The sequence below is a fragment of the Shewanella sp. 30m-14 genome, from assembly GCF_052977125.1.
In genome coordinates, this window is record NZ_JBRILW010000028.1 from 1 (window position 1) to 56,671 (window position 56,671).

A 56,671-nucleotide genomic window follows, 5' to 3' on the forward strand; every position below is an offset into this window, starting at 1 on the left:
TTGCGGGAGCTGGATTTGAACCAACGACCTTCGGGTTATGAGCCCGACGAGCTACCATACTGCTCCATCCCGCGTCCGATAAACGCTGAAAGCTGTTTTAATTCTACTTACAAAGAATTGTTTTAGAAAACTGAATTTCTCTTTATAGAAGCAGGAGGAATTAATTCGCCATGTTCTACACAAGAAAATTGAGCCTGAGTAGCTTTAACGCTGCTCTAACCCGCATCCGGTTAACACTAATAGATTTTTGATTCTACTATAAAAGAATTGGTACAACCGAGTGGATTCGAACCACCGACCCCTACCATGTCAAGGTAGTGCTCTAACCAACTGAGCTACGGTTGTATTGGTTGCGGGAGCTGGATTTGAACCAACGACCTTCGGGTTATGAGCCCGACGAGCTACCAAACTGCTCCATCCCGCGACAGGATAATAGATGATTTAATTCTTCTATAAAAGAATTGGTACAACCGAGTGGATTCGAACCACCGACCCCTACCATGTCAAGGTAGTGCTCTAACCAACTGAGCTACGGTTGTACTGTTCAAGAAAATGGTTGCGGGAGCTGGATTTGAACCAACGACCTTCGGGTTATGAGCCCGACGAGCTACCAAACTGCTCCATCCCGCGACTGTGTTCTTGCTGTCCGTTTGGCTGTTGCCTTGGAACGAGCGCTATAGTATGGCGATACCGTAATTGTTGCAAGTAAAAAAACACAATAAACTTCCAAGCGGTTGTTTGCTACCCAATTCGAGTAGCGTTTAAGCACTTTTGCCAATTTTTAAGTAAAACAATTACAAAGGGGGATGTTTAAGGCCCCTTTTTACGGCTAAACCTTGTGATAATTTATTCATTAGACTGCTCTCTATTAAAGCTTTTGGCCAATTTGGCTTGCGGTTGTCACTTATATTATGCGTTTTACCTATCGTTTTGCCATTTATGCGTTCAACGTTAGGCCTGCGCTCTTCACTATACATAAGCAAAGCAAACCTCAATAAAGGCGCTCAACGAGTCACGGCTAGTGAATTTTGTATAAGCGGTCTGTCATCTATAGGTAAATGCAGTAAAGCTGCAATAAACGCTAAAACTACGGTACTCCACCAAATAGGTTCATAACTGCCGTAATAATCATATATTCGGCCGCCGACCCAAGCACCTAAAAAACTACCCACTTGATGAGTAAAAAACACTAGGCCATAAAGTGTCGATAAATAACGAGCACCAAAAATCTGTCTAACTAAGCCCGATGTTAAAGGCACAGTACCTAACCAACAGAAACCAATCGCTGCACCAAACATAGCGGCAGTGTTGTCGGTAACGGGTAAAGTCACAAATGCAGCAATAACAGCTGTACGCACAAAGTAGAGCGCACTCATAACGTAGCGTTTACTAAACCTATCCCCCATCACGCCCCAAAAGTAAGAGCCGAAGATATTAAATATGCCCACGTAGGCCAAAGCTAGCGCCGCAGTTGAGCTATCAAGGTGTTTATCTGCTAGGTAGCTAGGAAGATGGGTCGCAATAAACATCACGTGAAATCCACACACAAAAAATCCCAGGTGAATTAACCAATAGTTTCGATTAGTACAAGCCTGCTTGAGCGCCTCAGATAAAGTTTGAGTATCGGCTAATTCATTACTTTTTGGAGTGCTTCTTGCTGTTTTCATAAAAGAAGCAAAAGCCAACATCACGCAACACAGCAAGGCAAATACCTGTAAAGCCGTTTGCCAATCAAAGTGAGTAAGTAGGCTTTGGGCTCCAGGGATCACCGCAAACATACCAAATGAACCTGCAGCCGTTGTTAAGCCAAACGCTTTCGCCGTATGCTCAGCCGGCACAACTTTTGCGACAGCGCCTAGTACCACAACATAACTCGTGGCACTTAAACCTAAACCAATTAGCATACTGATAGAGAAGTAGAACATTTCGCTGCTGGTTGACATTGAGGTCAGTAATAAGCCCAAACCATATGTGAGTGCACCACACATAATGATCTTTTTAGAACCAAACCGATCTGCCGCCATCCCAACAAAAGGTTGGAACATGCCAAAAAGCAAGTTTTGCAATGCAATCGCAAAACTAAAAAACTCACGGCCAGCCTCAAAGCTCATTGATATTGGCGTCATGAAGATCCCAAAGGACTGACGAATACCCAAACTGATTATCAGGATCCCAATACCTAACCAAACTAAAGCAGGAAATCTAAATATGCTCATGGTTGCACAACCTGCTTAGTAGGTTGCCCATCAGCATTCTGTGGCATTTGATGACAACCAACGTCTGTTGCATTAAGACTAAATGCATCAAGTAGAGGTTGGCAGTAATTAATTAAAATAAGGGTACAAACTAATGTGGCAGACAAACGCATAAGTTGCGCAATTAACGATTGTGAACGCATGGATCAACACGGCTTAGACAAAAAGGAAGCGCATGCTACTTATTTGTCTTTCATGAGGCAAATGAATAAAGATAAACAACACTATGCATAAAACGCATAACCAGACAAATGAACGATGCTTGTAGCACACCGATGCAATCTACAAAGTCAAGATAAAGCCGCAGAGCTCTATAAGCAAACCCTAGCAGATACTTAAATTTAAACTCGATACACTATAAAAAAGGGGAGTTTCCTTAAGAAACTCCCCTTTCAACTAAAAGTGATAATTACGCCAATAAATTACTGTACGTTACTTACCCCAAGGGTTAGTTGGGTCTTGAGACGCTGATGGACGCTTTTTGTCACTACTACGGTTTTGCGAGTAAGCATCTTTTGCTCTCGGCTTATCTTTACCGTAACGTGGACTTGGACCGTTTTTCTTCATTTCCTTATAGTTTTCCATAGCCTTTGCACGCATCTCTGCAACAAGTTCCACGGTTAACTTTTCAGGTTTGCGCGGCACAATACCATCAGCGAAACCACGTTCCCGTGGTTTTAACTCCATTTGCGCTTCGTTGCCTTTTGGCATGCGCTTAAAACGGTATAGGTAAAAAGCTTCTACACGTTCCCTCGCCCATTCGGTCTTTTTCAAAAACTTAACGCACGACTCCATATTCGGATTCAAATTAAAGCATGCCAATTTAAGTGCTGCGTACAACACTTTATAATCGTAAAACTTCACAAGTTCTGTAAGCATGGTTTCAAGCTTTAGGCCGTGAAGCGGGTTATTCTGTTGATGTTCAATCATGGGACGTCCAAATATCGCAGGTAATATAAAGTGCACGCACCGATAAAATGATAATCATTTAATCAGAAGTGCAGACCAATCATAGCGCTGGTCAAAACAATGCCTTAATAATAACAACAAAAAGCCTTTATCACCCAATCAAATCGTTCTGCGCTGGCATTTATTCATTAAAGCAAGCTCAAACAAGATAAATATCAGGCCTTAGCTTGCATGATTGCTCGACATCTAAGCACCTACCTCTGTATAATCCGCGGCTGTTTTGCCTCTATAGCAGGTTTACTCTCCGTAACCTGTTTACGTCTTTGGCTTTCACGTTTTATTAATCACTCAGGATACTCTTTTGATTTCTACCGCAAACATCACGATGCAGTTTGGCCCAGAGCCATTATTCGAAAACATTTCCGCTAAGTTCGGTAACGGCAATCGCTACGGCTTAATTGGCGCAAATGGTTGTGGTAAATCCACCTTCATGAAGATCCTAAGTGGCGAGCTTGCGCCAACCTCAGGTAACGTCTCAATTACTCCGGGCCAAAAAGTAGGTACCTTGAGCCAGAACCAATTTGCATTCGAACAATACAGTGTTATCGATGCTGTTATTCAAGGCGATGCTAAGCTGTGGGAAATTAAGCAAGAACGCGAGCGCATCTATTCACTACCAGACATGACTGAAGAAGATGGCATGAAAGTGGGTGAACTTGAAAGTGAGTTTGCTGAAATGGACGGCTACAGTGCAGAAAGTCGCGCGGGCGAAATTCTACTTGAAGCAGGCATTGATGAAGAGTTCCACTTTGGCTTGATGAGCCAGGTCGCTCCAGGTAAGAAGCTACGTGTACTTTTGGCACAAGCACTGTTCTCAAATCCAGATATCTTGCTTCTTGACGAACCAACCAACAACTTGGATATTCACACCATTAACTGGTTGGCTGAAGAGCTGAATAAGCGTAAGTGCACCATGATCATCATCTCGCACGACAGACACTTCTTAAACACTGTTTGTACACACATGGCCGATATCGATTACGGCGAGCTACGTGTTTACCCAGGTAACTACGAGTACTTCTTAGAAGCTTCTTCGTTGATCCAGGAGCAATTATTAGCGGGTAACGCTAAGAAAAGCGCTGAAATGACCGAGCTGCAAGACTTCGTTAACCGTTTTGGTGCGAACGCATCTAAAGCCAAACAAGCAAGTTCTCGTGCAAAGAAGCTTGATAAAATCAGCCTTGATGAAGTCAAATCGTCTAGCCGTATGACACCATCGCTGCGTTTTGATGAAGGCAAGAAAATGCATCGTCAAGCGCTCATCCTAGAAGATGTTGGCCATGGCTTTGATGGCGAAATGCTATTTCAAGCTGGCGAGCTGATCCTAGAAGCTGGCGCTAAGCTTGCGGTTATCGGTGAAAACGGTGTCGGTAAGTCTACTTTCTTACGTTGTTTGGTTAATGAGCTGCAAAACAACCAGGGCGTAATCAAATGGTCTGAAAATGCCTCTATCGGTTATTGCCCGCAAGACAGCAGCAAAGATTTCGATAATGACCTAACTCTATTTGACTGGATGTCGCAGTGGCGCTTACCAAAGCATAACGACCTAATGGTACGTGGCATGCTAGGCCGTTTGCTATTTACTGAAGACGATATCAACAAAAAGGCACGCAACTGCTCTGGTGGTGAGAAAAACCGTCTATTATTCGGTAAGTTAATGATGATGGATATCAACGTACTTGTCATGGACGAACCTACGAACCACATGGACATGGAAGCGATTGAAGCGTTGAACAATGCGCTTAAAGACTACCAAGGCACGCTTATTTTTGTGAGCCACGATCGTGAGTTTGTATCATCTTTAGCGACTCGCATCATAGATGTAAAAGATAAGCAGCTTATAAACTTCCAAGGTACTTTTAATGAGTACATGGCGAGTCAAGCTGAGCAAGAAGCCAAGAAAAACGCTTAAGCGGATCGGGGTTTACGGCAGCAATAATGTTGCCGTAAACTGCATATTAAAATGGCGCTAAACTAAACGTTAGCGCCATTTTTTATTGCGTGATTTATGTTGATTGCTTAAGTGAACGCTTAAATAATTGATAGTTTGAAATAGTGATGGTTTAAAAAAATAACTCACTGAATAAGTGAATAAGCGCTTAAATGATTACATAAAATTAATTAAGATGATTGTTCCAAATGATATAGATATAAAGCGTCAATATCACCACTGCATAAAATTGGCATTGCGCCTTTAAGCTTTGCTAGCGGCCAATCCCACCATTTCAACGTTAATAACTTATCTATCGAGTCACTCGTAAAACGCAACTTTACTAACTTGTTATTACCAACCACCACACTATAAGGCGCGACATCTTTACTGATCACCGCTCGAGCGCCAATCACTGCGCCGTCACCAATGGTAACCCCAGGCATGATCATCGCCTCTGAGCCAATCCAAACATCATTGCCGATCACCGTATTACCCGCACGCTCAAAGCCGGTGCACACCCCTTCACCAAACTCATCACGCGAGAAGGGATAAGTCGAGATCCAATCGAGTCTGTGGCCCTGATTACCAGCAAGCATAAAACATGCTCCAGAAGCGATTGAGCAAAATTTTCCAATAATTAACTTATCGACTTCGCCAAAGACTCCCGCTTCCCATACATCTATGGTCGAGCCATCACCGAGCAGATAGCGCACAGCTTGATCTTCAAAAGACTTACCATGATAAAAACCTGAATAATAAGAATATTCCCCAACGTCAATATTGGGGTTAACGACTTGCTCTTTAAGCCTTTTAGATTCTAGCCAGCTGGTAAACTCGTTCATTTTTAGGCCTAGGAAAATGTAGAAAGATTGATTTGGTTTGGCTCTGTCTTATGCTATTTGCTATTTGCTATTTGCTATTAAGTAATAATTATTAACGATTAGGTAAAGCAAATACTGCACCTAAAGCCCCTAACAATAATGACCGAATACTAGATCTCCGCCTTTTCTCAGAAGGCATGACTCACATTAGTCTGCAACATTAATCAGAAATAATATCAGCAATTTTAGTTAGCGCTATTCGTCAGAAAGAATAATCAGCAGAATAAATAGAAAAGTTAGCTCACCAGCACGCACATACTGGTGAGTAACCAGCCAAATTAAGCGGCAACAAGCCTACCGCTATTTGACCATAACATCATTATTCACTTAAAACGCGATACCAATACCGACAGCGTTATCAAAATGGTTATAATCTGAAATGGTCATGCCATAACCGCTTTGCAGCTTTAAGTAACCTTTTAGCCCCTTATAGATTGGAAAACGCCAACTGAGCTCCTCATAACCTTTAGAAAAGCCACTTTCTACCAGGTTACGTAAGGTCAAACTAATTTGGTGTTCGCCAAAGTACCAGTCACCTTTGACCGAACCATAACCCATATAGTCTTCAATATCAGGGTTATAGTCAGTATTAGAAAAGTCAGTTCTAATCCAAGGTTTGATGCTAAGCTCAATATCACTCAACGCTAGTGAAAACTCTAAGTAAACGCGATTCCAGCTTCTTTCATACACGCCACCTTTACCATTTGATTGGTGCTCAAAACCAACGCTAGTGCTTTGCCACAGATCACTTTCATCAGAGTGCTGCCAAAACCAAAATACCTGAGGCTGGTATTGTGAGTCTCTAAAATAAGCCGACTTGTCATAAGCTTGCCAGTTAGAAATCTGGCTATAAGCGATATAAAGACCGTCATTATCAGTCAATATATTATTGGCTAAACCGTATTTTAAACTGAACTGAAACTGGACATTGGTGTTGCTGATATCTTCTTTATTTGGGTTTTGTGGAGCATAGTAAGCTTGATTTGCCGCTTGAGTTTGATAAACAGGTAAGACAAAATTATTATCAAATATCGTCAGTTTATACAGGTCTTCTTGGGGCATTACCCCCGCTACGCCGGTGATATCGTTGCTAATAGTCGCCTGCTCTTTTGCCTGGAGTGAACTTGCGACCAGTAAGCTTGCAAGCAAAATGACATTGGTTTTAATATTAGTTTTATGCTTCAAGTTATTTATCTCCCTATTAAATAACGGCGATCTTCATCAACAATATCACGACTTATTTGCCAAAAGTTCGCCTCAATATCCAATATATTGAATTTATTTTAATTTTAAATCTTTCCTCTGGTTTTGTGCTTTATAAACCAAAGGCTAAGGCACAGCTTTTTAGCTATGTCATTCAATGTAGCAAATTCTATGCAAGATGTACTTTTTCAGAAGAAAAATTAGCACTTTAACTGAACAAATTACAGTTTTGGCAAGTGATGCCCCATATTAAGCCAGATCTCGCTGAACTTTATCGACAGCGCGAGTCGTTACATCTGCTGCATTGCAGGTGTACTGACAACTATTTTTATCACCTTTTCTATGGCCACTGCAGGCTAAAAATGACTGACCGTTTTTACTATTGCTACGTACTATAAGCTTGCCTGAAAGGCATTCTGGGCAGACTTGAAGTTGATGGTTGCAGCCTGCTGAGCCACAAAAATGGTGAGTGTCATTACGCAGCATTGGGCCACAGTTGCACACAGAGCATGCCTCTATCTTAGTGTCACAATACTCTTTACCCAGCGAGCAAGTATAAAACAGGCCAAAGCGCCCTTCTCTTGGGATAAGTTTACCCTCACCACACAGTGGGCAACACAAGGAGTCGTTATACATAGGCGCTAAATCGCTTAAATAGCAGCGCACATCCTCGCCAAAAGCACGAAGTTCCCTAACAAATGTCGACTCTTTACCCAGCTCAGCTTGCACAAAAACCGTTTGCTTAGCGCGTGATAACGCAACGTAAAACAGTCGACGCTCCTCGGTGTTTTTATAGCTATCGAGTGTTGGTAACAAGGTTTCTAAAATCGGATCGTTATCAATTTTACATGGGAAGCCATATTTATCGTCATTCACATCCAGCACAATAACAAAATCAGCCTGCTTACCTTTTGAAGCGTGGGCAGACATAGCTGAAATGGAAAGCTGAGGATATTGTTTTTGCCAGCGACTTAACGCTTTTAATGAGCTTTTAAAGCGGCCAATCAGCATCACACTTGCATGATTATTACTTGTTGCTTCAGTGATGCTTGCAAAAGCTTGCTCTAAGGCTGTCTGTTTATCATTAACCAGTAAACAAACCTCAGGATTATCGCTCTGGCTATGGGTGGTAAGTTGCTTCTTCAACTGAACGGGATTTGCCTGAATAAACCGTGATGCCACCTTTTCAATCTGATTATTAAATCTAAAGGTTTTATCTAAGGTAATCGTTTGAGTGGTACCAAATGTGCGTTCAAATTCTGTGGTTAAACTGAGATCGCTGCCGGTAAAACGATAGATAGCCTGCCAGTCATCACCCACACAAAAAAGTGCACAACCAGGACTTGCATCCCTTAACGCTTTAACGAGATTGGCGCGTTCAAGCGAGATATCTTGAAACTCATCCACCATGATGTACTTGTAGCGGAAACGTTCAGCGGTTTGTTGATGAAAATCGCTACATCGAGCCACTTTTAACGCCTTGGCGATCATATCTGAGAAATCTAAGGTGTTATTGGCAGTGAGGTGCGCGTCATAACGCGTAATCACCCAGTTGAATAGATGCAAAAACGCTTTCCATCTCACCTGGTTATAATGGGTTGATTGTTTCGTGTCAGCTTTTGGCAGTTTCAAAGCTTCAAGTTTAGAAAAAGTCATCCCTGATGACTTAAACAAGCTGACAAAGCTTGCCATTAAGCGACTAACATTTCGATATATGCCTAAGGCTTTAACCTGAGCAAACAGTACATTTGGAGCGATAGGTTTAAACACCTCACTTTGACTCAGGCCGAGTTGTTCACAGCGCTCGCACAATTGCTCTTCTAAGCTTTTTTCTAGCTCACCAATATCGGCCTGCCAACTAAACGTTTGCAACAAACAGGTATTGTGCTGTTGGTGCAGCGCAATCTTCCACTCCCTGCTTTGGTTATAGGCGACTTTGTCGATATCTGGGCGAGTATTGCCCTGTTTATCAATGCCAAAATGCTCTAAGTAGGCATCGAGCTGAGGAATATAAAAGTCAGGCTGATAAACACACCTACCCGGCTCTGTTACAGGCACGCAGTACTTTGGCTCATACTCAAATTTAATGCCGTGGATATAAAGGTAATTACAGATAGCGAGCTCTTGAAAGCTTTTAACCAGATCGCCCGACAGTGCTCTGATTTCATTATTTTTAAGATAAGCTCGATATTGTCCGTCAGACTTAAATGCGAGTTCGTTAACTTGCGGGTAAAGATAGCGGCCAAAGTAATTGGCTACTGGATCGGCCATGTGTGGATCGGCCACAATCTCGTCAATCTGTTGATCAATAAATTGGGTGAATTGCTTTTCATCGCTAGCAAGAACAGACACCTGTACTTGATCAAGTGTCGAGCGATTTAAGTCATGCTGAATGATCTCTTTACCCAAGGCATGAAAAGTACTGATCTTTACAGCACTAGGCTCACAAAGCGCTGCAATACTGCTCACACGTTGTTCAAGCTCTACTCTGGCGTCTTTGCCGTAGGCCAACATTAATATTTCTTCAGGCCGAGCCAAACCTTGACTCACTAAATAAGCCGCCTTAGCCGCCAGCGTACTGGTTTTGCCTGTCCCCGCGCCCGCTATCACTAAGGTGTTGTTTTCATCAATCACACAAGCTTGGCGCTGCAACTGAGTTAACGGGTGCGCTTCAAGTGTGTCAAATAACGGCCCATGGGCTTGCAACTGTTTAGTTTGCCACCATTGATTATATTTTGCGGTAAAGAGATCGGGTTGCTTGATAAACTTTGCTAGACGGCAATTGAGTTGACTCACCTCAAACCCTAGCGTGGTAAAATACTCAACCAGATCAAAAGCCTCTCGTGAGTGTTGAAATTGGTGCTGTAGACGTTTTTTGTCAGAGTCGCGTAAGAATCGCTGATGCTGGCCAAAAGCGCGATCAAAAGCGGCAATGTCCACCAGCACGTTATCGAAGCTTAGCTTAAGAGACGTGCGGCAAAACTCAAGGCGGTTATTAAGCGCTAATCTAAACAAAGGTTTGCAATTAACCAAGTGGAAAAAGTTAAAGTGCTTGTCGCCCCAAACCAATGTTTGAGTAAACCAGCCTCGCTTTACTTCCACCGTTTTATCTATCTCAGGATACGAATAAAGCGTACCGTTAATCGTTAAACCTTGATCGCACAAATGCGCGCTATTACAGAAAAAGAGCCCCTGCAATAAACCAAACTGAACAGAATGTCGCCTAAGCTGCATTGACTACCTCGAAACCACAAAATACCGCGGCATATTATCAACTAATGCCTAGCGCAAATAGCAGTAATTGTTTCTGCGGCATAAAAACATCCTCTGGCAGAACTCAATGAATAGTACATAAAATCAACAGGCTAGATAGCATTGGCGCTTTTATTTTTTTTTACATGTAAAAAAGGCATTTCAAGCGTGATAAACCACGCAAAAACGAATCGAAACCCGCATATTAAGCGCGGTATCACATATCTAGCGATAACTGCATGATAGCCTCAATAACAAGTGCATAGCAGCCCAAAATCAATAGAAATGCTATGTAATATCATCTAGATAACTTATCTAATATTGGAATGATAAAAAGGGTTACCGTAATGAAAAAAGTACTAATTGCAGGTCTTCTAAGTTGTTTATTCGCAGGTACTGCTAGTGCAGAAAACCTTGACAAAGATACTGCTCTTGGCATGGCAAGTCTGATGATTTGCACATCGTTTTACGCTGAACATGATATGCAAATTGAAGGCACTATTGTTGGTCAGTCTATGATGGCTCATAGAAATGCAGGCATTGAAGAGATGATCATGTCTAAAGAAACTAGCCAAGCATTAGATGCTTACATGACTAGATTTCAAAGTGCTAATCAAGCACAACAAGTCGTATTATGTGACGACGCCATTAAATTTGCTCGTGAAAGTGATTTCGTAAAAGTAGATTAATGCGATTTCGTAAAAGTAGATCAACGCGACTTTGCTAAGCTGTTAAAACTTACCAGCTCAGCTTACCGAAATTGATAACCCCGCAAGGGGTTATCTTGTTTAAGCCTTGTTGCTGACGATAAACAGATAACCTAATTCAACTTAAGCTAGCTTAGTTTTCTGTTGCGGGTATAGGTTGGGATCTCAAGTTCTGATGCAAGGTGATCATAATGGTTTGTTCGAGCCGACTTCTCTTTTAAAAAATCATGTAGATTCAGTAGTTCAGATGAGGCAAAACGATCTTTATGTGGTTGTGGGTTCACCTTCTTCTGCGGTAATTCTTCTATTTCTTCTATCTCTTCCGTTTTTTCTATCTCATGTGTCTCATGAGCTTCTAGCAAACCGCTAGCCTCCTGCATTCCCGTTGCGATTACCATCAACTCTAGTTCACATTCAAGTTCTGGCACTATGGTTAAGCCAATAATGACTAAGGCACCAGGATCGAGCTGCTGCAGCAGGGTTTCGCCAATACTGTTGTATTGATTAAGCTCAATATTCTCGGTAGCCATAACGCTAACAATGGCACCTTTTGCCCGAGAAAGTGCGATATCTTCTAGTAGTGGATTTTTTAACGCCTTACTGATTGTGAGCTGAAGATCTTCGCCGGGCATTTGTTTAGCCACTCCCATCGCGGCGCGACTGGGATGGCTTATGACCTCGATAAAGTCATTAAGATCGATATTAATTAAACCCGACTGACTAATGGTGGTGGTGAGCCCCTGCAATACATCTTGAAGAATGCGATTACTTTCATAAAAAGCGTTAGTAATACTCACTTTTTTATCAAGGGTTTGTATTAATTTATCGTTCGGCAACACAATGACCGCATTGGCATGCTGCATCAACTGATCTACGCCCGTTTTAGCAAGCTGTCCTCGTTGATGCCCTTCAAAACTAAAAGGTGTGGTCACGACCGCCACCAAAGGTTTATTGAGCTCTGTGGCAACAGAGGCCATAAACGGAATCGCCCCAGTCCCAGTGCCCCCGCCCATGCCTCCAGTAATAAAAATAATGTCAGCCAGTTCAATATGCTCCCTTAGCTGCGCTTGTGACTCCTTAGCCGCTTCATGGCCTCTTTCAGGCCTAGCACCAGCGCCCAGCCCTTTAGTCGCCTCAAGGCCTATCTGCAGACGCGTACTGCAATCCGATATTGCCAAAGATTGTGCGTCGGTATTCACCGCAATCAGTTGCACGTTGTCACCTAAAGATGCCTGACTGAGTTGGTTTATGGTATTACAGCCACAGCCACCTACGCCAAATACCGCTATGCGAGGGGGTTGGCTATTTTGAGTAATCATATCGAACATAGGACATATCCTTGGTATTGACCTTAACAAGTGCCAAAGAGATTAACCTGCGGCTGCGACAGACTCCGTCGTAGCGTTTTGATATCGCATGTTTACTTTATTAATTAAACGGGTGAAGTGAGAGCGAAGTTTAGGTGGTGATATCACCTCAACACTGTCGGCCATTCCCCATAAAAATTCGCGTAATTTAGGCGTATCATCCACGCTGGCACTAAGGCGGTAATAGCCATTTTCTAAACGCTCAATACATTGATCATCACTCAAACGCGCATTACGTTGAATAAGGTTTGCAGACGGCGAGAGAAGCAGCTCAATGTTAATCGGCGTGGTTTTACTCGCCTCGCCAGTCAGCGCAATATCAAAATCATCACGGGTAATAGAGGTACTTTCAAGTAAACGAATATTTCGCAGCAAATTAATGGGTTTTGCATAACGCTTTGTGTGAGACGTGCCTACCGTAAAGGCCAGCATAATCACGCCCCCCGATATTTTTATTCCTTCAGCATTAATCGGTCGGTAGTCAATCCAATAGCTTTTACCTTTAAGAAATCGCTGAATTTCACAGGCTATTTGGCGTTTACTCAAGAGCGCTTCTTGCACTATCTCAAGTGACTTGGGATCGTGTTCGGCGTAAGAGATAGGCAAAGGCTCAGGTAACTGCGCGACTCGACAAGCCCAGTAAAGCCAGGGGTTATCAGGATCGTCCCCCAACACCTGATCAGCACGCTCAAAATAGGGCGTCAGCTGCTTTACACTTTGCGGCGGTAACAATTGCTTAGCGCTATGCTTTAACGTATGAAACGCCAAAGCCATATGCTGATCCATCAAGGTTAAGTTAAGACCACGCCAGCAGGCGGCAATAGACCAGCCAAAAGGCTTACACCTATCATCAAGCACTAAACCAAACAGCCCCATATCGTGCATCGCTTTTAGCTCTCGCTGCACCGTTCGTATGCCAACGTCATAGTCGCGATCGTTAAGTTTTTCAGTCAAAGCAATGGCCGAGATCCGTCTTGGTTGGCGGGGTATTTGCTCAAGCATTGCAAGCTGGCGTGGAATATTGGTTTGCATCAAATGTTCTCAAAATTTGCAGTGGGTTTAGCTTAATACACAGCTACGACAAGTTATGACGCAGGAATATGATTTTATATCCAAATCAGTAAAAGTCACCCATAAACTCGATGCAAATCAGTAGCACACAGCCGTTACAAGGCTGCAGTGTCACGAAACACAACCGTCGAGTTCAGCAAACATGCAGAGTAACAGAAGCCATTGTTAGCGTTGACTAAATGCTGCTGTAGCCCATAATCAATCTTTAACCCTCTACCTTGCTTTTATTTGGGAGCTTTTTTGATGAGTAGCCTTAAACTCAAACCGCACCACTTGGCATTACTATTTGCGTTAGCAATTGCCTTCTATGTTTGCTATTTACTGGTCGAGCCATATTTAGGCGCCATCGTACTGGGGTTTATTGTCTCGATATTATTTCTCCCTCTTCACGCACGCATTCAGCAACGTATGCCTAATCGGCCCAATCTGGCTTCAGTGTTTTCATGTACATTGGTCACCGTGATGGTATTGCTGCCATTACTGTTTGTGGCAATGGCGATAATGAACGAGGGCATTAACTTTATGAGTAATGCCTATCAGTGGCTGACTGAAGGGGGAGCCAAAAGCTTTCTTTCTCACCCCTCTATTCAGGGCGCAATGGCCTTATTAAATAAGTGGCTGCCATTTGACACCATTAAAATTGATGAGCTCGTGCAACAAGCTGCAGGAAAAGTCACCCAACTAAGTAGTAGCTTGTTAAGTGCCAGTACCGGCATTGCCGGCGATATAGCAGATACCTTTTTAGACTTTGGCTTGATGTTATTCGTATTATTTTTCTTTTTGCGAGATCAAGAAAAAATCATCCAAAATACCCGCCGCATCATTCCATTATCTCGCTCGCAAGAAGAGCTAATCTTCAATGAAGTCGGTGTGGTCGCCAAGTCAGCCGTGTTAGGTGCATTTCTTACAGCGTTAGCCCAGGGCGCGTTAGGCGGCATAGCAATGGCATTAGCCGGATTCTCGGGGTTATTTTGGGGCACCATGATGGCATTTGCGTCCTTTATTCCATTTGTGGGCACCGCGATGATCTGGCTGCCAGCCTCGATTTATTTATTCATCACCGGTGACTGGCAATGGGCGCTATTTTTGATTGTTTGGGGTGTAGTGGTGATTGGCTCAATTGATAACTTTCTCAGACCCTGGCTTATGCAAGGTAATACAGGGATGAGCACCCTACTGCTATTTTTCTCACTGCTCGGTGGTTTACAGCTGTTTGGTCTAATTGGCTTAGTCTATGGCCCAATCATCTTTGCGGTAACCTTAGTGTTAGCCCGCTTATATGAGATTGAGTTTAAGGACTTTATCGACCAACAAGATAAAGAATAAATACGCAAGGTAACCTGTAGTCTATCGCTTCTTTAGGTGGATTGTTGAGGCAGGGAGTTGAGGCTGGCCTTTAAAAATAATACTGCCCTGTAAAAATAATCCCCCTTGTACTAAGGGGCATATTTTTACAGGGCAGCTTAAGTTGTAGAAGCGCAGATTTTAAAGGCTCAGACATTAAAGGCTTAAGCTTTAAAATATTCAGTGTTAAAAGCTTCTATTACTTCATTAGCTACTGTATTAGCTACTTCATTTTTGCCAGCTCTTGCTTGAGCTGCGCTAACTTGTAATTTTCAGCTAAGACTTTTTGCGCATACTTATAAGAGAGGTCGAGCTTATCTGCCGCTTTTGCTGCTTTTAATTCATCCTGATAGCTTTCAAGTTGCAATTGCACTGCTGCAATTTCTGTCTGTAAATCACTCTTAAGGGCTGCGTCAGTACAATTCGTTTTGACGAGCTCAAGCGAAGACTGCAACTGAGTCACCATTTTGTCGTAGCCTTTAGCTTTTGCATTCACAATTAAGGCTTCAATCTTACAACTCCGCTCAGCGCAACCAGCCAAACTAGCACAGTCTGCTGCAGGGGCTGCTTGAGCAGAGGCTAGACCAAAGGTTAGTACGCTACAACTCATTGTAAAACCTAAAAATAAACTAGATGTTTTGTTTTTCATAAAAATTTCCCTAGTACGATATCGACAACTTGGTTTGTAATAAAAAAAATTACTCATACTGTTTTATAGACACTGCATTACCAAACGTCCATTTAGTAGCGAAAACTTCTTGTTAAACAGCGCTAAAAACTTGAGCCAAGAGTTAAACATAACAGCTGATTTACAGCCAAATAGCAGATGATTGTGCAGATAAAAATGCCAAATGATAATACAAACTGCTGTGTATCATTAACTTACTCTCTCTGACAAAAGTATCAACCGAAACAAAGCACTTTACTGATTACAATCAATTCCACGTTTATCGAAATTTAGTTTGACAAGTTAACACCACAAACCTACATTTCGGTATAGGTCGAAATATATCAAAATAAAAGTCAGAGCTAAAACACCTACGAAAACACCTACAGAGTAAACTTATATAGCGGATGTACAGGTTTGAGTATTGCGCCAATGTACCACGCCAGAGTACTGTTCTAGGGTAATGCTCTAGTGTACTGCGCCAACCTATTTCACCTGTGTATGAGGTAGATAATTTATAACGGCGGTATTGCACCTGTGTAGTACGCCTGCATGACGTCAGTGTATGCCTTGATACTCTATCCTTATGTGCCCATGTTTATCTATTTGTGTATGTATTGATTTATCTATCGCTGTATGCAAATTTTAAACTGTTCTTTTAAACTGTTCTTTTAAACAGATTCATCACTGCAGCAATTTAAAATACACATCACAGCTTAACGTGCCAAAGTAAATGCACGCACGAATGTCTAAATTCGGCGTACTCACAGCTAAAATCAAAAACCTTACGGGTGGCAAACATGATTAACAACACGACCAAACAAGCTTCACAAGACGCTATAGAATGGGCGATAACCCATGGCATGGTAATTAAAACTACGCCTTATTCAGCGTCTCACACCGCATTTAGCTTTACGCCAACCGCCATTAGCCGTGAACGTTTTCAACACTTAGTCGCTTCGGTCAACCTGCTAGGTAAGTTAGTTCACTTCGCATCAGAAGATCATCAATTTTTAAGTCATGCTATCGCGCCAATCACCTCAGGCGAGCCTTTCTTTAAAGCCTTACTCGAGATGCATGATGCAATCCATGACCCCGATAACGCTAATAACTGTTGCCATAACCGTTCTAAAAATCGTGATTCAAATAATGCCGACAAGCACAGCGACGCTACTAGTGGAAATAGCGCTAATGAAATAAGTACCAATGAAAGCAGCGCTAAACGATTGCCGCTATTAATTATGCGCAGCGACTTTATGGATGATGCTGCTTTAGGGCCTAAGCTCATTGAGTTCAACGGCATCGCCGCAGGTATGGGACCATTTGGTCAAAGAGTCCATGAATTACATAAATACCTACAACAGCAATGGCCAGATGAATTTAAGCAGTGGTCAAGCCATCAAGGCACTGAGCTTGTCGCAAACCAGGCCATTGAACGCTTATCTCAAGGTATTGCCAACGCGACGTTTAAGATTAAACACGAGTTTACAGATAACGTTATCGATAGCATTGAAAATACCCCGCCGGTATTTTTGATGGTGGTACAAGAAAACGAAGACAACGTGTACGACCAACATCTGCTTGAAGATGCACTACAAGCTAAAGGGATTAGAACGGTCAGACATACTTTTCGCGAATTGCACGACAAACTCTCAACCGGTAAAAATCACAGATTGTTATTAGAAGGTGTCGGCCCCATCGATACTGTATATCTGCGCGCGGGCTATCAGTATAGTGATTATCATGCCAATGACATCATCAGCCGCGTATGCTGCGAAGCATTAATGCAAACTCGAATTTTTATCGAAAAACACCGAGTAGCCGTAAACGCCACCGTAAGCCAACAGCTTGCCAGCAGCAAACGGGTACAGATGTTACTGTCTTCTATGGCGCCCGATGCCCTCACCCAATTTGGTTTAACCCTAGATGAGGCCAAAACCGTTAAAGGCTTACTTGGCGAAATGCGCCCCGTCACCAAAGACAGCACAGCCTTAATATCTCAAAGCAGCGTTGATGATTGGGTACTTAAAAACCAAGGCGAAGGTGGCGGCCACTGCATATTTAGTGATGATATACAGCCAAAGCTGATGGAACTCAGCCCCAGCGAATATCAAGCCTGGTCACTTATGCGAAGATTGCACCCAACAGCAAGACCCACAACCGCGTTAACCGTTCGCAAAGGTGAGTTACATCAAGTCGATGACTTAATCAGCGAAATAGGCATGTTCACCGTTCATATCGACGGCAAAGCAGCGATTGATGTTAAAAAATTATCTGTTGAAAAAGTAGACGTTGAAATGTTAGCCGGTGAAAATTTAAAAGATCAAGCGACCGACAAAAAAGCCTACGCAGGTTACTTGATCAGAAGTAAATCAGCCCGCACCACAGAAGGCGGCGTGCACAGCGGCATGGGAGTATTAGATTCGCTGGTTTTTAGTGACTGAGTTTAGTGATTAGCGATTGAAAATAGAGATAGTGATAAAAGAAAATAGCCAACACAAATTGGCTATTTTCTTGAAGTAAGGAGTTCTAACTAATTAATGAACAATAGCCATTTACCACGGCGAATATGGCGAAGCCATGTGCTACTAAGCGAGAGCTAGGGATAGCGAACTGGCCGTTAAACACAGATGTTATTGGGACACAGAGGCCACAAAGAAAGGCAACAGCTCGTAGTAAGCTCACATGTCACTACTTCTGTGGGACGCTATAAAGCCGTCCTTGGCCGCTCTGCGGTTTCATCCTTGAAACCTAAGCCCACAGCCGCATCGACATCTGATTATTCATCTATCTGAATTAGCTGCCTCAGATGTTACAAACTCATTTCTGGACATAAGCTATTCACCACGGCGAATATGGCGAAGCCATGTGCTAATAAGCGAGAGCTAGGGATAGCGAACTGGCCGTTAAACACGGATGTTATTGGGACACGGAGCGCTACGCTACACGAAGAAAAGCAACAGCTAGAACAAAAGCAACAGTAAAAGGCTCGTCATCAAACATTTTAATCTTTTGCTCTACGATCTTCTCCGTGACCTCCGTGAAAGCTAAGCGCTTCGTGGTGAGATTCGTGCTTTGTAAAAATGATGCTAACGTTAAATTTATACCTTAGGTAAACACTGTTTTTGGGGCATTTTCAAGCTAGATAGCAAACCACTACGGCCTAATAAATACACCAATTATCCGGTGTAGATACGGCCGTGACCGTCCATGACATGGATGTCATGGCCGAGCTTCCAAGGATGGACTTGTTGCGTGTCACGGCAGTGTCTGCACATGCGCCCGCTGCAGGCGATTGATAACTCTAAAGCGACAATTGAGAACTCGCTTCCCCGTAGCAACTACCCAAAAAATGTAATCAGCCTTCACTTGAAGGTAAACATGTTTTGGGGCATTAACATGCTAAAGCTAACCGCTTCACGTGAATTATCCCTATGTTCTTCGCCAACTTTCATCGACCTCTAAACCCAACTAAGTCAGCTGAACCTTGTCATCATTAATCGCAGCTTCAAATTGCTTACCCGCCAGCCACAAAGATGATTCACTTTGCAGCGCTAACTGATAAGCCCAAGCGGCAATCGCCTCTGAGCGGCCACTTTCACACACGAAGTAGTTACTGAGTTCGGCTGTGATCAGTTTTTCATTTTGAATGATGTTTTGTTCATGCCAGCGATCTTTATGCTCTTGCGCTGCTAGGTGGTCGCGTTTGGCATTGTTGCAACTGCGATGCGCGAGCACAAAGTTATGCCCGAGATCGTTGGGGTATCTCGCCCACGGGATAAAATGATCGACCTCGGCCTTGTTATGTTCACTCTCTTTTAGCGGCTTATTACAGTAGAAGCACTTTCCTTGCTGGATCTGTTCAAATACGGGTCTTGCACTAATAATCGAGCTCCGGTCGCTACCAAATAAAAACTCTGACAAGTTGCCTTTACCACCCAGTACCGCATAGTTTGCAGGAAAGGCACTGACCTTTTGTGTCCAGTGCGTTCTTGAAAGCGATACCACAAGGTCGTAAAAACGTCTAAAACAAAAGGCGATACCTGGTTTAAGTACAATATATTTTTGAGACTTATCATGGCTGTAGTAAAAGCATTCCTCTTTACCCGCAAGAAGCTGTAAACGCCAAAGCGGCCCTTGTTTAAATGTATTGCGGGTTTTACTCACCAGTTTGTTCCAGCCAGCATTTTGTTTTAGCTGATTAAGCGTGCGTATGCCTTGCTGACGAAATGCCGCTAAATCTCTGACCAATGCAGATTGTTCGCCGGAATTTTGTAAAAGAATAAAGGGGTTATTATCAACGCCGTGATAAGGCAGCGAGTGTTGCCAATATAGCTCGATGAACTTCACTACTAACTCATCGATGGTAATAACGCTGTCTAATGTATCGTGCAGGTTTGCTGTCACATCACTGTGTAGTGGTCGCTCTATACAGATATCAGCAAGCGCGTGTAGCAGTGCAAATTTGTATGTAGCGACAAAATCGCCTTCCACCAATAAACGCTGTAAATAGGTGATGAAATCAACTTGCAGTTGAGCATCCACTTGAGGTGCAAAATCTAATCTCATACATTTTCACCTAATAAGGCGTTAGCGTTATCACTTAGTGGAACAACCTCGCCTGTTGGGTGCTCCTTGGTGATAGTCGACCTTTGTAAAACAACGGTTTCCCAATGCACCTCGGCTCGTCCTAACTTGTCTTGTTCTGCCGTAACACTATCGATTATTGTCAGCCCCACTTTAGCGCTCATTGTTGCAAGCTCTGCAATACTCACTTGATGCATCTCTCGCTCATCGCCACTTGGGCCATGGCGTAGTGTGATTATCAGCTTGCCTGTAGGTTCTAGTAGTTGTGTTAATCGATTCAAGGATTGTAAACGCTCTGATGCAGGGATGTGCATCCATACGGCGCTCAGTAGGATAAGCTTAAAACGCAGCCCTGTTGTAACTAGCGCATCCGTTTTAGCTAACGTATCTAATTTGGCGAGCGCGTTAAGCTGTGGTAATGAATCCTGTAACCACGTGACGTTAAGGCTTTGAGTGAGTTTTTGGCCTATTGCAGCCAGTTCATGTGCGGGCTCGACAGCATACACAGTTACGGCTTGCTGCTCGGATGCCTGCTCTGCGAAGTATTTAACATCTCGGCCTGAGCCCGCGCCAATATCTAACACATTAACTCTTACATTACCTCTCATATGAGTTAAGCAGGCTTGCTCACTTAATGAGGCTTGTAACGGCGATTGACTGGATTTTGCGTGAGACATAAAGATATCGGCTAAGTGATGAAACCAACTAGCATGGACTTCTTTAAAGGTTTTAGAGTCATACTGCTCAGCAAGTTTAGCCGCATGCATGTTATAGAAGTTAGTTGTGTTGCGTTGTTTTTGCTCTGAGATCACTAGCACATTCCCTTGTGTTACTCGCTTAAGCTCGTTTGTTAGGTCATCACTTCTGAATCAATCTTGGTACGAATCGAGGTTAATCTAGAAAGGTTCAAGATTCATTGCACCGATAATTACTGAAATCAAATTAGCACATTACGTTAGCAAAAAGAATAATCGGTTCATGACTTTATATCTATTTAGTTTGATCAAACTCACGAAATTCTTGAGGTGTGATAACAAGCCGAGATTTATCGCTAAAGAGTCGGAATTTTTGGCGGGGAATGTATCGCTATCTATTGCTCTGCAATAGGAACATACTGGAGTAGTTACTTAAGAGTTTTACGCTATACAAAGCTATTTTGAGAAACAAAAAGCCTTTAGTTGATGAAAAGACAACTTTAGGTTCATTACTTTACATTAGGTGGTAAGTATCATGAGTAAAGGACAAGACAGTAAAAAGAACGTTAAAAAGAAACCGCTTTTAACTGCTAAAGAGAAGAAAGCCGCAAAAACGGCCAAGAAAGTGCCGTCATCGTTTATTAACTAGTCAGCAATGGCCGTCGCGTATTTTGTATTGTTGCGATGGCCACTATCATTGGCAGAACTCAAACATCTAAGCTCCAATTATCTAAGCTCAAACATCTAAGCTCAAACATCTGAACTCAAACATTTAGGCTTCACTTATCTAAGCTCAAACGCATACCATTAAGCATCTGATTTTAAACTAGTTATCTTGGTTTGCATTAGTTATCTGGGTTTACATTAGCTGGCATAACCATTCACTCGTTCTAAATGAGTTTTATGCAAAAGAAAAATGTTATTGCTGAAGGTTACTGCTAAATGTTAATGCTTAAGCCTAGTCGCTAATATGTATTAGCTCAGACTTGGTCTTTACGTTCACTGATGCACTCGTACGATCCCATTTCAAACAGTCGGCAGATCCATGGGCGGTTTTCGTAGATAGTGCACATTAAGGTGTCTCTATCAACTGCAGAGCACCAACCGTCATCAAGGCGTAACATGGTTTCGGCGCCATATTCGTCGACACTGATATGCTCATCTGGTACGCCAGTATCGGTCACTATCATGACTTCTAAACGGCAGCAACACGCTTGGCAATTTGAGCAGGTGATCTCGGTGTTGATCACGGGATCGGATATATCTTTTACGTCAATGTTCATAAACAGCAGTATTAAATTTAATGGCTGCTAGGATACGCTAAAACTGCAGTTTTCACGACTTATTTGCTCTTTCTCGTTCTTATAACCGCTCTACTAACAGCCTTATTTAAGTTTACTTTGCTTGGTGTGAGTTGTTTTATATAGTAATCGTCTTAAACCGCAATCAAATTTTCAATAACCAGCTGTGTACAAAATACTACTGACTTTGTACCGTCAGTGGGACTTGTCTATTGTTGTTTTATCGCTATGAGCTAGCACTCATATCGAGTGTCAGCTTAGCTTTTAATATGAGCTCAACAGGTTACAACATGAAATCAGGTCGCTACGCTTAAACGTAGTCATGCATCTCATTTTTAGATACCGTTAGTTAATCCGATAGACACTTGTATCACTTATGACATAATCGACTGATAATATTAACGTTATTGATTAGAACCTAATAAATGAAGGCTATTATCGCAGTCACCTCGCTGTTTATCGCGAGTATTTCTACAACCTTTGCCAACGAGCTAACAGTCAACATTATGACCATCTCAGAAGAGGCGTATCATAATGAAATGACCAAACATAAGCCTTACCCACAACCCACGATTGAAAAAATTACTGACCAAAAACAATTAATGGCCTCTCTTTCTGGTCGCTTAGTGCTAGACGGTTATTTAGAGATAAAAAATAGCAACGCAGAGCGTATTATTAAACTTGAGCATTTCGATGATGAATGCTTATTCAATGCGTACTACCCTCAAGAGCAGAGCCTGTATTTTACATGTGGCCATGAATCTGACACGGTAATATCTATGGTCGATGGTCGTTACATTGATGAAACGCCAGAACTACGAATTTACTCTCCGGATGGTAAGTACAGACTTTCTGGCTACTACAATGGACAAGAGCCAAGTTCATTTATACAAAAAAAGGTAGATAACCAATGGGTAACAATGTCAGAGAATGCCAAGCCTGCTGACGAAAGCTCAACCGGTTACTACCTTTACTTTATTAGCGAGTTTACTTGGATAACCGATAGGCATTTTGTATTTAAAAATCCTTTTAACACCACGTTCTATATGGGTGACACCAATGCTGAGGTTGCGGCAAAGTGAGCTTAATATACAAAAGCCATCATTGAGAAGACTCGAATGATGGCTTTTAATCATTGCTTTAAATCATGGCTTTCAATCAGAAACTTTCAATTGAGCCCGACGCCTTTGCTTGAATCTGAGATAGATATTTCAGAGCTCCACTCATGAAATCCATCCTCAACCTTAAATTCAAAATCAATCACAACCTCAATCTCAATCTCAACGTTAAAGGGTATCTCCCGGCACCCTTACCCATCCTTCCATCAGTACGCGCGCGCTGCGGCTCATGACGGCTTTGTTAACTTTCCATTGTCCATCAATCAGGCTCGCCTGTGCGCCCACTTTAAGTGTACCTGAAGGATGCCCAAAGGTGACAAAGCCTTTATTGACTCTAGCAGCTACTGCAACGCGCTTACCCTCACCTGCGGCAATACTCACTAACGTACCGGGAATCGCGGCTGCTGTGCCTATAGCGACGGCAGCAGTGCCCATCATGGCGTGATGCAGTTTGCCCATAGACAGTGCTCGTACGTTTAAATCTATCACCTCTTTTGAAATGGCTTTACCACTTGATGAGGTGTAATCGATAGGGTCAGCAACAATGGCGACCTTAGGCGTATGCTGTCGACTCGCCGCTTCATCTATGTGGTTAATCAGCCCCATCTGCACTGCGCCATGGGCACGTATGGTTTCAAACATGGCTAATACTGTGTCGTCACCGTTAATCGCATCTTGTAGCTCTGCACCTGTGTAACCCAGTTCAGCAGCATTGATAAATACCGTCGGGATCCCCGCGTTGATCATCGTGGCTTGCAAAACACCACTTGGTACCACATCAGTTGGCACCATTAAGTTGTCGATTAAGTTGCCCGTTGGGAACATTGCGCCGTCGCCATCGGCGGGGTCGATAAACTCAACTTGCACCTCAGCTGCGGGGAACGTGACACCATCAAGTTCAAAATCACCGGTCTCTTGCACTTTTCCGTGGGTGATGGGTACATGGGCTATGATGGTTTTACCGATATTTTTTTGCCAAATTCGCACAACGGCAATGCCATTTTCTGGTATTCGGCTTCTATCAACGAGCTCATTACTGATGGCAAATGACCCCACTGCAGCAGTTAAATTACCGCAGTTACCACTCCAGTCGACAAAAGGACGGTCGATAGCGACTTGACCAAATAGGTAATCGACATCGTGATCTTCGCGTTCGCTCTTGGCAAGGATAACTGTTTTGCTAGTGCTTGACGTTGCACCGCCCATGCCGTCGGTTTGTTTGCCGTAAGGATCGGGGCTGCCTATCACTCTAAGTAGCAATGCATCACGGGCAGCACCTGCGACCTGCGCCTCTTTTGGTAAGTCTGTTAAGTTAAAAAATACCCCTTTACTGGTACCGCCACGCATGTAGGTGGCTGCGACTTTAATTTGCGGGGCAAATGCTTTGCTTGGTTTTGATTCAGTTGATGTGGTCATGTGTTTTACCGTTTGAATGCTTGATAGCTGGTTATTTCACTAACAAACGAGTCCGAAATCAGCCATGACTCTTTTGAGACATGCTTTCATTCGGTCCCGCACTAACTAGCATGGCCAAAGTAGAAAGCGTTAAATTTAGTCGACGATATTGCTGAGTAGATGAGCTTCGGTGGCTTTTTTGGCTTCGATGCCACCCCAGAGCCTACAAGGATGTACTTGCGGCGTCTCATCTACATTGCAATATCGTTTCCTACCTCTGTAGCTAAACCATTGCTCCAACTTTTAATTAGCCGAAGACTTCTTACTCTCTCATTCGCTGAAGGCTCTGTTGAAGACTCTCTATTTATTTCGCTGAAGGCTCTCTATTTATTTCGCTGAAGGCTCATGTTGAGGACTCCAAAAAGTCTTGGGCGAAACGCTGGAGTATGCCGCCCGCGTCATAGATTGACACCTCTTCTGCGGTATCGAGGCGACACTTAACCGGGATCTCAACCACTTCGCCATTGCTGCGGGTCATGATCACTGTTAGCAATGCGCCCGGCGTGCGTTCACCCAGCACATCGTAGGTTTCTGTGCCATTAATCTGATAGGTGTGACGATTAGCGCCATTGGTAAACTCAAGCGGCAATACGCCCATGCCGACTAAGTTAGTGCGGTGTATTCGCTCAAAGCCTTCGGCAACAATCACTTCAACTCCTGCAAGGCGTACTCCTTTTGCGGCCCAGTCTCGACTCGAGCCTTGACCGTAATCGGCGCCTGCAATAATGATAAGTGGTTGCTTGCGCGCCATGTAGGTTTCAATCGCTTCCCACATGCGTGACTCAATGCCTTCTGGCTCTATACGTGCGTAAGAGCCTTGCTTAACTTCAACTTCACCATTGCTACCAAGCTTAGTGACCATTTCATTAAACAGTTTAGGGTTGGCAAAGGTTGCACGCTGGGCGGTTAAGTGATCGCCGCGGTGAGTCGCATAGGAGTTAAAGTCGACTTCTGGTAAACCCATTTTATCTAAATACGCGCCAGCAGCACTGTCGAGCATAATTGCATTAGATGGCGACAGATGATCGGTGGTGATGTTGTCGCCCAGTACTGCAAGCGGCCGCATTCCCTTCATAGTGCGCTCGCCTGCGAGTGCGCCTTCCCAATAAGGCGGGCGGCGAATGTAAGTACTTTGTGGTCGCCACTCGTATTGAGGATTGACCTTCTGCTGGTTATCGTCGCCATAGTCGACTTTAAGGTCGAACATCGGCTCGTATACTTTACGGAATTGCTCCGGCTTTACACTTTTTGCGATCACCGCATCAATCTCTTCATCTGATGGCCAAAGATCGTTAAGTAAAATATCGTTGCCGTCATTGTCTTGGCCCAGTGCATCCTTTTCAATATCAAAACGAATTGTGCCAGCAATAGCGTAGGCAACCACCAATGGCGGTGACGCTAAGAAAGCTTGCTTGGCGTAAGGGTGAATTCGACCGTCGAAGTTACGATTACCAGAAAGTACCGCAGTTGCGTACAAATCACGGTCGATGACTTCTTGCTGAATTTTCGGATCAAGCGCGCCGCTCATGCCGTTACAAGTGGTACAGGCAAAACCGACAATGCCAAAGCCCAGTTGCTCAAGCTCTGTAAGCAAGTTGGCGTCTTCTAAATACAGTTGCACCGCTTTTGACCCCGGTGCCAATGAGGTTTTTACCCACGGCTTACGCGTCAATCCTTTTGCATTGGCGTTACGTGCAAGTAACCCTGCGGCAATCACATTGCGCGGATTAGAGGTGTTGGTACAACTGGTGATCGCGGCAATAATACAGGCGCCGTCAGGCATTAAGCCTGCTTTGTCACCCGTCATATCCTCAAGTTCACCACTTATACCTTTAGCGGCAAGGTCTGCAGTAGCAACGCGGCGATGCGGGTTTGATGGACCAGCAATGTTACGGCCAACGCTTGATATATCGAAACGCAGCACGCGTTCATATTCAACATTTTCAAGGGTATCGGCCCAAAGTCCTGCCTGTTTGGCGTAGGTTTCCACAAGTTTCACTTGTTTCTCGTCACGTCCGGTCAGCTTGAGGTAATCAATGGTCTTATCATCGATGTAGAACATGGCAGCCGTGGCGCCAAACTCTGGTGTCATGTTTGAAATCGTTGCTCTATCGCCTAAGGTGAGGTTAGCTGCACCTTCACCAAAGAACTCAAGGTACGTCGATACCACTTTTTCATTACGCAAAAACTCGGTAATCGCCAGCACGATATCAGTTGCGGTAATGCCACTTTGGTGTTTGCCTACCAGCTCAACCCCCACGATATCTGGAAGACGCATATAAGATGGACGACCTAGCATAACGCTTTCCGCTTCTAGTCCACCCACGCCGATAGCAATGACGCCCAGCGCATCGACATGTGGCGTGTGGCTGTCGGTTCCGACTAAGGTATCTTGAAAGGCTACGCCGTCACGGGACTGCACCACAGGTGACATTTTCTCTAAGTTAATTTGATGCATAATGCCGTTACCCGGCTGGATCACATCAATATTTTTAAAGGCTGTTTTGGTCCAGTTGATAAAATGAAATCTGTCTTCGTTACGTCTATCTTCAATTGCGCGGTTTTTCTCAAAGGCGTCTTTTTCAAAACCAGCGTGTTCAACAGCTAACGAGTGATCGACAATCAGCTGTGTCGGTACCACGGGGTTTACTTTTGATGGGTCGCCGCCCTTTTCAGCAATGGCATCACGTAGACCTGCCAAATCCACCAGCGCGGTTTGACCAAGAATATCGTGGCACACCACGCGTGCAGGATACCAAGGAAAATCAAGATCGCGTCTACGCTCGATGATCTGTGTTAGGCAATCGGTTAATGTGTCAGGTGAGCAGCGGCGCACTAGGTTCTCGGCATAGACACGCGAACTGTACGGTAGTTTGGCATAAGCGCCAGGGCTGATGGCATTAACGGCGGCCTCAGTATCAAAATAGTCTAATTCTGTGCCGGGCAAAGGTTTACGGTATTGGGTGTTGATATCAGTCATGATGCATTCCAATTTAATTCGTACAGGTTCGAGGGCGCTTCGCTTCTAGGTACTAGGTTCTAAGTGCTAGGTTCTAGGTTCTAAGTGCTAGGCTCTAGGTGCTAGGCTCTAGGTGCTAGGTGCTAGGTTCTAAGTTCTAGGTGCTAGGTGCTAGGTTCTAGGTTCTAAGTTCTAGGTTCTAAGTTCTAGGTTCTAGGTTCTAGGTTCTAGGTGCTAGGCTCTAGGTTCTAGAGCGTTCGCAGGCTCACTGCTAGGACGCTACGCGGCTAGAGCGGGCTAATACCTCTTAAAAGAAGCCCTTCTATAAGAGCCCTGCTATACAATCAAAAGCTAAGATAGGTACTAGGTTCGAGGACGCTTCGCTTTTAGGTCCTAGGTCCTAGGTCCTAGGTCCTGAGTTCTAGCTTCTATCTTTCACTGATAGGTGTGACCGTACGTGGCTCGCTACCGGTATAGTCTGCGCTTGGGCGGATAATACGGTTATTAGAGCGCTGCTCCATCACGTGTGCTGCCCAGCCAGTAAGGCGTGAGCAGACAAAGATAGGCGTAAATAACTTAGTTGGAATGCCCATAAAATGGTAAGCCGATGCGTGGAAGAAATCGGCGTTACAGAACAGCTTCTTGCTGTCCCACATAAACTCTTCACAAGCGACTGAGATATCGTAAAGTGAGGTGTCGCCAAACTCGTTAGCTAGCTTTTCTGACCAGCCTTTAATGATCACGTTACGTGGATCTGAGGTGCGGTAAATCGCATGACCAAATCCCATGATTTTTTCTTTGCGTTCAAGCATGCCAGCCATTTGGATTTTTGCATCTTCTGGCGAGCTAAACTTTTGGATCATATCCATAGCCGCTTCATTAGCACCGCCATGCAGTGGGCCACGGAGCGTACCGATTGCCCCAGTAATACACGAGAACATGTCTGATAAAGTTGACGCACAAACCCGCGCCGTAAAGGTTGAAGCATTAAACTCATGCTCTGCGTACAGAATGAGTGATACATCCATTACGCGGCGATGTTGCTCAGATGGCGCTTTGCCATTAAGCAGGTGCAAAAAGTGTCCACCGATTGAGTCTTCATCGGTTACGCAGTCAATTTCAACGCCTTCATGAGAGAACTTGTACCAGTAGCACATGATGGCTGGAAACGCGGCCAGCAAACGGTTTGCTGCTTTGTTTTGCTCGCTAAAGTCATTTTCAGGCTCAAGATTACCTAAGAATGAACAGCCGGTACGCATTACATCCATTGGGTGAGCATCGGCAGGAATGCGTTGTAGCACTTCTTTTAATGCCTTTGGAAGATCACGCTGAGCAAATAGCTCCGTTTTATAGTGATCAAGCTGTATTTGATTAGGAAGCTCGCCGTTAAACAACAAGTAAGCCACTTCTTCAAATGTTGCGTTATCGGCGAGATCTGATATGTCGTAACCACAATACGTTAAGCCCGAACCCGACTTGCCCACGGTACAAAGTGAGGTTTCACCTGCGCTTTGACCACGTAGGCCCGCTCCGCTTAGCTTTTTATCAACCGCTTGTTTTTCCGATGTTTTTGTATCAACCATGACTGTCTTCCTTTTCAATTTGTATTGCTGGTGGCTAAAACGTTAACGTCTTGCCCCGCATTTTTTATAATTTTTTTGCTTATGACTGTGACACTTAACTACGTGCCCAAACACAAGTTGTAAGGTATGCGCGTCGCGGCATGTTGACCGCGACTTTCTCTTGTTTACAGGTTTTTACCTTCTGCAAACAGGCTATCTAGTTTTTGCTCGTAATCGTGATAACCCAGGTAGTCATAAAGATCCATTCGAGTTTGCATTGAATCCACAACCGCCTTTTGATCGCCATTTTCTAAAATGGAGCTGTAAACCATCTCAGCCGCTTTGTTCATTGCTCTAAAGGCGCTCAGTGGATACAGCACCATAGATGCGCCCCACTCGCCCAGTTGCTCTTTGTTCCATAACTCGGTTTGGCCAAACTCGGTGATATTGGCGAGAATTGGCACGTCTAGCGCATCGGCGAACGCGCGGTAGTGCTCTTCGGTTTTTACCGCTTCGGCAAAAATGCCATCAGCACCTGCCGCGACATAAGCTTTAGCACGTGCAATCGCCGACTCTAACCCTTCTTGAGCAAATGAGTCAGTGCGGGCCATGATGAAAAAATCAGGATCAGTACGGGCATCGACTGCCGCTTTTATGCGATCAACCATCTCTTGGGTCGACACAATCTCTTTATTTGGACGGTGGCCACAACGCTTTTGTGCTACTTGATCTTCCATGTGTACTGCTGCTGCGCCGGCCTTTTCCATGTCGCGAATGGTTTTAGCAATATTGAACGCGCCGCCCCAGCCGGTGTCGATATCCACCAGCAAAGGTAAGTCACAAGCAGAAGTAATACGCTGCACATCAACAATCACGTCGTTTAGTGATGTCATGCCAAGATCGGGTAAGCCGTATGATGCGTTGGCCACGCCACCGCCAGACAAGTAAATCGCCTGATGACCAATCTTTTTAGCCATCATCGCCGAATAAGCATTGATGGTACCAACGATTTGAAGGGGCTTATTTGCCGCTAGTGCTTCACGAAACTTCTTTCCTGCGCTCATGTGCTGTTCCTTTTGTTTATCGCTTGCTGTGCTGTGGTCTTTACTGGGCTTAGGGCTTAGCTCAAGCACGGCAAAATTTATAATGATATTTTAACTGTCAATTGTTGATTTTTTATGGTTTTGATAAATCATTAGCGAGCTTGTTTTCAATACTCGATTTTGAATATAAAATATGCCGACGCATCAGCATCTCGGCAAGCTCGGCGTCTCGGTTACAGATGGCTTGCACTATGTGTTTATGTTCATCAAAGGCGGTGGTAACACGTGGGCCTGTCATACCCAGTTGCACGCGATACATGCGCACTAAATGATAAATGCCATCAATAAGCATCGAGATTAAATGTTTATTCTTACTGCCTAATATGATGCGATAGTGAAAATCGACGTCGCCCGCTTCTTGGTAATAACTGCCTGCTGATTGGACTTTCTCAAAGTGGCTATTGAGCAAAGATTGCAAATCATCAATCTCTTGATCGGTCATGTTTAATGCCGCTAACCTTGCTGCCATCCCTTCAAGGGACTCTCTCACTTGATAAAGCTCAAGTAACCCCTCAGCAGTTAAACTCACGACTCTAGCGCCCACATTGGCTCTGCGCTCAACTAAATGACTCGCCTCTAGACGATTAATCGCTTCGCGGATCACTGCGCGGCTGACGCTGTATTTTGTCGACAACTCGGTTTCACTCAACTTTGAGCCCTGCACAATCTCGCCCTCTACGATGGCTTTACGTAGCTGAAAGAAAGTTTTATCTGTACTGGTAATGGGCTGTTCATTGAAAAATGTCATCGAAAATACAATATTAGTTTTTAATGGATTGTCGACAATCTAGCCAGATAACAATAAATAGTCAACAGTAAACCAACAAATTGTCGACAAAGTCAGAGTAAAGCCTAACAGCCAATTATCTATGACTGGCTAAATATATGGCGAGAAATCGTTACAGAGTCACCTTAAAAACAAGTCGATTTTACACAGGCTCTGTTGGCGTTTTATCATTAGACTTAGTAGGCAAAAAACTGACCAAACGTATAAAACTTATGCTGCACAACCTGTTAGGCATGCTGTACAGTGGTAGCAAATTGAGCACACTGCATTAGCCGCAAACAGGGAGCGAATAATGATAATGTTAATCCTTAATGGCAAAAAAGCCGGATTACCACAGATCAGAGAAACCGTTTTAGCGCTTCGCGCTCAAGGTCACAAAGTAGAAGTGCGCTGTACCTGGGAAGGCGGTGATGTTAAGCGATTTGTAAAAGAAGCCAGTAACCTAGGTATTACGCGCGTAATTGCGGGGGGCGGAGACGGAACCGTTAATGAAGTCGCTGAAGCAATTGTTCAACTTAGCCCTGCCGATCCCGCTATAGAATTAGCGATTTTACCTTTAGGCACCGCTAATGATTTTGCAAGCGCCTGTTTGATCCCCTCTGAGATAGAAAGTGCATTAGCTCTTGCCGTTAATGGCAATGCTGTTGCAATTGATATGGCGAAAGCAAATGAACGCCACTTTATCAATGTCGCATCAGCAGGTTTTGGCGCGCAAGTTACAGTTGATACGCCTGTTGAATTAAAAGACCTACTTGGTGGCCAGGCCTACTTTCTCTCTGGATTAGTGCAAGCACTTAACTTTACGCCTTATCAGGGACAAGTCTCTGCGACACTGGCAAACGGTGACAAAGTTGATCTCAATGGTGAGGGGTTACTCGGCGCCATTTGTAACGGCCGCTTAGCGGGGGGTGGACAAAATCTAGCACCTAACGCCTTACTCAATGACGGTCTGTTAGATGTGTTGTTAATTAAACATTTTCCTACATCTGCGCTTAAGCAAGTTATCGATGAACTAAAACAACCGTTAGTTAATGCCAAGGATGTTGATGGGAAGCATGTTGATGACAAATACGTTAATCGAATGCAAGTGACTGAAATAACCTTAACCTCAACACAGTCTTTGCCTGTAAACCTTGACGGCGAGCCGACTTCATATTTACTTCATCACATAAAAGTCTTACCTAAAGCGATAAAGCTCGTTTGTCCTGAAAATTGCCCCGTTTTGATTCAAGACTAACATCTGAATGCCTGAACGCCTGAACGCCTGAACGCCTGAACGCCTGAACGAATTAAAACAATAAAGCAGTGCCTAGCACTGCTTTTATTGCTTAAACCACGAGCCATTTACGGATTTTTGCTAATTAAGGCTGCCTGTCAGCAAGGTTTTATTTGTCACTTGCCAGTTACCCCCAAGCGCTTTATGCAGGCCAATGGTCATGTGCGCCGTTTGCAGTTTTGCGGCAACGACTCGATCTTTTAGCATATTTTGCTGCCGCTGAGCATCCAAAATAGACAAGTAATCACTGAGGCCGGCTTTGTACAATGACTTGGCTTTATTAACCGCATTAGTCGTTTCTTGTTCAGCCTCTATCACTAACTGCACATATTGTTGACTGTGGCCATACCCTTGCAATAGCGTTTCAACCTCACCAAATGCGGCAATTACCGCGTACTGATAACTTAATACACTGGCATCAAAACGTGCATTTTGCATGTCTACGACGGCGTCGCCGCGGCCACCATCAAATACATTCCAACTCACCCCCACAGTGCCAAGCCAGGCGACGGAGTCACTGCAAAATAAATCATCAAAATCTTTTGCCAGCACACCTGGCGAGCCCGTTAAAAACACTTTCGGGTATTGAGCTGCAATCGATGCTGCGCGCTCTTCGTTCAATGCTGCCATTTCGCGCTCTGCTATCTTAATATCAGGGCGACGATTTAACAGCTCAGCAGGCAAGCCTGTTGGGATAACCCCTTTAAAGTTGGGTAACGGCATAACCTTAGCGAACCTTTGCTGTGCTTGTTTGGGCGTTTCCCCTAATAAAATGGCTAAACGCTGCTTATGCACGTTCTCAGCTATCTCGAGTTGTGGTAGCACCGATTGCGTGGCTGCTAACATTGCCTTTGCCTGCGCTTCATCAAGCTTTGAGCCGTAGCCGCTCTTAACCATCAACTTAACCAAATCCAGAGTATGTTGTTGATCTGCTATGGTCTGCAACGCTATTTGCTGTCGTTCCTGTGCGCCTCGCATTTGCAAATAATTGTGGATCACATCTGATGTTATCAATGTGGTTAAGCCCTCACGCATAATCACCACCTGATCTTTACGAATAGCGGCTGCATTGGCTTGTCTGTCGATCCGGCCAAATAGATCAACCTCCCAGGCAATGGTTGCTCCCGCAAAAAAGGCACTGTTATTGTCATCAACTATACCTAAAGATTCTCCCGTCATGGGATGAGTCGCGGTAATGGCACTGCCTAACAATGGATCATTTTCACTGATTTGCGCATTGCCAAACCCAGCCCCTAAATTGACGGTTGGCACGTTAAAAGACTCTATCGCTTGTTGATAAGATTGCGCCATCTTGACCCGCTGCGCGGCAATTTTAAGCGGTATAGCTTGGTTTTGTGCGTCGATGACCAGTTGATTCAGTATTGGATCATTAAACTGCTGCCACCACGCACTATTTTCACTGCGTTGCTGCTTACCTGCGATGGTACCTTGAACACCTTGGTTTAAATATTCACTGTCTAAATGGCTAGTTGGTGCTTGATAGTCTGGGCCAACGGCGCAGCCTGAGAGCATTAACGCAATCGCTATTGGTGCAAGAGGTAAAAGTTTCATATTATTTTTGCTCCAAAACAGCTTGAGTTAATGGCGTGGAAACGTGTTGGCAGTTAAGTTCACTGTTGCGATAAAACAAACAGTAAAACGCCGGCATAATAAACAACGACAGCACAGTTGCAGCAGCTAGGCCACCAATAATGGTTGCCGCCATTTGATCAAACAACCGGTCACTTAAGAGGGGGATCATGCCTAGCGCCGTGGTCAGGGCTCCCATTGAAATGGCCATAGTACGATTTAGCGTTGCCGCTTTTACCGCCTCTTTAAGAGGTTTATGAGCAGCGCGCTCAAGTTCAATTTGATCCATCAACACAATGCCATTTTTGATGATCATCCCTGCTAAAGTAATAGCACCAATAAGCGCCATAAAACCAAAGGGTTTATCAAGTAATAGTAAAGTCCAAGTTGCGCCAATTGCCGCTAAAGGAAGCGTAATTAGAATAATGGCCGGCTGTTTAAAGCCGTTGAACATCGCCACCATGATCACCACCATCATCAACAATGCTTTAGGCATTTGGCTTAACGTGTCAGAGATTGCACGATCTTCATCATAGTACTCACCACCCCATTCAAATGAATAGCCTGCAGGCAGTTCAATCGCCTCAATTTGAACTTTGACTTGATTACGTGCCTGCGCTGGAGTGATATCAAATACATCGGCTTGGGCGGTAATGGTCGGTACTCGGTTGCGACGCCAAATCATGCTCTCTTCAAATTTAAGCTCAAACTCATCAACCACCTGTCCCAGTGGTACACTTTGAACACCTAACAGTGAACGTACTGGCAAGGTTTGTAGATGACTTAAGTCACTGTCTGCACTTCTAAAGCTAATTGGGATCTGTTGATCGCCTTGATTGAGAATACCGATTGTCATACCGTCGGTAGCTCGTTTAATTGCCAACGATATATCCGTACGGTTTAAACCTGCTCGCCTTGCTTGTTCTTGATTAATGACAGGTTCAATCACTTTACTGAGCTGGCGCCAGTCATCACGCACATATTTAATATTAGGATTGTCGGCTAAAATCAGCTGCGCTTGATCCGATAGCTGATGTAACACTTGAGGATCTGGACCGGTAAATCTTGCTTCAATACTAAACTTATCTTTAGTGGCTAATTTTAACGCCCTAAATCTTGGTTCAGAATTAGGAAACTGCTTAGCAAGCCAGAGATCGCCACGTTTAGTGAGCTCTGCAATAGCCTCATAATCTTCGACGTTAATCACAATTTGACCATAGCTTGGATCATATGGCTCAGGCTCAACCGTTACCGAGAATCGAGGTGCGCTCGCACCGACATAACTAGAGATGCTGCTAACTTCTGGTTGTTGAATTAACCAACCTTCAATTTTTTTCATATCTGATGATGTTTGTTCTATCTTGCTGCCATTAGGTAGCCAGTAATCAAGAAACACCATAGGTCTGTCAGAGCTTGGAATAAAATTGATAGCAACATACGGCACGGCCATCGCAGTGATAAGTAACAACGGCATTACCATTGATATGGCTTTAACCGGATACTGAACAGTCCAAGCCACCGCACGCTGGTATCGGCTAGGTTTTGGCGCTGATTGAGTGTGTTTATGACTCGGGGTTATCCATAGCCAACATAGCAAGGGCGTGAGTGTTACCGCCACCAGCCATGAAAAAAGTAACGATGAACAGATAATCAAGAACACCGAACTTGCGAACTCCCCGGCGTCTGTTTGTGAGAACAACACAGGGCTTGACCCCATAATCGCAATCACAGTGGCAGCAAATAGCGGCTTTGATGTTTCTTTTACCGACTGAATCGCGGCTTTGGTGCGCTCAACGCCCTGATTAAGTTTCACCACAAATAGATCGGTAATAACAATTGCATTGTCTACCAGCATACCTAAGGCCAAAATGAAGGTGCCTAAAGACACCCGCTGCAAATCCACTCCGGCGAGATACATGTAGATAAGCGTTAATAAGATAGTAAACAGTAAACTACTGCCCACTATGGTTGCGCTTTTAAAGCCCATAAACACCAGTAGCACGGCAAATACAATCGCCACGCTTTCTAGCAAATTAATCACAAAGTCTTGTATCGATTTAGCCACTTCATCGGGTTGGAATGCGATGGTGCCAATTTCAATACCAAGTGGTAACTCTTGTTGGTAATTTTCAATCACTTGGGTCAGGCTTTCTCCCAAACTGACCACATTAATCCCTTCAACGGGGCTGACTGCTAATGTAATCGCTTCTTTACCATTAAAACGGCTTAGTGTGGTTACAGGGCTTTGGTAACCTAAACTGACATCGGCAATATCTCCTAGGCGTAACAAACCTGTGCTGTACGGCCCGATACCGCCTTTAATGATGAGGTTTTTAATATCATCGACAGATTTAAATGCACTACTTTGATCGACACGAATACGCTCGTCATTAGCGGCAAAACTACCACTGTCAAACGTTAAGTTTTGAGTTGAGAGTTGGTTAATCACTTGAATGGATGACAAACCATAATGGGCTAAGCGCTCTTCGGGTAAATCAATATACACCGCTTGATTTTGCACGCCGTGAAGTTCAATCTTTTTAATACCGTCTACGGTTTTTAAGCGTCGTTGTAGCTCTTTCGCGTACTGACGTAACGCTTCAGGTTGAGTCTTGTCGCCATAAACGCTAAATAACATGCCATACACTTCTGAAAATTCATCTTGAACAATGCTTATTTGTGCCGTTGCTGGTAGAGAGAGTTTCACATCAGCAATTTTACGTCGCAGAAGATCCCACTCTTGGGGAAGATCTTTTGAGTCCGTTGATTCCTTAAGATCAATAAAAATCATTGAACTGCCCGGACGAGATAACGAGCGCAATTTCCACATCGAGCCCATCTCTTGCAGTTTCGTTTCGATTTTATCCGTTACCTGCAGTTCAATCTCTTTGGCAGACGCGCCCGGATAGAGGGTAACCACTACAGCGCTTTTTACCGTAAATGATGGATCTTCTAGTTTGCCTAACTCAAAGTAAGACACCAAACCAACAATCACGCATAACACACTAAAGAACAGCACAAACACTCGCTGTTTTATGGCAAATTCAGCTAAATTCATCATGACTCCTAATAACTAAATGGCTTGATGATGGTGTTAGATATAAGCTGATCGGGCGCAATATAGTGCACTCCAGCAGTGATAATTTGGTCACCTCTTGTTAGCTCTCCAGTCAAACAAGCGCTGTGACTTTGTAATGACGTAATATTCACAGGCATGAGTACGGCTCGGTGCGATTTAATGACATAGAGGTTGTTGTTTTTGCCGTCAGCCACAATTGCGGCATAAGGAACACAAAAACGATTAAGCTGATGCTTAAAGGCCACATCAACTTGTACCGCTTTGCCTGGCAGTGCGGTTGTTGCGTGATTAAGCACAAATTCAACTTTGTAGGTTTGTTTTATGGGATCGGCTAATGTGTCCATTGCCCCAATTTTTGCCTTTATCACCTTATCACTACCATGCCAACGCACCTCTGCAAGCGTACTGTTATTGAGCTTTGCCATTAAATTCTCTGGAACATCAACCACCGCCTTCATTGCACCAAGCTGATGTAACGAAAATAATGGGTTACCAGGCGCTGTTTGTTCAAAAGCTTGCTGACTCTTTGAGCCTATCACTCCGTCAAAGGGGGCTCTGAGCTCGGTATAACGTAAGGCATCTTTCGCTTTTTGCAGATTCTGGTTCACCACTTCGACCATTGCTAAGCTGCGCTTATATCCACTTTGCGCTCTATCTAAGTTCACTGCAGAAATGGCGTCATCTGCTATAGCTTGCTGAACACGCTTAAGCTCTGCGCTTGCAAGTTGGTGGGCCGCTTTTGCTTCTTCTAAGCGGGCGTTGAGTTCTGCCACATTGACTTGGTAGTCATGGGGCTCAAGTGTTGCGAGTAATTGCCCTTGCAACACACTATCGCCACTGTTAACTAAAATGGCTTCAATAGTGCCAGCAACTTTAAATGCTAGATACGCGGTTTGAGTCGCTTCTAGTACGCCTGAGAATTGTTTGACTTGGCTTAATTGTGACTCGTTAAGCTGCATAATTTGAACAGGACGTTCAATTTTACTGGTGATAGTTGTGGTTTGAGCGGGTGCTTGGCTGCATCCGCTGAGCAAGCATAAGGCCAATGGTGTGATAGCAAATTTGCTAATTGTTTTAGTTGAGATCTGCATCTCTTTCTCCCAATACTGATATTGGGAGGAAGTGTAAGTGTTTAACTTATTGAGATAATCTAGCGATACCGCACCAAACTGTCATGAAAATCATGACAAAGATGCGCGTTCAGGAATTTCTTGTAATAAAAAATCAATCAATAATCGAGTCGGTAAACTAATGCCTTTTCGGTCTGGATAGATAAGCCATACGTCCTCTTTCTTTGACTCATACTCGGGCAAAATCCTAACCAAGTTTTGACTTTCTATAGCAGCAAGAGCAAACAAAGGAGGCATAAAACCAATCCCTTGACCGCCTACTATCGCCCGACGAACTAATCCCATATGATTAGCGCTTAAACGGCAATTAACCTTAATCGTCTCACTGATTAAATCCCAGTTATCATCTAATGTCCCATCTGGCCAGCGATAACAGATCGTTTGATGAGCAGACAATTGTGCTAACGTCGTCGGCGCGCCATGCTTGGCAATATATTCAGGGCTGGCATACATGCCTCGCCCTAAACTTAAGATTTTTCGGGCAATAAACCCTGAATCTTTTATTTTTCCGGCATGCAATACAAAGTCTAAACCTTGATTGTAAATATCGTTAACGTAGTTATTTGTAAAACGCAGATCCAGCTCAATATCCGGGTACAGGAGTTGAAATTTGGCCAATGCGGGCTGAAGTGCTTCATCACTCTCGGGTAAAAATCCGACTTTAACCTTGCCTACAGGTTTTTCATCGAGATCGAGCAATTTATTCTTAGCTTGTTCAAAGCCATCAAGTACACCTAACAGGTCGTGATAATACGTTTCGCCATGCTGGGTCAAGCGTAATTGACGCGTTGTGCGGAAAAAAAGCTGCGCATTAAGAGACTTTTCTAGATCACCTATGCGGCGGCTGACATTAGCACGAGGCAGATCAAGTGCGGTGGCTGCTGCGGTAAAGCTACCTAGCTTAACCACAATAGTGAACAATTTTAGATCTTCTATACGCATTGAATAACCTCATCAATTTTCAATAAAATGGCAAAATCCAGTCAAGCTATACGGCAAAACTGTAGCGGTTTTTCACTTCAGCTCATAATTTTGTGTCTACCCATGTGGCCTAGTCCACAAAATTGGTCGCGGTGATATTGGCATCAATAATATTGAGCATTGGTATGATCCACGATGTTAATACCAACCAGCAATAAAATATGATGGTTCACATAAAATCAAGCGCTGAGGGCAAGAGCATAGTTACTTGCTAGCGTTATTAATTGGCAGGAATGACAAGGTAGTTTTAAGCCTTGTAGCGAATGAATTCGACCATTCTACTATGGTAAAACCTTACGGCTCATGTACACTCATAACATACTGACTTATCGGATAAGTTCATGAGCCAACGTACTCTTCATACACTCTTCAAACCTACATCGGTTGCCATTATTGGGGCGTCAAACAAACCTAAGCGAGCCGGTAATGTATTGATGAAAAATCTGCTCTCCGGTGGGTTTTCCGGCCCTATCATGCCAGTGACACCAAAATATGAAGCCGTTATGGGCGTGCTCGCTTATCCCAATATTCAATCACTGCCACTTAAACCCGATTTAGCCATTATCTGCACTGCTGCAAAAAGCGTACCTGGCGTTATTGAGACCTTGGCTCAGTTTGGTTGCAAAGTCGCCATTGTCATGGCATCGGGTATGGCCGATGAGTTTAACGAGGATGGCGTCAGTCTCTTAAGTCAGATGCAGCAATTTGCAGTTCGATACGGCATGCGGATCTTAGGCCCAAACAGTTTAGGCATGATATTGCCCAACATAGGGTTAAACGCGAGCCTTGCTCACACTGCCGCCCTGCCCGGAAAAATCGCATTTGTATCCCAATCTGCCGCTATCTGTACCACAGTGCTCGATTGGGCAAATAATAAAGGCATTGGTTTTTCATCATTTATTTCCCTCGGTGATGCCAACGATATTAACTTTGATGAACTGTTAGATTATTTAGGCCGTGACGCTAAAACCGATGCAATCTTGCTCTATATCGATTCGGTTAATGAAAAGCGTCATTTCTTATCAGCCGCTCGCGCTGCATCGCGTAATAAGCCAATAATCGTGATTAAGTCAGGCCGAAGCATAGAGGGTACTAGTGCCGCACAACTGCATACTGGTGGCCTGTCGGGCAATGATGCTGTGTATGAGGCAGCCTTTAGGCGTGCCGGTATGCTGCGAGTGAATGATCTTATTGAACTGTTTGCCGCAGTAGAAACTTTAGCGCACTCAAGACCATTACAAGGGGAGCGACTTGGGATCATCAGTAATGGCGGCGGCCCTGCTGTACTTGCCCTTGATGAACTGATATTGGGTGGCGGGAAACTGCCTCCTTTATCTACTGAGATCTGCCAGCGGTTGAATACACTTTTACCAAAGAGCTGGTCTGGACAAAACCCAGTTGATATTGGCGGTGACTCTGACGCTGTGCGTTATGCTAAATCACTTGAGATCTTAATGGATAGTGACGATCTCGACGCCATTTTAGTCCTTCATTCTCCTTCAGCTTTAGGGGAAAGTGTTGAGATAGCTGAAGCTATTGCTAAAACAATTTCAGAACACCCGAATCGTCACCGGATCAATATTTTAACCAATTGGAGTGGCGAAGACTCGGCTTATGAAGCCCGTAAGCACTTTTCAAAATCACGGATCCCAACTTACCGGACGCCAGAAGGTGCCGTGGGCGCTTTTATGCACATGGTGGAGTATCGCCGCAATCAAAAGTTGTTGCAGGAAGTTCCGCAATCTATCCCTAATAATATTCCCGCCGATGCAACATTTGCGCGAGACAGGTTACAACAGGCGTTAAACCAAGGAAAGACAATACTAGAGACCCATGAGTCGAGCGCTATCTTAAATGCTTATGGGCTCAAGACTATCGACACCTGGTTTGCCAGTACACCTGAGCAGGCGGTTGAATTTGCCAACCAAGCGGGTTACCCCATCGCGCTAAAAGTGCAATCACCGAGTATTCACCATAAATCTGACGTGCACGGCGTGATGCTGAACTTAACCTCTGATCTTGAGGTTGAACTGGCAGCAAAGGCCATGATAGAGCGCGTGATCTCACTCAATCCTGAGGCGAAAATCGAGGGGTTAATCGTGCAGAAGATGGCTCTTACTGCTGGGGCTCAAGAGATCCGCGTCGCAGTTGCCAATGATCCAGTGTTTGGGCCTGCAATTTTACTTGGCGAAGGTGGCTCTGAATGGGAACCCACTAAAGATGCGGTCGTTGCCCTGCCTCCACTGAATATGACATTGGCTCGCTATATGGTGATCCAGGCGCTAAAAACACAAAAGCTTCGTGATCGACATTTGCCACTGGGCTTAAATATGCACGCACTGTGTATTATGCTAACGCAAATCTCTCACCTCATCATAGATTGCCCCGAAATCGCTACCCTAGATCTGAACCCTGTATTGTGCGCTGGAGAACAAATCACCTTATTAGATGTGAATATTGGGCTGCAACAAGAACCCATAGATAACGCCTCTAGACTGGCTATTTCACCTTATCCAAAAGAACTTGAGCAGATAGCCACCCTTAAAAATGGCAGCAAAGTGATGTTAAGACCGATTTTACCGGAGGATGAACCCAAACATCTCGCTTTTGATAACTCCCTGTCAGATGAAGATCGCTATAAGCGTTATTTTGGTGTGCGCTCTAAAATGACCCATGAAGAGATGGCTGTATTAACCCAGATTGATTACGCCCGCGAGATGGCCTTTATAGCCACCTCGATAGATGCTGAGGGCGAAGAAACGACCTTAGGCGCGATAAGAGCCTCTATCGATCCTGACAATACCGAAGCTGAGTTTGCCATGGCGGTGCGCAGTAACTACCAGGGACAAGGCCTAGGAAAACTGCTACTTGAAAAACTGATCAAGTATTACAAAGATAACGACACCCTTGTGCTGACTGGCTTTACCATGTTTGAGAATAGAAATATGGCCAGCCTAGCTAAACGTCTTGGCTTTACTGTCACTTTTGATATGGAAGACCGCTTGATTAACATGCATATGGATTTAAAATCCCCCCCCAATTAATACAATTGGTATAACTGAGCCAATCACAAAAAGGCCGTTAAGATTTCATCTTAACGGCCTTTTTCATTTTTAGCTTTCAAGCTTTAAGCTGGTCAAATCTCAAACCATGTACTCAATCATGTTCAAACTAATTTATGTTCAAACTAAATCATGTTCAAACTAAATTGGAGTTTCTACAACTCTTTCAGCAATGACACAGTTTCGACCCGCTGATTTAGCCCGGTATAAGGCTTCATCAGCCCGTATAAAGTAACTGTCTTTATCATCTTCAGCCTTTAATGATGCTACGCCAACCGAGACGGTAATATTGCCAAGGGGTAACTTTTTATCTTTACCAATCGTAAGATTACGCTCGGCGATCTTTCGCCTTAAATTCTCGGCTACGATACTTGCGTCTTCGAGTCTTGTATTTGATAACAAGATAACAAACTCTTCGCCGCCATAACGTGCAACGAAATCATCTCCTTTAACGCTGTTCTTTAATGCTTGAGCAACGTAAGCCAGAACTTTGTCACCAATTAAATGACCATGTACATCGTTAAACCTTTTGAAGTAGTCAATATCGACCACCAATAGGCTACTTTCAAAATTAGTATGATTGAAGCTATCAATATGACTGATCACTTCTTTATCGAATGCACGGCGATTATTCAACGACGTTAGCTCATCGGTCATAGCCACGGATCGAAGCTCGACCATCTCCGTTTTAAGGGCCACGACCTCTTCACTTATGCTTGTTAGACTTTTGTCCATTTCACTGTTAGCTGCAATGATCTCATCGAGTTCACTACTGAAGCTATCGACCAATTTTTGCATAACGATAGGATCGGGATCTTGTTTTAATGCATTATTAAAGTCAGTTAATGAAGTAGAAAATTGTGATGTGCCCTTACTCATGTTGGCTATTTTGGCCAGTAAACTATTTATCAGTACTTGAGTTTCTAATTGGACGTTTTCAATCACTTCTGGCGAGTTAACTAAGATATACTTTTTATACAAACTATGACTTACATCTGGAGTAAAGCTGACGTTGGTACTCAATAAGCCGTCAATCGCACGCTTTAAGTCAAGGTTAATCCCTTTATAGTATTCATACCAAACAGCGTAATTTTCCGGAGTGACTGGCACTTTGAGTTCAGACATCTTAGGCACTGCATGACGTAAAATCTTAGCTGATAGTTCTGTTTCTGATATATGCTGCGCCATATCCATTGTATAAGTCACTCCATCTTGATAACTTTACTTATCAATACTTTAAACAAAAAAGAGGATGTTGCCATCCCCTTTTATCAATAATTTTGATTTTATTTTCTACAACTTGAAAAGATATCAGCTTTAGGCCGATAAACCTCGCTGCTTACATTCATCAAACCAAGCAAGCTATCGAATAAATTATCGTGAGAAAAACCGCCCTTGCTAGCTTCCTGCGCTAAGCAAGCAAGGTCTAAGTGATTTTGTTTTGAAAAACCTGCTGAGAACCAGCCCAGGAAAGGTACTTTGGTTTGTTCTTCAGGCGCAAATGAGAAAGGTGTACCGTGAAGATACATTCCTTTTTCTCCTAATGACTCACCATGATCTGATATATAGAGCATTGCGGTGTCAAACTGAGCACTTGATGCTTTTAGCTTATTAACAACTTCTGAAAGGATAAAGTCGGTATATAAAATAGTATTGTCATAAGTGTTGACTAGCTCTTCGTGACTACAGTTTTGAATATCACTACGTTGACAATCTGGCACAAAATGACGGTGTTCCTCTGGATAACGTAGATAATACGTTGGCCCATGAGAACCAATGATGTGTAACACTAATAACGTATCTTCATCTTTAATGGTTTTAAGTCGCTTACCCAGCGCATTTAGTAAAACTTGATCGTAGCAATACTCGCCATTACATAGCTTGGGGTTGCTGTCATGATCTATTACTATATGTTCGATGTTCTGACAAACTCCCTTGCAGCCGCTGTCATTGTCGAGCCACTCGAGCTGGACCCCCGCATGATTTAACACATCGATGACACTGTCTTGGGCTTTTTCTCGGCGCGAATCATAATTAACACGATCCATTCTAGAAAACATGCATGGTAAAGATACTGCGGTGGCAGTACCGCATGAGTGCGTGTCTTTAAACACGACTAAGCCCTGATCTTGAGTGTGTACATTGGTAGGCTTATCGTAACCATAATAAGAATAATTAGCTGCTCGGGCAGTTTCCCCTACTACTAAAACAACTAAATTTGGCTTGGTTTTATCTGTGGTGTTTTTAGCATCTAAACCTATCTGCTTGTACACAAGCGGCTCTTGTAGGTAGTTAACTTTTATATATTTAACTGTTGAGCCAATAAAATAAGTTGGAATGATATAACGCTTCATAATGTCGTTATTACGTCCAAATGCGACATAGTTTTGATAATAAAACATCGCAATGACCACTATGCCCGCCAGCATAGACAACATAAATATCACCTTATTCAACAGTTCTTTCGTTATAGGCTTGTACTGAATATTGGCTTTATAGATAAACAGTGAAGGGATCACGCCTGTTACGACAAAATTAACGACCGATGCCCAATTAAGGTAGGTAGCGGCTTCAGATTGGTTAGTCTGAAATGTATTTTCAATCATGCCATAGTCAAACACCACGCCGTATTGAAATGCTGCAAAAAATACACTCGATGACATTAAAGTCAGAATAATAAAAAACGGCTTAGCCAGATACTTTACGCTAAAGATGCTAAATAAAAATGATAGAGCAAAAAACAGAAATAAAGGCATACTGGCAATAAATGCCATATTAGCATCTGCTTGTTTGTCTACGCCCTGTTTAATAATTTGAAAAAGAGGAATATTGAACACGCATACGTAGTAAATCGAAAGTATGGCAGTGAATTGAATACTATTTAAATTTTTAAGACGTGCTAGCACCTAGTTTACTCACTTAAATTTTTTGAATGCTGAGGGCTTTCCTTGCCTGGAGCCTGTTGTCGACAGATATCCTCTATACTAGCAGCTGAGGCATATCACTCAAAGCGTATAAGACAAATGTATGATACATTTTCGCAAAAAACGTATCATTTGTAACAGCAAAAGAAACTAATGACTAGTAGACAGGTTTTGATTGGGTAAGTTCGACTGGGGATCAAGCTTATTTATACCCAAGCCACCTGAAGATGCAGGGTTCAGTGGGAATTTAATGCGCTTTAAGCAAGGCGTTGATTGCAGTTAATGGTTGTTGCCTTAGCAAGATCAATAACGCAGCAGAAAGTGCATTAAAACCCATCGAAGAAGGCTTTGCGCAAGCCCACTTCGTTGTTGCACTAGCTTAAAAGGGAGTTACCATTCCTACGCTAATACGCCTAGAATTGAACTCGCGCAAGGCCTCTGAAATGAGCATGTTCAAGTCGTTTGGGTATAGTAAAAGATAATTAGCATGTGGTAACGCGCGAAGGTGTAATTGATTATGACCCGCTCGCGAGTCATATTTGTATAGCCACTAATACAGCTAAACTTATTGTCTAGAATTCTCGATTAATTCTTTCTAAAAAATGTAATAACTGAGCGCGCTCGGTAGCATCAAACTTAGCCGTTAAGTCTTGAGTAAGCTGTATGTGAAGTTTATCGTGCTCTTCGAACATTTCGCGTCCACTTTCAGTCAGCTCAACTAATATTGAGCGTCTGTCATTTGCATGTGGGACTCGAATAACTAGGCCAGCATCAACCATTTTATCGATTTGAACAGTTAATGTCCCAGTGGTAATACCAATCTTTTGTGCGAGCTCTTTCATTCGCATTGGACCATTTAAGCCCAAAATTTCAACCGTGTGAACTTGAGGTAAACTAAAGCCTTTATCTTTGACTACAGCCATTTCCCAAGATGATAACTTCTCGTAAAATTCGATCATGGCATGATTTAAATTATCATCTTGGTTATTCATATAATTAGTTCCTAATAATTAGGCGCTTATTGTGCCTGAGTCAGCGGATTAACTTCAATAGTGATATGGGATAAACGCTCGAAATCTGACAGCTTTTTCCTAAAATAACCGACGTTGTTATTGCAGTCACAATGTATGACCATACTCGCTGCATAATGGTCGGCGCTGATTTTCCAAATATGCAAATCGACAACCTGAGCCTGCTCTTGCTCAAGGGTGTGTTTTATCTGTTCGATATACGTCTGTTCAATACTCGCGTCCAACAAAATGGGACCAGTTTGCTTTAATAACCCCCAAGCCCAACGGCTAATGATGATGGCGCCAACAATCCCCATTAATGGGTCGAGCCAATTCAATCCAAAGTACTTACCCATTAACAAGGCAACAATCGCAAGTAGTGACGTTAACGCATCAGCAAGTACATGAAAATATGCTGCTCGTAAATTATGGTCATGACTTGGGTTATGCTTCACTTCACTTTTATCATGAGTGTGTTCATGCTGATCACCTGCGTCATCGCTATTTTCATACTCGCTAGTGTCATGATGATGACTGTGAGCATGGCTGTGACTGTGACAGTGACTGTGACTGTGAGCATGGCCGTGATGGTCTTTTAATAAAAACACACTTACGATATTCACTATTAGTCCGATCACTGCAACTAAAATGGCTTGGTTAAAAAATATTTCATGAGGGTTAAATAGTCGCACACCAGACTCAACCAGCATAACAAGCGCCACGAGACCTAGCGCTATTGCACTGGTGTAGCCGCCCAGTACGCTCACCTTACCTGTCCCGTATGAAAACTCTGCTGAATTAGCATGTTTGCGGGCATATCGATAAGCAAATAAGGTGATCATGAACGCTGCAGCATGCGTCCCCATATGCCAACCATCAGCAAGTAAGGCCATAGAGCCGTATAGGGTGCCGGCAATAATCTCAGCTAACATTGTCACTATCGTTAGCACTAGAACATAGGCAGTATTGCGCTCCCCTGCACTATTGTGGGTAGAAAAACCCTGCTTATGAGGACAATTAATGACTGTCTGCTTAACGTTTCCCATAACAACCCTCTACCTTTTACTTTGTTGACGACCTCAAGCTTGTTCGCTGAGCTTATACTTTTGTTTAAATGTGTATTTTGCTGCCCTACCGGCTTCAATTATGTATAAACATGCATAGCTATCATGATAAGTCCTCATGCACAGACATTATAAATAGACATTATGAACAGACAGTATAAATAGACATCATGCATAGTCATTATGCTTACGCACCCGTTTAGACTGACCGCTGTACCTCATCAGCACATAATAGTCTTAGGGCCATATCACATGACCTACTAACTACTAACTACTAACTACTAACTATAAGTCTTCGAAATATTTAGACCTTCACCCACTTTGTCTGCCAATTATTTTGATCGCCAATTAATTTGATTGATAAGTATTTTGACAACCATCTACCTTGACCTTCAACTAGTTCGGCAACCAACTAGTTCGATAACCGACTATTTTGACACTCAAACTAAACTTACGCCTTTAGATCCCAAAATTCAATAAAAAAAGCCAGCATGTGATCAGCTTCAGACTCTTCCCTCAAGCCTCGCCTTTATGGAACTTGCTCGACTAACAACAAAAGCTATAGCCGATAAATTATCAACACATTTGTAATCCATTTACCCACCTCGTTTCAACCTGGCTATAAAAAGTAATATTCCATACCGCTATGGGGTTGAATTCAAGTTTTGTTCACACCGTTGAGAATGGTTTTATTGTCATTTAATAAAAATATTATTTTTTAACCCTTTTTATAAACCAGCCCGTTTATAGATGTATTAGACAAACAACACCTATTCTTTTGGAGAATGTATGACCTTACTGACTACCTTAAACCAACGCTTTGGCCGTACTCTTTTAGCCTCATCTTTAGTTTTTGCTACTTTTTCATTTAATGCCAGTGCAACCAGCCCAACTCATCCATCTGGAGTCAATCAAAATATGATCAGTGCACAGATTTATAGCGCCAGTGATTACAGCAATCCTGACACAGGGGCTACCAGTGAAACTAAAATGTATCCTAAGCCAGCAACTGGCCAAGAGCAGCATATTTTGACATTACCAAAGCTAGATAATGAAGCTGACTACAGGGTGGAGATTGAAATTGGCCAAACCCAAATGGTTGATTGTAATCAACATCGTTTAGTGGGTGAATTGAAACAGCATACAGTGAAAGGGTGGGGATATAGCTACTATCAAGTTGATAAGATCTCTGAAGGCCCAAGCACTATGATGGCCTGCTTTGAGCAAGCAAAAACCGAGAAGTTCTTAAAGATCAATGCTGACTTAATGGTTAAATACGATAGCCGTTTACCGAAAGTATTTTATCTACCAGAAAATACCCAGGTACGTTACCGTGTTTGGAAGGTAGAGTCTCAGTTTAACTACTCAGGTAATACCAAGTAATTTCTGTTTTAAGGCTTATTCCAACGCTAAAAACAAAAAAGCTACCAATTTGGTAGCTTTTTTAATATTTCAGAACCAATTACGCTTTTAATGCACCAATGGCTTCTTTACATAAAGCGGTGATCCGCTCCCAGTCGCCTTGCTCCATCGCATCCGTTGGCGCAATCCAGCTGCCACCGATACAATCGACATTTTTAAGTGCTAAATAGTCTTTATAACTACTTGGCGTAATGCCACCCGTTGGGCAGAAACGAATGTCGGCTAATGGGCCTGAAAAGGCTTTAAGTGCATTCACACCGCCAGAAGCTTCAGCTGGGAAAAACTTAAAGTTTGTATAACCCAGTGCCATGCCTTTCATCACTTCAGAGATACTAGCAACCCCAGGGATCAATGGTGTTGTCCCTTCCATTGCAGCTTCTAACAGTTCAGTTGTCGCACCTGGTGTAATCACAAACTGTGCGCCTGCATTAACCGCTTGCTCAAGCTGCGCCTTATTTAGAATAGTACCAGCACCCACTAATGCTTCTGGAACTTCTTGTGCAATTTTAGTGATCGCTTCTAACGCACAGTCAGTGCGTAGAGTGACTTCAAGCACAGAAATACCACCGGCAACAAGCGCCTTCGCTAACGGTACGGCATGTTCAATCTTATTGATCACCATGACAGGAACAATAGGGCTGCGTTTAAAAATATCTTGTGGCTGTATTGACCAGTTATTCTCAAGCATTGCGTTACTCTTCCTTAAACATTAATAGTTTTCATCAATTGCACTCGTGCAACGAGCACCAGTTTCGGGGCTACTTAAATTTGAACGAAGGGCACCGAATAACTCTCGTCCCATACCGTAGCTGCTCTTATGAAGGTCAACTTTTTCAGCCGTTCTGACGTTAAGTTCAGCCTCATCAACGAGTAGGGTTAGCTCTCCCGTTGTGGCGTTTACTCGAACTAAATCACCGTTATGGATCTTAGCAATTAGACCACCGTCTAACGCTTCTGGCGTTAAGTGGATAGCTGCAGGTACTTTACCTGATGCGCCTGACATACGACCGTCAGTTAACAACGCAACTTTAAACCCTCGATCTTGAAGCGTTCCTAAGATTGGCGTGAGCTTATGCAGTTCAGGCATACCAATCGCTTTAGGACCCTGGCCTTTAACGACAACTACGCAATCTTTATCTAAGTTGCCGGCTTTAAAGATGGCTTCAAGTTTGTTTTGATCGTCAATAACGACAGCTGGCGCTTCAACAATTCGGTGTTGTTCTTGTACTGCAGAGACTTTAATCACCGCGCGGCCAAGGTTACCTTTAAGCAGTTTAAGGCCACCATTATTTTGAAAAGGCTTATCTAGGCTCGTTAGCACTTCATCATCTAAGCTTGTTTGTTGGCCATCGACCCAAGTTAACTCGCCATCACGAACCTGCGGCTCTTGGGTGTAACGCTTAAGACCAAAGCCTGCCACAGTATCGACATCTTCATGTAGCAAACCGCCCTCTAACAGTTCTTTAATCAAGAACGCCATACCACCCGCTGCGTGGAAATGGTTGATGTCAGCGTGACCATTGGGGTAAACACGTGCAAGAAGTGGAACGGCATCTGAAAGCTCTGAGAAATCATCCCAGTTTACGATGATGCCAGCTGCGCGCGCTGCAGCAACGATATGCATGGTAAGGTTAGTTGAGCCACCCGTAGCTAATAACGCCACAATACCGTTAACGACTGATTTCTCAGAAACCACTTTACCGATAGGCGTGTACTGGGTCCCCATTTCGGTTAAACGACATACCTGCTTAGCAGCCGTTTTGCTTAAGACTTCGCGTAGTGGATCATCTGGATTAACGAAAGATGAACCTGGTAGCTGCAGCCCCATAACCTCAAGCATTAATTGGTTACTATTAGCAGTACCATAGAAAGTACAGGTACCTGCGCTATGGTATGACTTAGATTCTGCATCTAAAAGTGCAGCTCTGTCGACTTCACCTTGGGCGTATTGCTGACGAATACGCGCTTTTTCTTTGTTTGGGATCCCTGACTTCATTGGGCCTGCTGGCACAAATAGCATTGGCAAATGACCAAAGCTCAGTGCGCCAATTAATAGACCTGGCACAATCTTGTCACAAATACCCAGCAACAATGCTCCATCGAACATATTGTGAGATAAGCCCACAGCGGTGCCCATGGCAATCACTTCACGGCTTAGCAAACTCAGTTCCATACCCGGTTGGCCCTGTGTAACGCCGTCACACATAGCAGGCACGCCGCCAGCGACTTGAGCAACACTGCCCACTTCATTACATGCTTGTTTCAACAAGTCAGGATACGCAGCATAAGGTTGGTGCGCTGACAACATGTCGTTGTAAGAAGTGATGATACCGATATTAGCCTTGTTCAATTGCTTGATAGCTGACTTATCGGCAGGGTTACATGCAGCAAAACCGTGCGCCAAGTTACCACAACTTAACGCACTGCGGTGGACACCTTTATTTTTAGCATCATCGAGCGCCGCTAGGTATTTAGCGCGAGAATCTTTGCTTCGTTCAATAATTCTGTCTGTAACAGATTGTACAACGCTGTGCATAATTACTCCTTTAAGCGCTCCAGTAAACATCAACAGGCGTTTTATGCTGATCGAGTACGGCTCTAATCGGCATTTCACGACTGTCATCGCTTGCTAGTGCTTGTCGGTAAACATCTAATTTTTGCTCACCAACGATATGTAAATAAATTTGACGACTCGCTAAAATGGCAGACTTCGACAACGAGATCCTTGAATGAGGTGCATTGCCCGGCTTAACGGCAACACATAAGTCAGTTGTCGTTAATGCGTTGTCAAGTTCTGCTTTTGCGGCACAAGGAAACCAAGAGCAGGTATGGCCGTCATTACCCATGCCTAATACAACAACATCGAATGGCTTAGGGAAACTACCAAGCTGCTCAATCGCCATGGCGCAGCCTTCTTCTGGCGAAGAATACATATTTTTCAAGCCACGAAATTTCGCATTCGCGGCTCTATTTTTTAGTAAATTATTGCGAACAAGGCGTTCGTTTGAATCACCATGATCGGCACTCACCCAGCGCTCATCAGCTAGAGTGATGTAAACATCACTCCAATCAATACCTTTCTTGCTGAGCAATTCAAATAACTTAAGCGGAGTTGAACCACCAGAGACAATAAGACTCGCTTTGCCTCGAGCATCAACAGCTTCTTGCAATTGATTAGCAATGCGTTCAGCCAGCTGCGCTTCGAGTGCTTCTTTATTGTCAAATGATTTGAAAACAGTTTCTTGAATCATTGGTTCTCCCTTACTCGTCCCAAGAACGGCCATCTTTAGTGATAAGCGCGACCGATGCCACCGGTCCCCATGTTCCAGCAGGATAAGGCTTTGGTTTTTCGTCAGTCTCTTCCCATGCTTGAATGATGCCGTCGACCCAGCTCCAGGCCTGCTCAACTTCATCACGGCGCACAAATAATGCCTGATTACCTAACATCGCTTCGAGTAATAAACGTTCATATGCATCAGCAATGCGTTCATTTTTAAAGGTTTCAGAGAAACTTAAATCTAACTTGGTGGTTTGCAAACGTTGCTTTTCACCTAGGCCAGGCACCTTATTCAACATCTGAATTTCAACCCCTTCATGAGGCTGCAACCGAATAGTAAGCTTGTTGGGTGGTAGGTTACGGTAATTAGAGCTGTAAAGGTTGTGGGGTGGATTTTTAAAGTACACCACAATTTCAGAGCTCTTAAATGGCATGCGCTTGCCACTACGCAAGTAAAATGGCACGCCTGCCCAACGCCAGTTATCAATATCCACGCGAAGTGCAACAAAGGTTTCAGCATTAGACTGAACATTTGCGCCCTCTTCTTCTAAGTAACCAGGTACTGGCGCACCTTTTAGGAAGCCTGAGCTATATTGGCCCCGAACCGTGTTCTCATAAATGTTGTCAGCGTTAATTGGACGCAATGACTTAAGTACTTTTACTTTTTCATCACGGATGTTATCAGCATCTAAGTTAACTGGCGGGTCCATTGCAACAAGCGTCAACACCTGTAATAAATGGTTTTGGATCATGTCGCGCATCTGACCGGCTTTGTCGAAATACCCCCAACGACCTTCGATACCCACTTCTTCAGCAACAGTGAGTTGCACATGGTCGATAGTACGGTTATCCCACTTAGAGGCAAACAAAGAGTTAGCAAAGCGAAGTGCAAGTAAATTCTGTACCGTTTCTTTACCTAGGTAATGGTCGATACGATAAACTTGGTTTTCTTCGAAGTAAGCAGAGACTTGATCGTTAATGATGCGAGAACTTGCTAGATCGGAGCCGATTGGCTTTTCTAAAACAACACGAGAGTCTGGGAAGATAAGATTTTGTTCATGGAGGCAACGACAAATATCGCCGAAGATGGCTGGCGGTGTCGCGAAGTAACTCACCATGACGCGCTTCTCAGGCTCTAAAATATCATGGAATGCTTGGTAACCATCAGCAACCGTGAAGTTAGTGCCGATATAGTGACAACGGTTCAAGAAACGATTCACTGTTTCTTCACAGAGTTCGTCTTTAACAAATGTCTTTAATGCGGTGATGACTAACTCGCGATACTCTTCCTGACTGAAGTCATCTTTTGCAACGCCGAGGATCTTCGTATCGACATTCAGTAAGTTTGCTTTATCAAGCTGGTATAAAGAAGGAAGTAACTTACGCTTAGCAAGATCCCCCTTGGTACCAAATAGAACAAAATCACAAGCTTTGGCTTTTGGTGTCGTTATGCCCATAGCTTCAAAATCTCCTTTTGACACTGTGCCCCACCATTTTTGATGAGAATTCACACGTTTGTTGTAATATAACAACACAAATAAGTAATTGCATCTAAATTCTATAATAAACTTCAAGTTAGCATATTAGGTATGTTAGCCCATAATCTGATATGCTTTTGTGATAAAATTACTAAAATTTATCGTGTTTGTACCTGTTGTCATTATAAATTAATGTCGGCGTAAACGCTCCGGAAATCACGGTTTAAAAACGACAACTTAAAAGCTTTAACAAAATATAATAAAACTACATTACTATTGAGTGGACGTACGCATATGAATACCCTCGAAAAGGTGCAAAAAAGCCTTACCCATTTTAGTAAATCTGAACGTAAAGTTGCAGAAGTTATTTTGTCTTCGCCACAAACGGCTATTCACTCAAGTATCGCCACTTTGGCTAAAATGGCTGATGTGAGTGAACCTACGGTTAACCGCTTCTGCCGTCGCCTTGATACTAAAGGTTTTCCAGACTTTAAACTCCACCTAGCGCAAAGCCTTGCTAATGGTACTCCTTATGTCAGCCGCCACGTAGAAGAGGACGACAGTCCCGATTCTTATACGACCAAGATATTTGAATCTTCTATGGCCTCTTTAGATACCGCCAGGCAAAGTATCGACACCGCTGCGATTAATAAGGCTGTAGATATTCTAACGCAAGCAAAAACCATTTCGTTTTTTGGTCTTGGGGCATCGGCATCCGTTGCTCATGATGCACAAAATAAATTCTTCCGCTTTAATGTTCCTGTCATCAGTTTCGACGATGTTCTAATGCAGCGCATGAGCTGTATAAACAGTAATGAAGGCGATGTAGTGGTGCTTATCTCGCACACAGGCCGTACAAAGTCGCTTATCGACATCGCTAAACTAGCTCGCGAAAACGGTGCTGCAGTTATCGGTATTACTGCCCGTAACTCACCGTTATCAACGGTTTGTACACTTCCAGTAACAATGGAAGTGCCTGAAGATACAGATATGTACTTACCTATGGCTTCACGTTTGGCACAATTAGTTATAATAGATGTGCTAGCAACAGGATTTACCCTCAGAAGAGGCCCTCGTTTCCGTGAAAACTTGAAGCGAGTAAAGGAAGTGTTAAAAGAATCAAGAATAGACAAAGATCCAGTTCTGTAACTGACTTTCTACATAATTTGCGGCAATTTAACCTAAGTTAAATTGCCGATTTCTAAATTATTGTTGCAACAGGTCACAAAATTAAAAACTTGAGTTAGATCATTTTGTTCGTAATTTTACTACATTAACGGGTATTGTCTGGTAATATAGAATCAGAATTTTTTAAAACTTAACGGAGTATGTCATGTTCCGCAGAACCAAAATTGTAACAACTTTGGGTCCAGCCACCGACCGTGATGACAACTTACGCCGCATTATTGCTGCTGGCGCTAACGTTGTTCGCTTAAACTTCTCTCACGGTGCACCAGAAGATCATAAAAAACGCGCAAACGATACACGAGCTATTGCAAAAGAGCTCGGCGTTCATGTTGCGGTTTTAGGCGATCTTCAAGGTCCAAAAATTCGTATTTCAACTTTCAAAGACAACCAAAAGGTTATGTTAGAGCTTGGTCAAGCTTATACTCTTGATGGCGATCTTGGTAAAGGCGAAGGTGACGAGACACAAGTCGGTATCGATTATAAAGAGTTACCGCAAGACGTGAGTCTTGGTGACATCTTAATGCTTGATGACGGCCGAGTTCAGTTGCGCGTTGAAAAAGTTGAAGGTAACAAGGTTCATACTATCGTTACCGTCGCAGGTCCTTTATCTAATAATAAAGGTATCAACAAGCAAGGCGGTGGCTTGTCGGCCGCAGCCCTTACTGAAAAAGATAAGCTAGACATCGTTACTGCCGCAGAGATTGGTGTTGATTACCTTGCGGTATCGTTCCCAAGAAGTGGAGCAGACCTAAACTACGCACGTGATCTAGCACGTAAAGCTGGTAGCAACGCGCTTATCGTTTCTAAAGTAGAACGTGCTGAAGCCGTAGCCACTGATGAAGCTATGGATGATGTAATTATTGCATCTGATGCAGTGATGGTCGCACGTGGTGACTTAGGTGTTGAAATTGGCGACCCTGCTCTTGTAGCAGTTCAAAAGCGTCTAATCAGCCGCTCACGTCAACTGAACAAGCCTGTCATCACCGCAACTCAGATGATGGAGTCAATGATCTCTAGCCCAATGCCAACTCGCGCTGAGGTTATGGACGTTGCGAACGCAGTACTTGATGGTACAGATGCTGTTATGCTCAGTGCTGAAACCGCTGCTGGTGACTTCCCAGAAGAAACCGTAAAAGCAATGGCAGAGGTATGTTTAGGTGCTGAATCACATCCTAGTGTGCAGGTTTCTAAGCACAGACTTGATCAGCAGTTTACTACCATCGAAGAAACTGTCGCGCTATCAACTATGTATGCTGCTAACCACCTTGAAGGTATTAAAGCGATTATCGCTTTAACTGAATCTGGTGCGACGCCGCAAATGATGTCTCGCATCAGCTCTGCGCTACCTATCTTTGCATTATCACGTCACGAATCAACACTCGCTAAAATGGCACTTTTCCGTGGTGTTCAACCTGTGTACTTTGATTCAACTGCACACGCGCCAGAAACTGTTGCACAAAAAGCACTAGAGACACTTTCTCAAGCGGGTTACCTAGTAAAAGGTGACATGGCGATGATGACGAAGGGTGACGCAATGGAAACTGTGGGTGGCACTAACACTAGCAAAGTTGTTGTTGTAGGCTAAAGCCCTCTTCTATTCTGACATGCCGCTCTAAGGTATGGACGCAATAAATAAAAAGCTACTATTTGTTAATAGTAGCTTTTTTTATTCCTCTCAAAGTAAAACCATTGAATAATCAATCTTTAGCTGTAGGATAGCGTATAAATCTCAGCTGATTATTTATACTGGTGAAATAAGCTCTAGAAAGTTATCGGTCAAGACAAGGCGATGAATGCTAATGCCTAGCTGTTTTTTCAAGTTAAACCTCAGCTTCAGCCGCTTTATCGATATTAGCTATCGGCTATCGATAGCAAATCACAGGTAGCAAATCACAGATAGCAAATCACAGATAGCAAATCACAGATAGCAAATCACAGATAGCAAATCACAGATAGCAAATCACAGATAGCAAA

Annotated in this window: 38 protein-coding genes and 5 tRNA genes; 10 read left to right on the top strand and 33 right to left on the bottom strand. The window is 43.6% G+C overall.

The annotated features are described in order from the left end of the window. The 7 genes from ACVBIU_RS17425 to ACVBIU_RS17455 all read right to left on the bottom strand — a co-directional run bounded on the left by ACVBIU_RS17425 (position 1) and on the right by ACVBIU_RS17455 (position 3,185). Positions 1-74: transfer RNA gene (locus ACVBIU_RS17425), tRNA-Met, on the bottom strand. Between the two features lie 194 nt (positions 75-268). Next, positions 269-345, bottom strand: a tRNA-Val gene (locus ACVBIU_RS17430). Positions 346-347: 2 nt separating this feature from the next. Next, positions 348-424, bottom strand: a tRNA-Met gene (locus tag ACVBIU_RS17435). A 38-nt stretch (positions 425-462) separates the two neighbouring features. Then, positions 463-539, bottom strand: a tRNA-Val gene (locus ACVBIU_RS17440). 14 nt (positions 540-553) lie between these two features. Continuing rightward, positions 554-630: transfer RNA gene (locus ACVBIU_RS17445), tRNA-Met, on the bottom strand. A 374-nt stretch (positions 631-1,004) separates the two neighbouring features. Next, positions 1,005-2,216, bottom strand: a complete 1,212-nt coding sequence (locus ACVBIU_RS17450) for an MFS transporter (RefSeq protein WP_447164409.1) — start codon at positions 2,214-2,216, stop codon at positions 1,005-1,007. 471 nt (positions 2,217-2,687) lie between these two features. After that, a complete protein-coding gene (locus ACVBIU_RS17455) occupies positions 2,688-3,185 on the bottom strand; it encodes a VF530 family protein (RefSeq protein WP_447161907.1) in 498 nt (165 codons plus the stop codon). A gap of 340 nt (positions 3,186-3,525) precedes the next feature. On the opposite strand from ACVBIU_RS17455, the gene ACVBIU_RS17460 reads away from it, so the two are divergent. Further along, a complete protein-coding gene (locus tag ACVBIU_RS17460) occupies positions 3,526-5,136 on the top strand; it encodes an ABC-F family ATPase (RefSeq protein ID WP_447164410.1) in 1,611 nt (536 codons plus the stop codon). 209 nt (positions 5,137-5,345) lie between these two features. On the opposite strand, the gene ACVBIU_RS17465 is transcribed toward ACVBIU_RS17460, so the two are convergent. The 3 genes from ACVBIU_RS17465 to ACVBIU_RS17475 all read right to left on the bottom strand — a co-directional run bounded on the left by ACVBIU_RS17465 (position 5,346) and on the right by ACVBIU_RS17475 (position 10,475). After that, complete coding sequence (locus ACVBIU_RS17465; protein ID WP_447164411.1) at positions 5,346-5,999, bottom strand: CatB-related O-acetyltransferase; 654 nt, start codon at positions 5,997-5,999, stop codon at positions 5,346-5,348. A gap of 366 nt (positions 6,000-6,365) precedes the next feature. Further along, entirely contained in the window at positions 6,366-7,223 is an 858-nt protein-coding gene (locus ACVBIU_RS17470) for a phospholipase A (RefSeq protein ID WP_447161910.1), read from the bottom strand. Between the two features lie 267 nt (positions 7,224-7,490). Beyond that, complete coding sequence (locus tag ACVBIU_RS17475) at positions 7,491-10,475, bottom strand: UvrD-helicase domain-containing protein (protein ID WP_447164412.1); 2,985 nt, start codon at positions 10,473-10,475, stop codon at positions 7,491-7,493. Positions 10,476-10,840: 365 nt separating this feature from the next. Here ACVBIU_RS17475 and ACVBIU_RS17480 point away from each other — a divergent pair, with 365 nt between their 5' ends. Continuing rightward, positions 10,841-11,182, top strand: a complete 342-nt coding sequence (locus ACVBIU_RS17480; RefSeq protein WP_447161912.1) for a hypothetical protein — start codon at positions 10,841-10,843, stop codon at positions 11,180-11,182. A 146-nt stretch (positions 11,183-11,328) separates the two neighbouring features. Here the strand turns inward: ACVBIU_RS17480 and ftsZ are convergent, their stop codons facing one another. Both ftsZ and ACVBIU_RS17490 read right to left on the bottom strand, forming a co-directional pair. After that, on the bottom strand, positions 11,329-12,528 hold the full coding sequence (ftsZ, locus tag ACVBIU_RS17485) for a cell division protein FtsZ (RefSeq protein ID WP_447164413.1): 1,200 nt from the start codon (positions 12,526-12,528) through the stop codon (positions 11,329-11,331). Positions 12,529-12,570: 42 nt separating this feature from the next. Further along, complete coding sequence (locus ACVBIU_RS17490; protein WP_447164414.1) at positions 12,571-13,599, bottom strand: helix-turn-helix transcriptional regulator; 1,029 nt, start codon at positions 13,597-13,599, stop codon at positions 12,571-12,573. A gap of 282 nt (positions 13,600-13,881) precedes the next feature. On the opposite strand from ACVBIU_RS17490, the gene ACVBIU_RS17495 reads away from it, so the two are divergent. Then, positions 13,882-14,964 (top strand): AI-2E family transporter, encoded by a 1,083-nt coding sequence (locus ACVBIU_RS17495; protein ID WP_447164415.1) that lies wholly within the window; start codon positions 13,882-13,884, stop codon positions 14,962-14,964. 241 nt (positions 14,965-15,205) lie between these two features. Here the strand turns inward: ACVBIU_RS17495 and ACVBIU_RS17500 are convergent, their stop codons facing one another. Continuing rightward, positions 15,206-15,631, bottom strand: coding sequence for a DUF1090 family protein (locus ACVBIU_RS17500; RefSeq protein ID WP_447164416.1), 426 nt, complete (start codon positions 15,629-15,631; stop codon positions 15,206-15,208). Positions 15,632-16,449: 818 nt separating this feature from the next. Here ACVBIU_RS17500 and ACVBIU_RS17505 point away from each other — a divergent pair. Further along, positions 16,450-18,093, top strand: coding sequence for a glutathione synthase (locus ACVBIU_RS17505; protein ID WP_447164417.1), 1,644 nt, complete (start codon positions 16,450-16,452; stop codon positions 18,091-18,093). A gap of 1,027 nt (positions 18,094-19,120) precedes the next feature. Here the strand turns inward: ACVBIU_RS17505 and ACVBIU_RS17510 are convergent. The 3 genes from ACVBIU_RS17510 to ACVBIU_RS17520 all read right to left on the bottom strand — a co-directional run bounded on the left by ACVBIU_RS17510 (position 19,121) and on the right by ACVBIU_RS17520 (position 22,214). After that, positions 19,121-20,218, bottom strand: a complete 1,098-nt coding sequence (locus ACVBIU_RS17510; RefSeq protein ID WP_447164418.1) for an HNH endonuclease — start codon at positions 20,216-20,218, stop codon at positions 19,121-19,123. Then, on the bottom strand, positions 20,215-21,048 hold the full coding sequence (locus tag ACVBIU_RS17515; RefSeq protein WP_447164419.1) for a class I SAM-dependent methyltransferase: 834 nt from the start codon (positions 21,046-21,048) through the stop codon (positions 20,215-20,217). Before ACVBIU_RS17515 ends, ACVBIU_RS17510 begins: the two co-directional genes overlap by 4 nt. 863 nt (positions 21,049-21,911) lie before the next feature. Beyond that, positions 21,912-22,214 carry a YkgJ family cysteine cluster protein gene (locus ACVBIU_RS17520; RefSeq protein WP_447161923.1) on the bottom strand — a complete coding sequence of 101 codons (303 nt, stop codon included), beginning with the start codon at positions 22,212-22,214 and terminating at the stop codon, positions 21,912-21,914. A 443-nt stretch (positions 22,215-22,657) separates the two neighbouring features. On the opposite strand from ACVBIU_RS17520, the gene ACVBIU_RS17525 reads away from it, so the two are divergent. After that, positions 22,658-23,314, top strand: a complete 657-nt coding sequence (locus tag ACVBIU_RS17525; protein ID WP_447164420.1) for a hypothetical protein — start codon at positions 22,658-22,660, stop codon at positions 23,312-23,314. A 204-nt stretch (positions 23,315-23,518) separates the two neighbouring features. On the opposite strand, the gene prpF is transcribed toward ACVBIU_RS17525, so the two are convergent. From prpF to ACVBIU_RS17550, 5 genes are all read right to left on the bottom strand, one after another. Then, positions 23,519-24,766, bottom strand: a complete 1,248-nt coding sequence (gene prpF, locus ACVBIU_RS17530) for a 2-methylaconitate cis-trans isomerase PrpF (RefSeq protein WP_447164421.1) — start codon at positions 24,764-24,766, stop codon at positions 23,519-23,521. 382 nt (positions 24,767-25,148) lie between these two features. Then, positions 25,149-27,785 carry a Fe/S-dependent 2-methylisocitrate dehydratase AcnD gene (gene acnD / locus ACVBIU_RS17535; RefSeq protein ID WP_447164422.1) on the bottom strand — a complete coding sequence of 879 codons (2,637 nt, stop codon included), beginning with the start codon at positions 27,783-27,785 and terminating at the stop codon, positions 25,149-25,151. Between the two features lie 407 nt (positions 27,786-28,192). Beyond that, a complete protein-coding gene (gene prpC, locus ACVBIU_RS17540) occupies positions 28,193-29,347 on the bottom strand; it encodes a bifunctional 2-methylcitrate synthase/citrate synthase (RefSeq protein ID WP_447164423.1) in 1,155 nt (384 codons plus the stop codon). Between the two features lie 164 nt (positions 29,348-29,511). Continuing rightward, positions 29,512-30,390, bottom strand: a complete 879-nt coding sequence (prpB, locus tag ACVBIU_RS17545; RefSeq protein WP_447161928.1) for a methylisocitrate lyase — start codon at positions 30,388-30,390, stop codon at positions 29,512-29,514. Between the two features lie 112 nt (positions 30,391-30,502). After that, on the bottom strand, positions 30,503-31,177 hold the full coding sequence (locus ACVBIU_RS17550) for a GntR family transcriptional regulator (protein ID WP_447164424.1): 675 nt from the start codon (positions 31,175-31,177) through the stop codon (positions 30,503-30,505). A 331-nt stretch (positions 31,178-31,508) separates the two neighbouring features. Between ACVBIU_RS17550 and yegS the strand changes: the two genes are divergently transcribed. Further along, positions 31,509-32,453, top strand: a complete 945-nt coding sequence (yegS, locus tag ACVBIU_RS17555; protein ID WP_447164425.1) for a lipid kinase YegS — start codon at positions 31,509-31,511, stop codon at positions 32,451-32,453. A 120-nt stretch (positions 32,454-32,573) separates the two neighbouring features. Here the strand turns inward: yegS and ACVBIU_RS17560 are convergent, their stop codons facing one another. From ACVBIU_RS17560 to ACVBIU_RS17575, 4 genes are all read right to left on the bottom strand, one after another. Further along, positions 32,574-34,064, bottom strand: coding sequence for an efflux transporter outer membrane subunit (locus ACVBIU_RS17560; protein WP_447164426.1), 1,491 nt, complete (start codon positions 34,062-34,064; stop codon positions 32,574-32,576). 1 nt (position 34,065) lies between these two features. Further along, complete coding sequence (locus ACVBIU_RS17565; RefSeq protein ID WP_447164427.1) at positions 34,066-37,140, bottom strand: efflux RND transporter permease subunit; 3,075 nt, start codon at positions 37,138-37,140, stop codon at positions 34,066-34,068. A gap of 8 nt (positions 37,141-37,148) precedes the next feature. Further along, positions 37,149-38,252 (bottom strand): efflux RND transporter periplasmic adaptor subunit, encoded by a 1,104-nt coding sequence (locus tag ACVBIU_RS17570; protein WP_447164428.1) that lies wholly within the window; start codon positions 38,250-38,252, stop codon positions 37,149-37,151. A gap of 90 nt (positions 38,253-38,342) precedes the next feature. Further along, complete coding sequence (locus ACVBIU_RS17575) at positions 38,343-39,233, bottom strand: LysR family transcriptional regulator (RefSeq protein WP_447161934.1); 891 nt, start codon at positions 39,231-39,233, stop codon at positions 38,343-38,345. A gap of 380 nt (positions 39,234-39,613) precedes the next feature. Here ACVBIU_RS17575 and ACVBIU_RS17580 point away from each other — a divergent pair, with 380 nt between their 5' ends. After that, complete coding sequence (locus ACVBIU_RS17580) at positions 39,614-42,316, top strand: bifunctional acetate--CoA ligase family protein/GNAT family N-acetyltransferase (protein ID WP_447164429.1); 2,703 nt, start codon at positions 39,614-39,616, stop codon at positions 42,314-42,316. A 159-nt stretch (positions 42,317-42,475) separates the two neighbouring features. On the opposite strand, the gene ACVBIU_RS17585 is transcribed toward ACVBIU_RS17580, so the two are convergent. From ACVBIU_RS17585 to dmeF, 4 genes are all read right to left on the bottom strand, one after another. After that, entirely contained in the window at positions 42,476-43,528 is a 1,053-nt protein-coding gene (locus ACVBIU_RS17585; RefSeq protein ID WP_447161936.1) for a GGDEF domain-containing protein, read from the bottom strand. A 92-nt stretch (positions 43,529-43,620) separates the two neighbouring features. Then, entirely contained in the window at positions 43,621-45,240 is a 1,620-nt protein-coding gene (locus ACVBIU_RS17590) for a phosphoethanolamine transferase (RefSeq protein ID WP_447164430.1), read from the bottom strand. A gap of 590 nt (positions 45,241-45,830) precedes the next feature. Then, entirely contained in the window at positions 45,831-46,250 is a 420-nt protein-coding gene (locus ACVBIU_RS17595; RefSeq protein WP_447161938.1) for a MarR family winged helix-turn-helix transcriptional regulator, read from the bottom strand. 26 nt (positions 46,251-46,276) lie between these two features. Continuing rightward, positions 46,277-47,314 carry a CDF family Co(II)/Ni(II) efflux transporter DmeF gene (gene dmeF / locus ACVBIU_RS17600; RefSeq protein ID WP_447164431.1) on the bottom strand — a complete coding sequence of 346 codons (1,038 nt, stop codon included), beginning with the start codon at positions 47,312-47,314 and terminating at the stop codon, positions 46,277-46,279. A gap of 807 nt (positions 47,315-48,121) precedes the next feature. On the opposite strand from dmeF, the gene eco reads away from it, so the two are divergent. Then, the gene (eco, locus tag ACVBIU_RS17605; RefSeq protein WP_447161940.1) at positions 48,122-48,715 is read left to right on the top strand and encodes a serine protease inhibitor ecotin; all 594 of its coding nucleotides are present in this window, start codon (positions 48,122-48,124) and stop codon (positions 48,713-48,715) included. Positions 48,716-48,794: 79 nt separating this feature from the next. Here eco and ACVBIU_RS17610 read toward each other — a convergent pair whose 3' ends face one another. Genes ACVBIU_RS17610 through zwf form a run of 4 tightly spaced genes read right to left on the bottom strand, consistent with a single transcriptional unit; the run spans position 48,795 to position 53,488 of the window. Continuing rightward, entirely contained in the window at positions 48,795-49,442 is a 648-nt protein-coding gene (locus tag ACVBIU_RS17610; RefSeq protein ID WP_447161941.1) for a bifunctional 4-hydroxy-2-oxoglutarate aldolase/2-dehydro-3-deoxy-phosphogluconate aldolase, read from the bottom strand. 21 nt (positions 49,443-49,463) lie between these two features. Continuing rightward, positions 49,464-51,290 carry a phosphogluconate dehydratase gene (edd, locus tag ACVBIU_RS17615; protein ID WP_447164432.1) on the bottom strand — a complete coding sequence of 609 codons (1,827 nt, stop codon included), beginning with the start codon at positions 51,288-51,290 and terminating at the stop codon, positions 49,464-49,466. A 10-nt stretch (positions 51,291-51,300) separates the two neighbouring features. After that, entirely contained in the window at positions 51,301-52,005 is a 705-nt protein-coding gene (gene pgl / locus ACVBIU_RS17620; RefSeq protein ID WP_447164433.1) for a 6-phosphogluconolactonase, read from the bottom strand. 10 nt (positions 52,006-52,015) lie between these two features. Continuing rightward, entirely contained in the window at positions 52,016-53,488 is a 1,473-nt protein-coding gene (gene zwf, locus ACVBIU_RS17625; protein ID WP_447161955.1) for a glucose-6-phosphate dehydrogenase, read from the bottom strand. 315 nt (positions 53,489-53,803) lie between these two features. Here zwf and ACVBIU_RS17630 point away from each other — a divergent pair, with 315 nt between their 5' ends. Then, on the top strand, positions 53,804-54,658 hold the full coding sequence (locus tag ACVBIU_RS17630; RefSeq protein ID WP_447164434.1) for a MurR/RpiR family transcriptional regulator: 855 nt from the start codon (positions 53,804-53,806) through the stop codon (positions 54,656-54,658). 184 nt (positions 54,659-54,842) lie between these two features. Next, positions 54,843-56,282, top strand: coding sequence for a pyruvate kinase (pyk, locus tag ACVBIU_RS17635; RefSeq protein WP_447161945.1), 1,440 nt, complete (start codon positions 54,843-54,845; stop codon positions 56,280-56,282). Positions 56,283-56,671: the final 389 nt, after the last annotated feature.

What these genes read in the sequence shown, in the direction of transcription:
- ACVBIU_RS17510 (WP_447164418.1), bottom strand. Translation starts at nt 20,218, where the DNA reads ATGAGATTAGATTTTGCACCTCAAGTGGATGCTCAACTGCAAGTTGAT.
- ACVBIU_RS17475 (WP_447164412.1), bottom strand. Translation starts at nt 10,475, where the DNA reads ATGCAGCTTAGGCGACATTCTGTTCAGTTTGGTTTATTGCAGGGGCTC.
- ACVBIU_RS17490 (WP_447164414.1), bottom strand. Translation starts at nt 13,599, where the DNA reads ATGCAAACCAATATTCCACGCCAGCTTGCAATGCTTGAGCAAATACCC.
- ACVBIU_RS17450 (WP_447164409.1), bottom strand. Translation starts at nt 2,216, where the DNA reads ATGAGCATATTTAGATTTCCTGCTTTAGTTTGGTTAGGTATTGGGATC.
- acnD (WP_447164422.1), bottom strand. Translation starts at nt 27,785, where the DNA reads ATGACTGATATCAACACCCAATACCGTAAACCTTTGCCCGGCACAGAA.
- ACVBIU_RS17565 (WP_447164427.1), bottom strand. Translation starts at nt 37,140, where the DNA reads ATGAATTTAGCTGAATTTGCCATAAAACAGCGAGTGTTTGTGCTGTTC.
- ACVBIU_RS17455 (WP_447161907.1), bottom strand. Translation starts at nt 3,185, where the DNA reads ATGATTGAACATCAACAGAATAACCCGCTTCACGGCCTAAAGCTTGAA.
- ACVBIU_RS17465 (WP_447164411.1), bottom strand. Translation starts at nt 5,999, where the DNA reads ATGAACGAGTTTACCAGCTGGCTAGAATCTAAAAGGCTTAAAGAGCAA.
- ACVBIU_RS17480 (WP_447161912.1), top strand. Translation starts at nt 10,841, where the DNA reads ATGAAAAAAGTACTAATTGCAGGTCTTCTAAGTTGTTTATTCGCAGGT.
- ACVBIU_RS17550 (WP_447164424.1), bottom strand. Translation starts at nt 31,177, where the DNA reads ATGACATTTTTCAATGAACAGCCCATTACCAGTACAGATAAAACTTTC.
- ACVBIU_RS17580 (WP_447164429.1), top strand. Translation starts at nt 39,614, where the DNA reads ATGAGCCAACGTACTCTTCATACACTCTTCAAACCTACATCGGTTGCC.
- ACVBIU_RS17630 (WP_447164434.1), top strand. Translation starts at nt 53,804, where the DNA reads ATGAATACCCTCGAAAAGGTGCAAAAAAGCCTTACCCATTTTAGTAAA.
- ACVBIU_RS17500 (WP_447164416.1), bottom strand. Translation starts at nt 15,631, where the DNA reads ATGAAAAACAAAACATCTAGTTTATTTTTAGGTTTTACAATGAGTTGT.
- ACVBIU_RS17560 (WP_447164426.1), bottom strand. Translation starts at nt 34,064, where the DNA reads ATGAAACTTTTACCTCTTGCACCAATAGCGATTGCGTTAATGCTCTCA.
- ACVBIU_RS17575 (WP_447161934.1), bottom strand. Translation starts at nt 39,233, where the DNA reads ATGCGTATAGAAGATCTAAAATTGTTCACTATTGTGGTTAAGCTAGGT.
- ACVBIU_RS17610 (WP_447161941.1), bottom strand. Translation starts at nt 49,442, where the DNA reads ATGCTTGAGAATAACTGGTCAATACAGCCACAAGATATTTTTAAACGC.
- dmeF (WP_447164431.1), bottom strand. Translation starts at nt 47,314, where the DNA reads ATGGGAAACGTTAAGCAGACAGTCATTAATTGTCCTCATAAGCAGGGT.
- ACVBIU_RS17505 (WP_447164417.1), top strand. Translation starts at nt 16,450, where the DNA reads ATGATTAACAACACGACCAAACAAGCTTCACAAGACGCTATAGAATGG.
- pyk (WP_447161945.1), top strand. Translation starts at nt 54,843, where the DNA reads ATGTTCCGCAGAACCAAAATTGTAACAACTTTGGGTCCAGCCACCGAC.
- ACVBIU_RS17495 (WP_447164415.1), top strand. Translation starts at nt 13,882, where the DNA reads ATGAGTAGCCTTAAACTCAAACCGCACCACTTGGCATTACTATTTGCG.
- ACVBIU_RS17570 (WP_447164428.1), bottom strand. Translation starts at nt 38,252, where the DNA reads ATGCAGATCTCAACTAAAACAATTAGCAAATTTGCTATCACACCATTG.
- ACVBIU_RS17585 (WP_447161936.1), bottom strand. Translation starts at nt 43,528, where the DNA reads ATGGATATGGCGCAGCATATATCAGAAACAGAACTATCAGCTAAGATT.
- eco (WP_447161940.1), top strand. Translation starts at nt 48,122, where the DNA reads ATGACCTTACTGACTACCTTAAACCAACGCTTTGGCCGTACTCTTTTA.
- ACVBIU_RS17525 (WP_447164420.1), top strand. Translation starts at nt 22,658, where the DNA reads ATGAAGGCTATTATCGCAGTCACCTCGCTGTTTATCGCGAGTATTTCT.
- prpB (WP_447161928.1), bottom strand. Translation starts at nt 30,390, where the DNA reads ATGAGCGCAGGAAAGAAGTTTCGTGAAGCACTAGCGGCAAATAAGCCC.
- prpC (WP_447164423.1), bottom strand. Translation starts at nt 29,347, where the DNA reads ATGGTTGATACAAAAACATCGGAAAAACAAGCGGTTGATAAAAAGCTA.
- ACVBIU_RS17520 (WP_447161923.1), bottom strand. Translation starts at nt 22,214, where the DNA reads ATGAACATTGACGTAAAAGATATATCCGATCCCGTGATCAACACCGAG.
- ftsZ (WP_447164413.1), bottom strand. Translation starts at nt 12,528, where the DNA reads ATGTTCGATATGATTACTCAAAATAGCCAACCCCCTCGCATAGCGGTA.
- zwf (WP_447161955.1), bottom strand. Translation starts at nt 53,488, where the DNA reads ATGGGCATAACGACACCAAAAGCCAAAGCTTGTGATTTTGTTCTATTT.
- yegS (WP_447164425.1), top strand. Translation starts at nt 31,509, where the DNA reads ATGATAATGTTAATCCTTAATGGCAAAAAAGCCGGATTACCACAGATC.
- prpF (WP_447164421.1), bottom strand. Translation starts at nt 24,766, where the DNA reads ATGACCACATCAACTGAATCAAAACCAAGCAAAGCATTTGCCCCGCAA.
- pgl (WP_447164433.1), bottom strand. Translation starts at nt 52,005, where the DNA reads ATGATTCAAGAAACTGTTTTCAAATCATTTGACAATAAAGAAGCACTC.
- ACVBIU_RS17595 (WP_447161938.1), bottom strand. Translation starts at nt 46,250, where the DNA reads ATGAATAACCAAGATGATAATTTAAATCATGCCATGATCGAATTTTAC.
- edd (WP_447164432.1), bottom strand. Translation starts at nt 51,290, where the DNA reads ATGCACAGCGTTGTACAATCTGTTACAGACAGAATTATTGAACGAAGC.